This is a genomic window from Streptomyces sp. NPDC007264, assembly GCF_042869095.1.
Lineage (GTDB): Bacteria > Actinomycetota > Actinomycetes > Streptomycetales > Streptomycetaceae > Streptomyces.
The window spans coordinates 1-54,723 of the sequence record NZ_JBIAFD010000013.1; the positions used below are offsets into that span (position 1 = coordinate 1).

Here is a 54,723-nt window from a genome sequence, read left to right on the forward strand (position 1 = left end):
CCGCTTCTTCACCACGATCGGCATCTTGTTGGGGGCGTACTTCGGCATCCGAACGTCTCCTTCCGGGGCGTTCGCAACCACCGATAGAACTCAAGAGGGATCGGTTTCGCGTACCGTCCACCCCGTGGGCCCGTACGCGGACCCCGCGTACGTGGCCACGGCTCAGTCCCGCCCCGACGCGGCCCCCACTCGGACACCGTGAATCCACACGAGCCTCAGCAGTCATGCCGCCGCCCGCAGGTGGAGGGTTTGTGTCACGTTGCGGACCCGGGGCCCTGCCCCGGAGGCTGCTGGCCGGCACGGACCCTCCAGTTGCTGCCCATCACCACCGAGTCGCAGCCCAGAGCCACAGGTCGTGCCCCACCCGCCTGCCGTCGTCGGCGCCGGTGACCACGCCTGGCCGCGTCAAGACACCGACGCCCGAACCCCGGTGAGGCCCGCCCGGCTTCCCGTGCCCGGCGCCGGCTGTGGCAGGCGGTCGTACGGGCTGTAGGGGGCTCGGGCGGATCAGGTCCGGCGATCCCCGCCGTGCGCACCGGCTCCGGGACCCTGTCGTACCGGCCGCAGCCTCGTATCCTGGCAGCGGCGTGCCGAACACGTCATGTCGCTGCGCTGGCACTGCCTTGTGAGGCGCCTTCCTCGGAATGCGGCCTCACGACTCCCCGCCGACGCGTACGGTCCATCTCTCGCCATTCCCGCCGCAGTCCGGCCAGATTCGTGGTGAGGAAGTACGCGGCGCCGCAGGCGAGCAGCACCGGCGCGAGTCCGGCAGCGGTCACCGCGGCCCCGGCGAGCAGCCCGCCGAGAGGGATGCCGGCCCAGGACAGCGAGTCACCGAGTGCATTGACCCGGCCCAGCATCCGGCGCGGCACCCGCTCGACGAGGACGGCTCCCAGCACCGGGTTGACGAAGCCGGCGCCGAACCCACTGACCGCGAAGACGGCCAGTACCGCCCCCAACGGGGCATCGACGGCGAGGATCAGGAACCTCGGTGCCCCGGCCAGCAGGAACCCGGTGAGAACCACCACCCGCCGCCGCAGCCGGTGCGCGACCACCGCGGCGACCAGGCTCCCACCGACCCCCGCGGCCCCCATCAGGCTTCCCATCAGGCCGATCGCGGTCGGCCCATGACCCGACTCCCTGGCCCAGACGGGTACGAGCACCGAGGTGATCGCCGCGTCCAGCAGGTTGGTGATGCCGCACATGACGATGACGGTGAGCAGCAGCGGCTCGCCGCGCAGGAAGGTGAGGCCCTCGCCGAACCGTCGCCAGTAGCCCGGCGCCGTTCCCCGGCCCGGCGAGGGGGATTCCTCGGCCGTGTGCCCCATGCCACGAGGCAGTGCGAGTTTGATGATCAACGATCCGAGGGCGAAACAGCCCGCGTTGACGGCGAGTCCGGTCAGGGGACCGAGCAGCGCCACCAGGGATCCGCCGGCCGCCAGGCCGACGGTGGAGGCGAGCCGCTCGATGACGCCGGACAGACCGGTGGCCCGCTCGAGCGGCACCCGGCCGCGTTCGGCCGCCTCCGGCACCATCACCTCCTTGGCCAGGTCGCCGGGTCCCCGGGCCGCGCCGATCAGCGCGACCAGGGCCAGCAGGAGCGGAAAGGACAGCAGGTGCAGGGTGTGGAGCAGGGGAACCGCGGCGGCGGCGGTCGCGCTGGCCAGGTCGGTGGTCCAGGAAACGGCCCGCGGGCCGATCCGGTCCACCAGCGGTCCGGTGAACGCCTTGACCACCACGTAGGGAGTCATCTCGCAGAAGGCGACCAGTCCGGTCCGGGTGGCGCTACCGGTTGTGACGAGGACGAACCACGGCAGGGCCACGACGGAGATCCGTGTGCCGGTCAGTGACACGGCCATGGCCGTCAGCACCCCGCCCAACGGCCGTAAGGACCTCCTGCCGGGTGTGCCGCCGGCCTTCGAGGCGTCGACGGTCATGACGTCGGGCTTCCTTCCTCTTCCTGAGGGCCGGAAGGGAGTGACGAGGTGGCAGGCGTATCCAGTTCGGGCAGGATCTGCGTGATCACGGCGACCCGTTCGGCTCCCTCGGGGGCACTCGCCGCCGTTTCCGGCGCGTCTCGCCGGTAGCGCGCGATGACTTCCGCCAACTCCCGGTACAGGGCAGCGGCCTCCTCGGGCGTGAGCCGCAGGGCCCAGTCGCTCAGGTCGAAGGTGTTCCGCCATGCACGAGGCATTACCTGAAGCCCGTTCAGTGTCTGCTGCGTGCGCAGGGTGTAGATGGCGGCGACGGACTGCTGGTAGGCCAGTGCGGCCTCGGGCTCCCGCTCGGCCAGCTCCGGATCGTTGAACCAGGTCGTCCGATGCACCGAACGCCACCAGCGCTCACGCGCGTTGCCGCGTTCGGTGTCCTCCTCGACGAAACCGGCCGCGCCGAGCTGCCGTAGGTGGTAGCTGGCCGTACCGGAGTTCACACCCAGCCGCTCCGCGAGCCGGGTGGCCGTCGACGGGCCGTACTTCCGCAGCAGCCCGACCAACTGCACGCGCACCGGATGCGCCAGGGCACGCAGCCCCTTGGCGTCCAGGACGACCGAGTCCTCTTCAGCGTTCGGGCCATCCGGTCTTGTCACTGCATCAGCCATGCGACACAGGGTAGTTCGCGAAAGGTTCTTCGCAAAGAGGCCTTCGCGAAGAACTCTTTGCGGTTCAGGTGGCCGTCGCCGGGACTTGAGGGGCACCGTTTTCCGTACGATCCGGCGGGGTGCAGCCGTCCACCCCGGGACGACGACACCGCCGATCTTCCAGGCGGCGGCCGCCTCGCACGCGCCGAGTCGGCGAGCACGCCGGAACTGCCCCAACCACCGGTCCGAGGACCCATCACCGCGACTTACGGCTGGTGACAGGGTTCTTGCCGGTACGTCGGCCTTCGGCGGAGCTTCTTCGCACCGATGCAAATTCCTTGGGCAGCCCGGCAGTTGACGTCGTAGTCTCCCCCGATGACTACCGTTTCCGTCGAAGATCTCGCACGTGCATGCACGTCTGTGGGCGACCTGCTCGCCGAGGTCCGCCCCGAGCAGTGGAAGGAGCCGACGCCGTGCACGGAATGGAACGTGCGCGAGGTGGTGGCCCACCTGGTCGGCATGGACCTGGTGTTCGCAGCGATGATCGAGGGCGGCCCGATGCCCGAACGGGGAGTAGACCGCCTCGGCGACGACCCGGTCGGTGCCTACCGGGCCTCCAGTGCTTCGCTGCTGGCAGCGTTCTCCGCCCCTGGGGTGCTCGAGCGGAGTTGTCGCGGACCCTTGGGGAGCGCCACGGGCGCCGAGCGCTTGCAGATCCGCCTGTACGATCTGCTCGCTCATGGATGGGACCTCGCCCAGGCCATCCAAGTCCCTGCCCGGCTGCCCGAAGACCTTGCCGAGCAGGCTCTGGCGTTCGCTCAGGCCCAACTCTCCCCGCAGTCCCGAGCGGGACGATTCGCCGAGCCGCGCCCCGTCGAGGAGATGGCTCCGGCCCTTGACCGGCTTGCCGCGTTTCTCGGCCGACCGGTCCCACCACAGCTGTGAGGCGGCTCGGGTGGAACTGCCCCCACTCGGACGCCCTGAACCACGCTACGCCCCGAGTCGGCGCCTCCACCGGCACCTTCACGCAGTTGCCGTCGTCCCACGCGGCACGACGGGGGCGCAGCGGCACCGCACCCGCGAAGTCGGCTGCGGCGAGCCGGTGCGGTGGCTCACGGTGGGTGGGGGAATGCGCGGCAGGGACGCGACGGGCAGCCTCACCGGTCACACGAGCCTCAGCAGTCGTACCGCCGCCCGCATGGCTGCCCGTCACCACCGAGTCGCGGCCCAGGGCCCCAGGTCGCGACCCACCCGCCTGCCCTCGGCGCCGGTGACCACCCCCGGCCGCGTCAAGGCACCGACGCCCGAACCCCGGTGAGGCCCACCCTGCCGGCACTCCGGCTACGGCAGCACCGCGAAGCCGTCGAGTTCCACGAGTGCCTCCTCGTCCCAGAGGCGCACGGCGCCCACGACGGCCATCGCGGGGTAGTCGCGGCCGGCCAACGCGTGCCAGATGCGCCCCAGTTCGGGCGCGTGCGCGCGGTAGTCGGCCACGTCGGCGGCGTAGACGGTGACACGGGCGAGGTCCGCGGGCGTTCCGCCGGCCGCGCCCAGGGCGGTGAGCAGGTTGGTGAGCGCCTGCTCGAACTGCTCGGCCAGCGTGTCGCCGACCACCTTGCCGTCCTTGTCGAGGGCGGTCTGGCCCGCCAGGAAGACCAGCCGGGTGCCGGTGGCGACGACGGCATGGGAGAAGCCGGTGGGCGGGGAGAGGTCGGACGGGTTCAGGCGTTCGGCGGTCATGGGGCGGCCTCCACGGTCTCCACAGGTTCCACGGGTTCCACGGTCGTCGCCGTCTTCCTCGCCTCCGCGGTCTCCGCCGGCTCCGCGGCCTCCGCGGTCGCGTACAGCTCCTTGGCGATGATGCCGCGCTGGACCTCGCTCGCGCCCTCGTAGATCCGGGGGGCGCGCACCTCGCGGTAGAGGTGTTCGAGGAGGTGGCCGCGGCGCAGGGCGCGCGCGCCGTGCAGTTGGACGGCCGTGTCGACGACGTACTGGGCGGTCTCGGTGGCGAGCAGCTTGGCCATGGCGGACCGGCGCGGCACGTCCGGGGCGCCGTCGTCGTACGCCGTGGCCGCCGCGTACACCATGAGGCGGGCCGCCTCGGTGCGCAGGGCCATCTCGGCGACCTGGTGGGAGACGGCCTGAAGGTCCTTCAGCTTCCCGCCGAAGGCGTCCCGTGCGGCGGTGTGCGCGAGTGTCGCGTCGAGGGCCGCCTGCGCCATGCCGACCGCGAAGGCGCCGACGCTGGGACGGAACAGATTGAGGGTGGTCATGGCGACGCGGAAGCCGCGGTCGGGCTCGCCGAGGACGTCGTCCGCGGTCACCGGCACGGCGTCGAAGGAGAGGGCGCCGATGGGGTGCGGCGAGAGCATGTCGAGCGGGGCGCCGCTCAGGCCGGGGCGGTCGGCGGGCACGAGGAACGCGGTCACGCCCCGGGAGCCGGCCCCGGGGGTGGTGCGGGCGAAGACGGTGTAGAAGTCGGCCTCGGGCGCGTTGGAGATCCAGCACTTCTCGCCGGTGAGCCGCCAGCCGGACGAAAGATCGGGGCGCGCCGTGAGGTTCAGCGCCGCCGCGTCCGAGCCCGCGTCCGGTTCGGTCAGGGCGAAGGCGGCCACGGCGGTGCCCGCGCGGACGCCGGGCAGCCAGCGGGCGCGCTGGGCCGGGGTGCCGTGCGCATGCACCGGATGGGCGCCCAGGCCCTGCAGGGCGAGCGCGGTCTCGGCCTCCGTGCAGGCGTACGCCAGGGACTCCCGCATCAGGCACAGGTCCAGCGCACCGGAGGTGAACAGGCGTTCCAGCAGGCCGAGTCGGCCGAGTCCGGCGACGAGTGCGCGGTTGACGCGGCCCGGCTCGCCCTGCTCAGCGAGCGGCCGCAGCCGCCGGGCGGCCAGCGTGCGCAGCTCCGCACACCGGGCGGTCTGTGCCGGATCGAGCGAGAATGCGGTCACTGCCGGTCCCCTCTCCTGGCGGCGAACAGGGTGCGTGCGTCGACGACCCGACCGTATCGCGGAGCATTGACTGTCGTCACCAACACGATACGCTCCCTGTGCGAGCCCACCACGACGAGGGGGCGAACCGCCATGGACCAGAGGGACGCCGCGAGCGCCACCACGGACACCACGGACACGGACACCACGGCCCCGCACGCCACAGACACGGACACCACGGACACGGACGCCACGGACGCGGAAAGCGGCGCGGGCGCCGTGAGGGGCGCGGCAGCGGCGGGGGCCCCCACCGCCCACCGCGACACCTTCACCCGCGACCATCTCCCGCCCCGCGAGCAGTGGCCGCACCTCCCCTTCGATCTGCCGGGGCTGCATTACCCCGAACGGCTGAACGCGGCCGCCGAACTGCTCGACGGCACCGATCCCGTCCGCCCCGCGTTCCGCACGGCGGACGGCGGCGTGTGGACGTACGGCGATCTGCGCACCCGCGTCGACCGGATCGCCCACGCGCTCATCTCCCGCCTCGGCGTCGTGCCCGGCAACCGCGTCCTGCTGCGCGGTCCCACCACCCCCTGGCTCGCCGCCTGTTGGCTGGCCGTGCTCAAGGCCGGCGCGGTCGCCGTCACCGTGCTCGCCCAGCAGCGCCCGCACGAGCTGCGCACCATGTGCGAGATCGCCCGGGTCGGCCACGCCCTGTGCGACGTCCGCGCGGCCGACGACCTGGTGAAGGCCGACGTCCCCGGCCTGCGCATCACCACCTACGGCGGCGACGGCCCCGACGACCTGTTGCGCCTGCCGGTACCCGAGGAGCCCTTCCCGCCGGTGGCGACGGCCGCGGACGACGTGGCGCTCATCGCCTTCACCTCCGGCACCACCGGCCGCCCGAAGGGCTGTATGCACTTCCACCGGGACGTGCTCGCCGTCGCGGACACCTTCTCCCGGCACGTGCTGCGGCCGCGCCCCGAGGACGTGTTCGCGGGCAGCCCCCCGCTGGGCTTCACCTTCGGGCTCGGCGGCCTCGTCGTCTTCCCGCTGCGGGCCGGTGCCAGCGCCCTGCTGCTCGAACAGGCGGGCCCCCGGCAGCTGTTGCCCGCGATCGCCGAGCACCACGTCTCCGTGCTGTTCACCGCGCCGACCGCGTACCGAACGATGCTCGGCGAACTGAACGGCCACGACATCGCGTCACTGCGGCGGTGCGTGTCGGCCGGCGAGAACCTGCCCGCCGCCACCTGGCGGGCCTGGCACGAGCGCACCGGGCTGCGCATCATCAACGGCATCGGCGCCACCGAGCTGCTGCACATCTTCATCTCCGCCGCGGACGACCGGATCCGCCCCGGAACCACGGGAGTTCCCGTGCCGGGGTGGCAGGCGCGCGTGCAGGACGCGCACGGCAGGCCCGTGCCCGACGGCGAACCCGGGCTGCTCGCGGTGCGCGGCCCGGTCGGCTGCCGCTATCTGGCCGACCCGCGGCAGCGGGAGTACGTCCGAGGCGGCTGGAACATCACCGGCGACACCTATGTCCGCGATCCCGACGGCTACTTCCGCTATGTCGCGCGCGCCGACGACATGATCGTCTCGGCCGGGTACAACATCGCGGGTCCCGAGGTCGAGGAGGCCCTGCTGCGTCATCCCGACGTGCTCGAGACGGCGGTCGTCGGACGGCCCGACGAGGCCCGCGGCCAGGTGGTGGTGGCCTACGCGGTCCTGCGCCCGGGGGCGCGGCGCGACCCCGAGGCGCTGCGCGCCTTCCTCACGTCCGAGCTGGCCCCGTACAAGTGCCCGCGCGAGTTCGTCTTCCTGGACGCGCTGCCGCGCACGGCGACGGGCAAGCTCCAGCGCTTCCGGCTGCGGACGGACCCGGCCGTGCCCACGCCGCCGAACCCGGCCGTGCCCCCGCCGTCCGACCCCTCCGCGCCGGCGCCGCCGGACCCGGCCGCATCCGCGCGGGCCGCCACCCGCGCGGACGACGGCACGGGCGACGGCCCGGGCGACGGCCCGGGCGACGGCCCAGGCGTCAACTCCGTACGGGTACAAGGTGATCATGAGTGACGCGGACGATCTAGAGTGATCACGTGTCCGATCAGCACGCTCCCCGCTCCCTCATCGTCACGTTCTACGGCGCCTACGGCCGCTTCGCCCCCGGCCCGGTCCCGGTGGCCGAGCTGATCAGGCTGCTCGGCGCGGTCGGCGTGGACGCGCCGTCCGTGCGCTCGTCGGTGTCCCGGCTGAAACGGCGCGGACTGCTGGTGCCCGGGCGCACGGCGGCGGGCGCCGCCGGGTACGCGCTGTCGCCGGAGGCCCGGCAGGTGCTCGACGACGGCGACCGGCGCGTGTACGCGACGACGCCCCCGCGGGACGAGGGCTGGGTGCTCGCGGTGTTCTCCGTACCGGAGTCGGAGCGTCAGAAGCGGCACCTGCTGCGCTCCCGGCTGGCGGGGCTCGGCTTCGGCACGGCGGCCCCGGGGGTGTGGATCGCCCCGGCCCGCCTGTACGAGGAGACCCGCCACACCCTTCAGCGGCTGGGTCTGGACGCGTACGTGGACTTCTTCCGCGGCGAGCACCTCGGTTTCACGCCGACCGTGCAGGCGGTGACGCGGTGGTGGGACCTGGCCGCGATCGCCGAGCAGCACGAGGCGTTCCTCGACCGCCACGCGCGCGTGCTGCACGTCTGGGAGGACCGTGAGGACACCCCGCCCGAGGAGGCGTACCGCGACTACCTGCTCGCCCTGGACTCCTGGCGCCATCTGCCGTACGCCGACCCGGGGCTGCCGGCCGGACTGCTCCCCCGCGACTGGCCCGGTGCCCGCTCGGCCGTGGTCTTCCGGGCGCTGCACCAGCGGCTGCGGGACGCGGGAGCGGTCTTCGCGGGGTTGGCGGACCCGCCGGGGTGAGCCTCAGCCGCCGAGGGTGAGCCGGGGCTTCGGGGCGTCGGCGCGCCCCGTCTGCGGGCGCCGGCTGCCCGCCCGGTAGGGCGCGGGCCACACCACGCCCGGCCCGCTGTACCCCTGCTCGGCCGCCGCGTGCAGCGTCCAGTGCGGGTCGTACAGATGCGGCCGGGCCAGCGCGCACAGATCGGTGCGGCCGGCCAGGATCAGCGAGTTGACGTCGTCCCAGGAGGAGATGGCACCCACCGCGATCACCGGCGCTCCGGTCTCGTGGCGGATCCGGTCGGCGTACGGCGTCTGGTACGAGCGCCCGTACGCCGGCTGCTCCCCGGCCACCACCTGCCCGGTCGACACGTCGATCGCGTCGGCGCCGTGCGCGGCGAAGGCGCGGGCGATCTCGACGGCGTCCTCGGCCGTGGTGCCGCCCTCGGCCCAGTCGGTCGCGGAGATCCGTACCGTCATGGGCTTGTCCTCGGGCCACACCGCCCGCACGGCGTCGAAGACCTCGAGCGGGAAGCGCAGCCGCTGTGCGAGGGTGCCGCCGTAGCCGTCCGTGCGGTGGTTGGTGAGCGGCGAGAGGAACCCGGAGAGCAGATATCCGTGGGCGCAGTGGAGTTCGAGGAGGTCGAATCCGCAGCGGGCGGCACGCCAGGCGGCGGCCGCGAACTGCTCGCGGATGTCGGTCAGCTGGGCGCGGGAGAGCTCGCGGGGTGTCTGGCTCGCCGGCGTGTACGGGATCGGGGAGGCGGCCACGAGCGGCCAGTTGCCCTCGTCCAGCGGCTCGTCCATGCCCTCCCACATCAGCTTGGTGGAGCCCTTGCGGCCGCTGTGCCCGAGCTGCACGCCGATCGCGGTGCCCGGTGCCTGCGCGTGCACGAAGTCGGTGATCCGCCGCCACGCCTCGGCCTGCCGCCCGGTGTAGAGCCCGGCGCAGCCGGGGGTGATCCGGCCCTCGGCGCTCACGCACACCATCTCGGTCATCACCAGACCGGCCCCGCCGAGCGCCCGTGCGCCCAGATGGACCAGGTGGAAGTCGCCCGGGACGCCGTCGACCGCCGAGTACATGTCCATGGGCGAGACCACGACCCGGTTGCGCAGGGTCAGCCCGCGCAGCCGGAAGGGGGTGAACATCGGGGGTGTGCCGGGCGGGCAGCCGAACTCGCGCTCCACCGCGTCGGTGAAGTGCGGGTCGCGCAGCCGCAGGTTGTCGTGGGTGACCCGGCGGCTGCGGGTGAGCAGGTTGAAGGCGAACTGCCGGGGAGGCTCGCCGAGGTGCAGCGCGAGGTTCTCGAACCACTCCAGGCTGGCCCGGGCCGCGCGCTGGGTGGAGGCGACGACCGGGCGGCGCTCCTCCTCGTAGGCGGCCAGTGCCGCAGGCAGCGAGGAGTGCTCGCGCAGGCAGGCGGCCAGCGCCAGCGCGTCCTCGACCGCCAGCTTGGTACCGGAGCCGATCGAGAAGTGCGCGGTGTGTGCGGCGTCGCCGAGGAGGACCAGGTTGCCGTGCGACCAGCGGTCGTTGACGACGGTGCGGAAGGTGGTCCAGGCGGAGTTGTTGGACCGCAGGGACCGGCCGCCGAGCGCGTCCGCGAAGATCTTGGCGCAGCGCTCGACGGACTCGGCGGTCTCCACCTCGGCGAACCCGGCCGCCCGCCAGACCTCCTCGCGCATCTCGACGATCACCGTGGAGGCGTCGGGCGCGTAGGGGTAGCCGTGCAGTTGCATCACGCCGTGCTCGGTCTCGGCGATCTCGAAGCGGAACGCGTCGAAGGCGACGTCGGCGGCGAGCCAGATGTAGCGGCAGCGGTGCTCCTCGACCGAGGGCCCGAACGCCTCGGCGTGCGCCTCGCGGGTGGTGCTGTGCACCCCGTCGGCGGCGATCACCAGGTCGTACGTCTCCGTCAGCCGGGCCGGATCGGGGGCTTCGGTCCTGAAGCGCAGTTCGACCCCGAGCCCGCGGCAGCGCTCGTGCAGGATCTCCAGGAGCCGGCGCCGGCCGAGCGCGGCGAAGCCGTGGCCGCCGGAGGTGTGCCGCACGCCCCGGTGGACGATGTCGATGTCGTCCCAGCGCACGAACTCGGCCTTCAGCGCCTCGTACACGACCGGATCCGCGTGCTCGATGCCGCCGAGCGTCTCGTCGGACAGCACGACGCCGAAGCCGAAGGTGTCGTCGGGGGCGTTGCGTTCCCAGACCGTGACCTCGCGGGCGGGGTCGAGGCGTTTGAGCAGCGCCGCCGCGTACAGCCCTCCCGGCCCTCCGCCGATCACCGCGACGCGCATCGCCCGGTCACCGCCCCCGCCACTTGGGGGCCCGCTTCTCGGTGAACGCGGCGTGGAACTCGGCGTAGTCCTCGCCGTTCATCAGCAGCGCCTGGGTCGAGGCGTCCAGTTCCACCGCGGCGGCGAGCGGCATGTCGAGTTCGGCGGTCAGCAGCGCCTTGGTCTGCGCGTGGGCGAGCGCCGGGCCGTCGGCGAGCCGGCGGGCCAGCGCCTGGGCGGCCTCGTCGGCGCGGCCCTCCTCGGTCAGCTCGCTGATCAGCCCGATCCGCTCGGCCTCGGGCGCCCGCACCTGCTCGCCGAGCATGAGCAGTCGGGTGGCGTGGCCGAGCCCCACGACCCGCGGCAGCAGATAGGCGGCGCCCATGTCGCCGCCGGACAGCCCGACCTTGGTGAAGAGGAACGCGAAGCGGGCGGAGGGGTCGGCCACCCGGAAGTCCGCGGCCAGCGCGAGGACGGCACCGGCGCCGGCGGCCACCCCGTGCACGGCGGCCACGACCGGGAACGGGCACTCCCGCAGGGCCCGTACGACCTGTCCGGTCATGCGGTTGAAGTCGAGCAGCCGGGCGGTGTCCATGGACAGGGTGGCGCCGATGATCTCGTCGACGTCGCCGCCCGAGCAGAAGCCGCGTCCTTCGCCGGCCAGGACCAGGGCCCGGACGGACTTCTCCCTGGACAGCTCGGCGAGCAGGTCGCGCAGGTCGGCGTACGCGCCGAAGGTGAGCGCGTTGAGTTTGTCGGGGCGGGCCAGTGTCACCGTCGCGACCCCGTCGGCGTGGGTGCACCGCAGGTGCCGCCAGTCGGAGGTGCGGGCGGCGGAACCGGTGAAGGGACTCATGACGTGCGGCCTCCTCGGACGGGACGGCGGCTGTCGGCTGTGCCTCTCCGAAGTTATCACCGTCTCGTGACTGTCGTCAGGATGGCGCTATAAACGGGAAACGTGATCGCGATACGCCCGGATTTTTCCTGACTCCGGTGAACCGTCCCGTGATCGACCCCGTGGACCGGAAGGAGGCGGTCGTGCGCGGTGCGCGCCGGGCGCCGTGCGACAGAGCCGCCCGGCCTGCGTCACACCTTGTCGACAGGCCGGTAACGAGGCGTCCGGCCGTGCGCGGCCGGACGTCGGTAGGGGTACGCACCCCGGTACCGGAGCCCGTCGAGGCCCCGGACCGAGCCCGCCGACCGCCCCTTGCGGGGTGCCCCGTACCATGCCCGAGTCGGAAGCAGGACAGCCTGCGCCATGAACGGACCCGCCTTGCACGAGCCGCCCGCCCCCGCCTCCTGGCGCATCGCGCTGCCGCAGACCGCCGCGGCCGTGCCCGTCGCCCGGGCACTGGTCCGTACGGCACTGGCGGAGATCGAGCACCCGGCGGACAGCGACACCGCGGAGCTGCTCACCGCGGAGCTGGTGGCGAACGCCGTGGAGCACGCCACGGGCGACGGACCGATAGAGCTGGTCGTCGAGCTGATGCCGACGGGCTGCACGGTCGAGGTGCACGACCCCGACCCGGCGCCGCCCGGCAATCTGACCCGCCCGGTCGCGGGGCCGCCCGATCCCTGGCAGGAGCACGGGCGGGGCCTGCTGCTGATCCGTAGCCTCAGCTCGTCCTGCGGCCACCGCCCCACCCGGTCCGGCAAGGCGGTGTGGTTCCGGCTGCCGGCCGTCCCGGGGCCGCGCCGCCCGGTGTGAGGGCCCCGGTCAGGCGAGCGTGGCGACCAGGATCGCCTTGATGGTGTGCATGCGGTTCTCGGCCTCGTCGAAGACGACGGAGTGCGCGGACTCGAACACCTCGTCGGTGACCTCCAGCTCGGTCAGCCCGTGCCGCTCGTGGATCTCGCGGCCCACGGCGGTGCCGAGGTCGTGGAAGGCCGGCAGACAGTGCAGGAACTTCACGTCGTCGTTGCCGGTGGCGCGCAGCACGTCCATGGTCACGGCGTACGGGCCGAGCAGCGCTATGCGCTCGTCCCAGACCTCCTTGGGCTCACCCATCGACACCCACACGTCGGTGGCCACGAAGTCGGCGCCGTGCACGCCCTCCTTCACGTCCTCGGTCAGCGTGATCCGGGCGCCGGAGGTGCGCGCAAGGCGCCGGGCCGCCTCGACGACCTCGTCGCCGGGCCACAGCGGCTCGGGGCCGACGATGCGTACGTCCATGCCGAGCAGGGCCCCGGTGACGAGGTAGGAGTTGCCCATGTTGGAGCGGGCGTCGCCGAGGTAGGCGAAGGCGATGCCGGTCAGCGGCTTGTCGCTGTGCTCGGTCATGGTGAGCACGTCGGCGAGCATCTGGGTGGGGTGCCACTCGTCGGTGAGGCCGTTGTAGACGGGCACGCCGGCGTGGGCGGCCAGCTCCTCGACGACGGACTGCCCGCTCCCCCGGTACTCGATGGCGTCGAACATCCGGCCGAGCACCCGGGCGGTGTCCTTGACGGACTCCTTGTGCCCGATCTGCGAGCCGGCCGGGTCCAGGTACGTGGTGTGCGCGCCCTGGTCGGCGGCCGCGACCTCGAACGCGCAGCGCGTGCGGGTCGAGGTCTTCTCGAAGACCAGCGCGATGTTCCTGCCCTCCAGGTACCGCCTCTCGGCCCTGGCCTTCTTGGCCGCCTTCAGCTCGGCGGCCAGCTCGATCAGGGCACGGAACTCCTCGGCGGTGAAGTCCAGCTCCTTGAGGAAGTGGCGGCCGGCGAGGGCGGTCGGGACTGTCGCCATGGGGCGCTCCAGGGTACGAGAGGGCAGGGTCGGACACGGGAATGGAGTGGAAGTCTATACGACGCCTCACATTTCTATGCGAACGTGCGATCCGTCACACCCGCCGTCACGGCGCGACCGCTCACGGCGCGACCACTTCACGGCGCGACCGCTTCCCGTTCCACCGGGCAACTCATGCACCGCGGCCCGCCCCTCCCCCGGCCCAGCTCGCTCCCGGGGATCTCGATCACCTCGATGCCCTGTTTGCGCAGATGCGTGTTGGTGGTCGAGTTCCGTTCGTAGGCGACGACGACTCCCGGCTCGACCGCCAGGACGTTGCACCCGTCGTCCCACTGCTCCCGCTCCGCCGCGTGCACGTCCTGCGTGGCGGTCAGCACCCGGATCTCGCTCAGCCCCAGCGCCGCGGCGATCGCCCGGTGCATGTGCTCCGGCGGATGGTCGGTGACCTTCAGCTCCGTGTCCACGGCACCGGGCTCGATGGTGTAGGAGCGGAGCATGCCGAGCCCCGCGTACTGCGTGAAGGTGTCCCCGTCGACCATGGTCATCACGGTGTCCAGGTGCATGAAGGCGCGCCGCTTGGGCATGTCGAGCGCGACGATCGTCCGGGCCGACCCGGCGGCGAAGAGCTTGTGCGCGAGCATCTCCACGGCCTGCGGCGTGGTGCGTTCGCTCATGCCGATGAGCACGGCGCCGTTCCCGATGACCAGCACGTCGCCGCCCTCGATCGTGGAGGGGTAGTCGGCCTGCCCCTCGGACCAGACGTGGAAGTCCTCGCTCCGGAACAGCGGGTGGTGCCGGTAGATCGCCTCGAAGTGGACGGTCTCGCGCTGCCGCGCGGGCCAGCGCATCGCATTGATCGAGACGCCGTCGTAGATCCAGGCGGAGGTGTCGCGGGTGAAGAGGTGATTGGGCAGGGGCCGCAGCAGGAAGTCGTCGAGATCCATCACGTGGAACCGCACGGAGGTCGGCTCCGGGTGCGCGTCGAGGAACTCCCGCTTGGTCATGCCGCCGACGAGCGCCTCGGCGAGCGCGGGGGCGGACAGGACCTCGAAGACGCCGCGCAGATGGTCGGCGGCGAGCGGCCCGTACTCCTTCTCGTCGAAGACCCGGTCCAGGACCAGGGACCTCGCCGCCGGGACCGCCAGGACCTCGGTGAGCAGATCACCGAAGAGATGGACGGCGACCCCGCGGTCGCGCAGCACGTCGGCGAACCCGTCGTGCTCGGCGCGCGCCCGGCGCACCCACAGCACGTCGTCGAAGAGCAGCGCGTCCTTGTTACTGGGGGTGAGCCTCTTGAGCTCGAGATCGGGCCGGTGCAGGATGACGCGGCGCAGCCGCCCGGCCTCCGAGTCGACGTGGAATGCCATGCCTCCATCCTGACCATTCGGGCGCGTGTTCACCCCTGTTTCCCCGCAAACCGGACCGCGTATCTCGTCCCCTTGACGATAAGGGGGCCTCCCGATTATCGTCATCCAGACGAGAAAAGGGTGGGCCCACGGGCTCACGCACGAGGGGGCATCGGGCACATGGCCGACATCACGCGGCGCCTCGGCTGGCGTCATCTGCGCGGGGCACCGACCACGCACATCCGGCACCACCGGGCGGGCCGGCTGGTCCACGACGGGCCCGGGCTGAGCTTCTGGTACCGCTCGCTGACCGCCGCGCTCTCCGAGATCCCCGTGGACGACCGCGAACTGGCCATGACGTTCCACGCCCGCACCTCCGACTTCCAGGACGTGGCCGTGCAGGCGACGGTGACGTACCGGATCAGCGACCCCGCCGTCGCCGCGGCACGCCTGGACTTCTCCATCGATCCGGACACCGGCGTGTGGCGGGGCTCGCCGCTGGACCAGCTCTCGACCCTCCTGACGGAGACGGCCCAGCAGCACGCGCTGGACGTGCTGGCCCGTACGTCCCTGTCGGCGGCCCTCGTCGACGGGGTCGCGGCGGTACGGGAGCGGGTCGGCGCCGGGCTCGCGGCGGAGCCACGGCTGCCCGCGACGGGGATCGAGGTGGTCGCGGTCCGGGTCGTGGCGCTGCGCCCCGAGCCCGAGGTGGAGCGGGCGCTGCGCACCCCGGCGCGCGAACAGATCCAGCAGGAGGCGGACCGGGCGACCTACGAACGCCGCGCCGTGGCCGTGGAGCGGGAGCGCGCCATCGCGGAGAACGAGCTGGCCAGCCGGATCGAACTCGCCCGCCGTGAGGAACAGCTGGTCGAGCAGCGCGGCAGGAACGCGCGGCGCGAGGCGGAGGAGCAGGCTGCGGCCGACGGGGTGCGGGCCGAGGCGGAGGCGGCCCGGACGGTGCGGCTCGCCGACGCCGAGGCGGCCCGTTCCGTACGGCTCGCCCGCGCGGAGGCCGAGGGGGCACGCGAGGTGGGCGAGGCCCGGGCGCAGGCCCAGGAGGCATGGCTGCGGGTGCACGCGGACGTCGACGTGGCGACGCTGCACGCCCTCACCGGAACGCGGCTGGCGGAGAACCTGCCGCGCATCGACAGCGTGACCGTCTCGCCGGACGTGCTGACGGGCCTGCTGGCCAGGCTCGGCGGGACGGATGCGCGGGAGCGGGCATGAGTCTCGCCCCGCGGGCCGTGCTCGTCCACCGGACCACCGAGTACGAGGAGGTGGTGGCCCGGCACGGCACCCACGGCCAGGCCGCGTTCTTCCTCTCCTCCCGGGGCCGTGACATCGAGGAGGTCGCCGAACGGCACCGCGCCACCCGGCGGGCCCTGGCGGAGGTCGCGGCGGCGGTACCGCTGGCCTGGCGGCAGTCCCGCGTGGAGCGGGCCGATCTGGACCGGTTCCTGTTCGCGCCCGAGGACGTGGTGGTCGTGGTCGGGCAGGACGGGCTGGTGGCGAACGTCGCCAAGTACCTCACGGGACAGCCGGTGGTGGGGATCGACACGGATCCCGGGCGCAATCCGGGCGTTCTGGTGCGGCACCGGCCCGAGGACGCGGCGGTGCTGCTCCCGGCGGCGCAGGCGCGGGGCACGGGCGTGGACGAACTGACCATGGTCGAGGCCGTCGCCGACGACACGCAGCGTCTGGTCGCGCTGAACGAGATCTACCTCGGTGCGGCGGGCCATCAGACGGCCCGCTACCGCCTGGGCCTCGACGGCGACAGGGGTGTCGTCGAGGCCCAGGCCTCGTCCGGGGTCCTGGTGGGCACGGGGACCGGCGCGACGGGATGGATCCGGTCCGTGTGGCAGGAGCGGAACGCGGACCTGCCGCTGCCCGGGCCGGCCGAGCGCCGCCTGCTGTGGTTCGTCCGGGAGGCATGGCCGTCCCCGGCCACCGGCACCTCCCTGGTGGCCGGAGAACTCACCGGCTCGGCCCGGCTCGGACTCACCGTCGAGTCCGAACGGCTGGTCGCCTTCGGCGACGGAATGGAAGCGGACGCGATCCAGCTGACCTGGGGGCAGTCCGTACGGGTGGGAGTGTGCGGGGAGCGGTTGCGGCTGGTGGGCTGACCTCGGTGTGCCGTTGCGGCTGGTGGGCTGACCTCGGTGTGCCGTTGCGCCGCGGGGGCCGGACACTGCGCCCAGCCCCCGCGCCGCGGACGGCGGCCCGTCACAGCCGCGGGTCCACCGGCTCCGACTCCAGCGCCAGCACCCCGAACACCGCCTCGTGCACCCGCCACAGCGGCTCGCCCTCCGCGAGCCGGTCCAGGGCCTCCAGACCCAGCGCGTACTCCCGGATCGCCAGCGACCGCTTGTGGTTGAGGAAGCGGGAGCGCAGCCGGGCCAGGTTGTCCGGGCGTGTGTACTCCGGGCCGTAGATGATCCGGAGGTACTCGCGGCCACGGCACTTGACGCCCGGCTGCGCCAGACGGCCGGCGGCGGTGCGGACCACCGCCTCCACCGGCTTGACGACCATTCCCTCGCCTCCGCGGCCGGTCATCTCCAGCCACCAGTCGACGCCCGCCCGCACGGACTCGGGGTCGGCGGTGTCGACGAACAGCCGCCGGGTCGTCTGCAGCAGTCCGCTGCCGTCGTGCTCCACCAGCCGGTCGATGAGCGCGAGCTGTTCGTCGTGGGGTGTCCCGGCGAGGCTGCGGCCCTGGACCGCCAGCAGCTGGAACGGGGCCAGGCGGACGCCCGCCAGGCCCTGCGTCGGCCAGCAGTACCGCCGGTACGCCTCCGTGAACGCCGCCGCGGCCGCCGCCCGCTCGCGCTGCCTCGGCAGCAGTTCCCCCACGTCGACGCCGCGCGCCGCCGCCCCTTCCAGCGCCGCCAGCGCACCGGGGAACGCCGCCCCTGCCGCCGCCCCGACCGCCGCGTACTGCGTCCGCAGCAGCCCGGACGCCTTCAGCGACCACGGCATCAGCTCCGCGTCCAGCAGCAGCCAGTCGGTCTCGAGCTCCTCCCACAGGCCCGCCGCCGACACGGCCTGCCGCAGCCGCTCCAGGACCTCCTCCGTCACCGTCCGGTCGTCGAAGAACGGGCGGCCGGTACGTGTGCAGAGCGAGCCGGTGGGGCCTGGCTCGACCCCGAAGCGCGCCCGGGCGGCGTCCGCGTCCCGGCACACCAGCACCACCGCCCGGGAGCCCATGTGCTTCTCCTCGCACACGACCCGCGCGACCCCGTCCTCCCGGTACTGGGCGAACGCCTCGATGGGGTGTTCCAGGTAGCCCTCCACGTGCGAGGTCGCCGTCGGCGCCATGGTCGGCGGCAGATACGGCAGCAGCCGCGGGTCCACCGCGAAACGGCTCATGACCTCCAGGGCGGCCGCCGCGTTCTCCTCGCGGACCGAGATCCGGCCCGCGTGGCGCGTCTCGACCACCCTGCGGCCGTGCACGTCCGCCAGGTCCAGCGGACGGCCGTCGTGGCCGCCGGGCGCCTCGGTGGCCAGCGGCCGGGTCGGCTCGTACCACACCCGCTCGGCCGGTACGTCGACCAGCTCCCGCTCCGGCCAGCGCAGCGCCGTCAGCCGGCCGCCGAAGACGGCGCCCGTGTCCAGGCAGATGGTGTTGTTGAGCCAGGTGGCCTGCGGGACGGGGGTGTGGCCGTACACCACCGCGGCCCGGCCCCGGTACTCCTCCGCCCAGGGATAGCGCACCGGCAGGCCGAACTCGTCCGTCTCCCCCGTCGTGTCGCCGTACAGCGCGTGCGAGCGGACCCGGCCGGAGGTACGGCCGTGGTACTGCTCCGGCAGCCCGGCATGGCACACCACCAGCCGGCCGCCGTCGAGGACGTAGTGGCTGACCAGGCCGTCGATGAACTCCCTGACCTGCTGCCGGAAGCCGTCGCTCTCCCGCTCCATCTGCTCGATGGTCTCGGCGAGCCCGTGCGTGTGCTGGACCTTGCGGCCCCTGAGGTGACGCCCGTACTTGTTCTCGTGGTTGCCGGGCACGCACAACGCGTCGCCCGACGCCACCATCGACATCACCCGGCGCAGGACGCCGGGGCTGTCCGGGCCCCGGTCCACCAGGTCACCGACGAAGACGGCGGTACGGCCCTGAGGGTGCACGCCGTCGACGTAGCCCAGCTTGCCCAGCAGCGCCTCCAGTTCCGAGGAGCAGCCGTGGACGTCGCCGATGATGTCGAAGGGGCCGGTGAGATGGGTGAGGTCGTTGAAGCGCCTCTCCGTGACGACCGCCGCGTTCTCGATCTCCTCCACGCTCCGCAGCACATGCACCTTGCGGAAGCCCTCCCGCTCCAGGTGCCGCAGCGAGCGGCGCAGTTCGCGGATGTGGCGCTGGATGACGCGGCGCGGCATGTCGGCCCGGTCGGTGCGGTCCGCGTTGCGCGCGGCGCACACCTCCTCAGGCACGTCGAGCACGATCGCGATGGGCAGCACGTCGTGCCGCCTGGCCAGGTCGATCAGCTGGCGGCGGCTGTCCTGCTGCACGCTGGTCGCGTCGACGACGGTGCGGCGGCCCGCCGCGAGGCGCTTGCCCGCGATGTGGTGCAGCACGTCGAAGGCGTCGCGGCTGGCGCTCTGGTCGTTCTCGTCGTCGGCCACCAGTCCGCGGCAGAAGTCCGAGGAGATGACCTCGGTGGGCTTGAAGTGCCTGCGGGCGAAGGTCGACTTGCCCGATCCCGACGCACCGATCAGGACCACGAGGGAGAGGTCCGTCACGGGCAGGGTGCGCCCCTCGGAGCGGGCCGGGGCGGATGCCTGGGTGGGTGCCTCGGTCATGCGGCGTTCTCCTCCTTCGCGGTCGTCGTCGTGGCCGTGCCCAGGGTGAAGACGGCCATCTGGGTGGGCGGCCCCACCTCGGGGTCGTCGGGTCCCACGGGCACGAAGTCCACGCCGTACCCGTGCCGTCCGGCCACCGCGCCCGCCCAGGCGCAAAACTCCCGGCGCGTCCACTCGAAGCGGTGGTCGCCGTGGCGGGCGTGCCCGGCCGGGAGGCTCTCCCAGCGGACGTTGTACTCGACGTTCGGGGTCGTCACGAGCACCGTGCGGGGCCGCGCCGAGCCGAACACCGCGTACTCCAGGGCGGACAGCCGGGGCGGGTCGACGTGCTCCACGACCTCGCTCAGCACGGCGGCGTCGTACCCCTTCAGCCGCCGGTCGGTGTACGCGAGCGAGCCCTGGAACAGCTGCACCCGCGACGCCTGCCGCTCCCCCATCCGGTCCAGCTTCAGCCGCCGGGAGGCGATGGTGAGCGCGCGCATCGACACGTCGACGCCGACGATCTCCGTGAACCGCGGGTCCCTGAGCAGTTCCTGCACCAACTGGCCCTGACCGCAGCCGAGGTCGAGGACGCGGGCCGCGCCGGACTCCCTGAGCACCCCGATGATCGCGTCCCTGCGCTGCACGGCCAGCGGCGCCGGCCTCTCCTCGTCCGTCCCGGTCTCCGCCTCGACCGCGTTGTCGATCTCCTCGACCTCGCTGTCGTCCGCCTCCGCGAGCCGGACCAGTTCCAGGCGCTCCATCGCCTGCCGGGTCAACGACCAGCGGCGCGCCAGATAGCGGGTGGTGATCAGCTTCTGCTCGGGGTGGTCGGGCAGCCAGCCCTCACCGGCACGCAGGAGCTTGTCGACCTCGTCGGAGGAGACCCAGTAGTGCTTGGCGTCGTCGAGGACGGGCAGCAGGACGTAGAGGTGGCGCAGGGCCCCGGCCAGGGTCAGCGCGTCCGACTCCAGGACGAGGCGCACATACCGGGAGTCGCCCCACTCGGGGAACTCGGCGTCCAGCACGATCGGTTCGGCGGTGACCGTCCAGCCGAGCGGTTCGAACAGACGCCGCACCAGGTCGGGACCGCCCCGGGCGGGCAGCGCGGGCACCTCCACGCGCAGCGGCAGCGGCTGCCCGGCACGCTCGGGCCTGGCCTTGCACACGCCCCGCATCGCGCTGGAGAACACGTTGCTCAACGCGACGGCGAGCAGCGAGGAGGCCGCGTACGGGCGGTCGTTGACGTACTGCGCGAGCGCGGCGTCGGGCGCGCCGCCGCGCCCCTTGCCCTTGCCCCGCCGGACCAGCGCGACGGCATCGACCTCCAGCAGCAGCGCCGCCGTGCAGCGCTCGGCGTCCGCCTCGGGGTAGAAGACGTGGGCCGTGCCGTAGGAGGTCGAGAACGCCTGCGACGCGTCGGGATGCTTGTGCAGCAGGAAACCGAGGTCGGTCGCCGGGCGTTCGGCTGTGCCGGCGGTGCTGATCGTCAGGAACATGGCCCGAGTCTCCCGGCCCCGGGGTCCGGCGACCACCGGATTTCGAACAACTGCGCAGGATCCGGTGCTGCCCCGCCCCGGCCGGGCACCGCCGCGGCCCGGGGCGGGACATGGTCCGGATCAGGTCAGCTGGGACTGGACCTGGGAGGAGATCAGCTCCAGGTGGTCCAGGTCGTGGAGGTCGAGGATCTGGAGGTAGATGCGCCGGGAGCCGATCTCCGCGTACCGGCCGATCTTGTCCACGACCTCGGCCGGGGAGCCCGCCAGCCCGTTGGCCTTCAGCTCGTCGACCTCGCGGCCGATCGCGGCGGCGCGACGGGCCACCTCCTGGTCGTCCTTGCCGACGCAGGCCACCAGCGCGTTCGAGTACGTCAGCGCGTCCGCGTCGCGTCCGGCCTGTGCGGCGGCGGCGCGGACCCGGCCGAACTGGCGCTCGCTGTCCTCGATCGACGCGAACGGCATGTTGAACTCGTCGGCGTGGCGCGCGGCCAGCCGCGGGGTGCGGGTCGCGCCGTGGCCGCCGATGAGCACCGGGATCCTGGCCTGGGCGGGCTTGGGCAGGGCCGGTGAGTCGGTCAGGTCGTAGTAGGTCCCGTGGAAGCTGAAGGTCGCGCCGGCCTCGGTCTCCCACAGTCCCGTGACGATCTCCAGCTGTTCCTCGAGGCGGGCGAACTTCTCCTTCGGGAAGGGAATGCCGTACGCCTTGTGCTCGTCCTCGAACCAGCCCGCGCCCAGGCCCAGTTCGACGCGGCCGCCGGACATCTGGTCGACCTGCGCGACCTGGATGGCCAGGACGCCGGGGAGGCGGAAGGTCCCCGCCGTCATCAGCGTGCCGAGGCGGATGCGGCTGGTCTCACGGGCGAGGCCGGCGAGGGTGATCCAGGCGTCGGTGGGTCCGGGCAGGCCGTCCACGCCGCCCATCTTCAGATAGTGGTCGGAGCGGAAGAAGGCGTCGAAGCCCAGGTCCTCGGTGGCCTTGGCGACGGAGAGAAGGGTGTCGTAGGTCGCCCCCTGCTGGGGCTCGGTGAAGATGCGAAGATCCATGCCCCCATCCTGCACGCCGGGCCGCGGTCGACGCCGGTGATCGCGCTCCGGCGCCGCGCCCCCGGCGCCGGGGACGGGGGCGGGGGCGGGGGCGGGGGCGGGCCGTCTCACCCCGCCGTCCGGTACCGCTCCCGTATCTCACCGTCCCTCGCCGCCAGTCTGCGCAGCAGTTCCGTGACCCGGTCCCTGGACTCGTCGGCCGCGTCGATCGCCTCCATGCACTGCCAGTAGGTGCCCTCGTCGTCCGCCGCGCTCGCCACGGCGATGAGGGCCATGCCCAGCTCCGCGAGGAGGGTGCCGAGGTCGAGGAGCGCCTGGCGGGCGTCGCCCAGGTCCGTGAGCTGAGCGGCGCGCAGATCGGCCACGTCGATGGGCGGTGTGTGCAGAACGCCGCAGCCACGGCCCGCCAGCTCCGTCAACCCGAGTGCCTCGCCGCGCAGTTCGGGTGGGCCGGAGACGGCGAGGCGGCTGCCCATCGCCTGCGCCAGGGCGTACGCCTGCCACGCCTCCGCCATGATCCTCGGCCCGTCCTCGCTCCCGGCCAGGGCACGCCTGCTCGCCACGATGAGCCGCACCGCGTCCATGCGCTGCCCCCGCTCCGTCCCGACGCGCTGGTGCGCGTCTGCCCGAACTCCGTCGTCCACTACCCAGAGTGAAGGCACGCGGGACGAAAAGCCAGAGCTGTTCCGAAATCTGTGGACAAGTTGAGAGGTAGGGGCAATTCCGTAACTCCGGAGAGTGACTGGTGGACCGGCAGACCGGCGGACCCCGGGACGCCGTCGCTCAGTCCGCGCCCGGCGCCGGAAACCTCTGCTCATTGCGGTCGATCTTCGCATCCAGCGCCGCCAGCGCGTCGATGCCGAGCACCTCGCACAGCTGCAGCAGATAGGCGAGCACGTCCGCGACCTCGTCGGTCACCCGGTGCGCCGTGCCCGGGTCGTCCATCACCCGGGCCGACTCCTCCGGCGTCAGCCACTGGAAGATCTCGACCAGTTCGGACGCCTCCACGCTGAGCGCGGCCGCCAGGTTCTTCGGGGTGTGGTAGGGCTGCCAGTTGCGCACCGCGGCGAACTCCGCGAGCCGGCGCTGCAGCCGCGCCACGTCCAGGTCTTCCCGTCGCCGGTGTTCCTCTGTCACGGCCCCAGGTCTACCACCGTCACCCCCTCCGTCCCCGCCGCGCAGGACGCCTCGCTCACCGCGCCCACCAGCCGGATGTGGCCCCGCTCGCACATCCGCGCCGCCAGCTCCAGCAGTCCCCGCGCCTGCCGCCGGTCCATGCAGCGGTCGAGATCGTCCGCCAGCACCGTGAGCGTCTGCAGCGCCGCGGGCACCTCCCCCGCCGGGTCAACCGCCAGCACGCCGGGGCCGGTGAGGAGGACGAGGGCCAGGGCCACGTACCGCAGTTCACCGTCGCCGAGCAGTTCCAGCGGCGTACGCAGTCCGTCCCCGCGGTCGAGCAGCGCGCGCACCGTGCCGTCGCCGAGCGGCTCCGCCAGCAGGTCGACGACCCGTCCCGCACAGCCCGCCCCGACCGCCGAGGCCAGCAGCGCGTGCCGCCGGGCGCACTCCGCGCGCGTACGCCACAGCACGGCCGCCAGGTTGTCGCAGCCCGGCAGCAGCCGGCCCGCGCCCAGCGGCGCCGGGGTACGCATCCAGCGGGGGCTCGGGTCGCAGGCGAAGACGGAGCGCAGGGCGACGACCATCTGCTCGGCCGCGGCCAGCACCCGGCGCTGCCCTTCCGTCCGGCCGGCCACGCGCAGCGGCAGCAGGCCGGTGCCGAGGCGGTCGTCCGGCAGCGGGGCGCGGGTCACCGGGGAGGCGTCCGCCGTGTGCCAGGCCGCCTGCACCGTAGCGCGCCCGGGGTCGAGCAGGGCCGTCTCCAGCAGGATCAGCCCGCCGGACGTCAACCGCTCGCCGACGACCCGCAGTTCGGGCTCGGCCTGCACGGCGATGTCGAGCCGGACCGGACCCTGTGGGCCGTCGGCCGTGCACCCGATGCGGAAGCCGCGCCGTCGCTGGGCGTCGGGTCGCGCCCGCTCGGGAACGCAGGCCGCCGGGTGGGGGAACGCCTCCGCCAGCTCCGCCCCGCCCCCGAGCCGCGCCAGCGCCTCGTACGCCTGCAGCACCCGCGACTTGCCCGAGCCGCTCGGGCCCGTGAACAGCGTCAGCGGCCCCAGCGCGAAGGCGGCCCGCCGGTGACCGCCGAACGCGGACAGCCTCAGCTCGGTGACGCACGGCCGGTCCGGCCGTGCGTCCGCGCTGCGAGCCGGGCCGGGCGGGGACGGCGCGGAGGAGACGGTCATGTCCGGACCGTAGGCCGTCGGGCCGGGGCGAACCGTTTTACCGTCACGCGCTTCCCACGATCGAGCGACGTCCCCGCCCGAGCAGCGCGACCGGACGCACGGCCGGACGGCGCGGCCGCGCGCGGACCGCCCCCCGCGGCGACGCCGGCCAACTCCCGGGCTCCGGGGACCTCGCCGCCCCGGTCTCAGACCCCTGGGACGCCGGCCCCCTCCATCAGCCCGCGCACCTCGGTCCCCGGCGGTGTCAGCAGGAACACATTGCGGTCGACCCGGTGCATCCCGCTGGAGAGCCCGAAGACGACGCCGGTGCTGAAGTCCAGCACCCTCTTGGCGACCTCGGTCTCCGCGCCCGTGAGGTCGAGCAGCACGGGCACCCCCGCCATCAGCGTCTCGGCGACGTCGCGGGCGTCCGCGAACACATTGACCCGCAGCACCACGAAGCGGCGCCGCGCCTCGGTCTCGGCCTCGGGTATGGACCGGTGGTCGACCGCGGACGGCCAGGCGTCCCGGCCGCGCAACGGAACGACCTGGGCGAGCCCCTCCCACTGTTCGTCGGTGACATCGCGGCTGTTCACCGGTCCTCCCGGGGGTGGCTCGCACTCATCGTCTGCACCGGTCAATTCTTACGCATGGTCACCCGTTCGGCCCAACAGCGACACGGACCGCTACAGTCACGGCGGTCACTTCGGCCGGAAGACGCCCCTCGCGTGGTGGACGGCGCCCCGCGGCCCGTCGTCGATGACGACCCGTCATGTGACCTGCCTGAGCAGCTCCAGCACGACCGAATCGGTCACCCGGTAGCGGACGATGCGCCCCTGCTTCTCCCCCACGACCACCTCGGCGGTCCGCAGCAGCCGCAGCGCCTGCGAGACGGCGGGGTCGTTCATGCCGGTCGCCACGGCGAGATCGGAGACGGCGAGCGGCCCGGCCCGGTGCAGGGCGAGCAGCAGGGCCAGCCGGCCGGGATCGGCGAGCAGGGAGAAGCGGTCGGCCCAGGCACGCACGGCTTCCGGCTCACCGATGGCTTCGATGGCCTGGCAGACCCGGTTGCCGTCGATGATGCGCCGGCCGGCGCGTTCGGCGGGGACGAGATGCATGCGGACAGTGTCCCAGGAACCCCTGTGTGATCTTCGATACCTCCAGACATCTGCGCAACTGTGCAGCCTTGCAGGCATCGCGGGGTCCGCCCTAAGGTGGGCGGGCCGTGGTGTTCGGGAAGACCGGTGAAAGCCCTCAGGGGCTCAGGCCGGAGCGGCCCTCGCCACTGTGATCGGGGAGTTCCCGTTCCGTGCCGCCCGTTCGCGGGTGGCGCCACTGGCCGTACGACGGCCGGGAAGGCAGGAACGGGCGCGGTGACCCGTCAGCCAGGAGACCGGCCACGGCATCTCACGAAGTGATCCACGAGGTGCTGGAGCGTGACCGAATGACCCTGCCCGACCCTGCGTCCTTCCGGTGGCGGCGCGAGGACACCCTGCGAACCGCCGTGCTGCTGGCGGTGATCGCGGCCCTGCACGTGGTCGCCTTCGGGGTTCTGTTCCTCCTGGTGGAGCCGGAGCACTACGCCGTCGGCTCCAAGGCGTTCGGCATCGGGCTCGGTGTGACCGCGTACACCCTGGGCATGCGGCACGCCTTCGACGCCGACCACATCGCCGCGATCGACAACACCACGCGCAAACTGATGGCCGACGGCAAGCGGCCGGTGTCCGTCGGATTCTGGTTCGCGCTGGGCCACTCCAGCGTGGTGGTCCTGCTGGCCGTGATGATCGCGGGCGGCACCCGGCTCGCCGACCGCGTCACGAACGAGGACTCGCACACCCACCAGGTCCTCGGCTTCATGGGGACGACGGTCGCCGGCACGTTCCTGTACCTCATCGCCGCCCTCAACCTGGTCGCCCTCACCGGCATCCTGAAGGTCTTCAGGTCGATGCGCTCGGGCGCGTACGACGAGACGGAGCTCGAACGGCACCTGGACTCGCGGGGCTTCATGAACCGCGTCCTCGGCCGCCTCACCAGGACGATCTCGCGTCCGGGCCAGATGTACCCGCTGGGCTTCCTGTTCGGTCTCGGCTTCGAGACGGCCACCGAGGTCACGCTGATGGTGATGGCGGGCTCGGGCGCGGCGGCCGGACTGCCCTGGTACGCGATCCTGTGCCTGCCGCTGCTGTTCACCGCCGGCATGTGCCTGTTCGACACGCTCGACGGCACGTTCATGAACTTCGCCTACCAGTGGGCCTTCTCCAACCCGGTGCGCAAGGTGTTCTACAACCTCACGATCACCGGACTGTCGATCGCGGTGGCCTTCCTGATCGGCACCATCGAACTGGTCGGCGTGCTGCACGAGAAGCTGGATCTGCGGGACGCGGTCACCGGCTGGATAGCCGGGCTCGACCTCGGCAACGTGGGCTTCGTCATCGTCGGGCTGTTCGTGGTCGTCTGGGCGGGCGCCCTCGCCTACTGGCGGCTGGCGAAGGTCGAGGAGCGGTGGGCTCCCCGCCCCGCGGACGGACGGTGACGCACCGGGCGGCCGGCAGCCGTTCAGGGGTCGCCGCCGCCCGGAAGCCCATTCCCCGGGGGGAATTGTCACTCTCCGCCGCGCGCCGCAGGATCGGGGTCCCAGACTTCCTGTCCGGCGAGGAGATGTACATGATCGAGATCGACCCGCAGCACCTGGCCGACCGTTACACAGCGATGTGGACGGTGCAGGACGCGGCCGAACGCCGGGCGGCCATCGAGCGGTTGTGGGCGGAGGACGGCACCCACGTCCTCCATCCGCCCGCGGAGATGCGGGAGATCGCCGCGGAACTCGGCTTCGAACACCAGACTCTGGAGGCTCGGGGGCACGACGCCATCGAGACCCGGGTCGCGCGCAGCTACGAGCGGTTCGTCGAGAAGCAGGGATTCGCCTTCCGGGCGCGCGCCGACGCGGTACGCCTTCGCGATCTGGTCGAGTTCGGCTGGGAGGCCGTTTCCACCGAGACCGGTGACGTGGTGGGCGGGGGCCTGGAGGTGCTCATGCTCGACGACAACGGCCGGATCAAGGCCGACTACATGTTCCCGGGTGCCTGATCCCCGGTGGTCGGGTCCGTGGTCCCGGCGGCCGCGGAGAGCGCCTCCGCCGTCGCCCGGTCGGCGGGCAGGAAGGCTTCCAGCTTCAGCTCGGCAAGGGTCACGTCGACAGCGGTGGCGAAGGTGGTGACCGTCGTCATCAGACACAGCTCACCGTACGAGGAGCGCAGGCGGAGCGGAACCGCGAATCCGAGGAGCCCGGCGGACGGCTCCAGCTCGGGAACATACGTGGTGAGCTCGGCGCGCAGCTCCTCCAGGTGGTCGAGGCGTACCAGGATGTGCCGCGCCCATTCGGCGAGGTTGTGGATGCGGGGCGCCAGGCCGTCGGGATGCAGTGCCAGGCGGTAGGCGTTCGTGCCGGGTCCCACCAGCTCGGGGGCCACGCCTTCGGTGATCAGGTCGAAGGCGGCGTTCGCGGCGATCAGGTCACCCGCCCGGTCCACGACCAGCGCCGGATACGGCAGATGCCCGCGGAGGATGTGGTCGATCGCCGCGCGCACCGGTGCCAGCGCCGGGGCGTCGAGCGAGCTCTCCTCGTAGACGGGCGCGTACCCGGCGGCCATCAGCAGATCGTTGCGCTCCCGCAGCGGCAGGTCCAGCGACTCGGCCAGGCGCACGACCATCCGCCGGCCCGGGACGGATCTGCCGGACTCGATGAAACTGACATGCCGCTGTGTGGTGCCCGCCCGCAGCGCCAGGTCGAGCTGGCTGAGACGACGGCGGGTACGACGGTCGCGAAGCGCACGGGGGAAGTCCACCGCCCCGTTGTAACGACGGTGGTGGACGCCACGCCATTCCCTTCGGGGAATTGTCGTCACTCGCGCCGATGGTCAGCATCGCCGGCATGGAGATCGGTGTACTGCTTCCGACCGGAACCGCCCAGTGGGGCGCGGACGACGACCCTCGGGAACTGGTCGGCTTCGGCCGCCGGGCCGAACGCCTGGGCTTCTCCTCGCTCTTCGTCAACGACTCCCTGATCAGCCCGCGCATCGAGGCCCTCACGATGCTGGCCGCGCTCGCCCCGGCAACGGACACGGTGGCCCTGGGAACTGCCGCCCTGCTGCCGTTCCTGCGCCGGCCGGTCCAGGTCGCGCAGTCGCTGGCGTCGGTCGACCTGTTGTCCGGCGGCCGACTCGCCGTGACCGTCGGCGCGGGCTTCCCCGGCCGTTTCGGACGCCCCCTGTACACCTTGTCCGAGGTGCCCTGGGAAAGGCGCTTCGCCCGCCTGGACGAGACGGTCTCGTTGTGGCGCGCCCTGTGGGGCGGCGCACGCAGCTTCCAGGGCGAGATCCTCCGGTTCGCCGACATCCCGCCCACGACCAGGCCGTTCTCGACCGGTGGCCCGCCCGTCTGGCTGGGCGGCGCCACTCCCTCGGCACTGGCGCGAACCGGCCGGATGTACGACGGATGGCTGCCCTACCCGCCCGACCCCGCCGACTACGCGGCGGGGCTGCTCGCCATCCGCACAGCGGCCGCCGACGTCGGCAGAGCGGCCGCGGACATCACTCCCGCGATGTTCGTCTCGGTACGGATCGACTCCGACGTCGAACGTGGCCGCCGGGCGATGGACGCCTACGCCCGGGCGGTGTACGGCATGCCGTTGGAGGAACTGGATCAGATCCAGGCAGTCGTCGCCGGCTCCGCCGCTCAGGTTCTCGAGCGCCTGGGACAGTTCGTCGCGGCCGGCGCCCGGCACCTCGTCATCCGTCTCGGCGCCCTGGGCGTGCGTTCCCAGCACGACCAGCTCGAACGGGTCGCGGACCTGATCCCCGCCCTGCGAGCGGCGGCGGACACGGCCGCCGCCCCGGGAGGCTCCTGAGCCTCGCCCGGCCTGCCGCCCCGCAGCGCGACACCGCGCGAAGAAGCCGGTCTCGTGGCCGCGGCGCTCGTCGAGACCCGCCGGTCTCGACGAGCGCCGCGGCCACAGAGCGCCGTCACCGCACGAGCGCCGCGCTCACACCGGCCGGCACCGGCTCGCGGCCGGCGCCCCGGTCGTCGGTCTCCCCTGCCGGCGCGGTGACCCCTCGGTCACTCGGACGCCGAGGCGCGGCTGCGGCCGCGGAGGACGGCGAAGCCGGCGGCGGCCAGGCCCAGGACGCCGACGACCAGGCCGGCGATGCCGAGGCCGCGGGCCGTGGAGTCGTCGGACGAGGCGGCCTCGGTGGCGGAGGTCTCCGTCTTCTCGGTGGTGGTGGAGGAGGGCGCCGAACCGCCCTCCTCCGCGCCGCCCTTGGCGGTGAGCCGGAGCAGCGGCGCCGGGCTCTCCGGCTCCTCCGCACCCTGTCCGGACTGCTCGATCCAGCGGGCGACCGTGCCGTCGGAGTAGGTCTGCAGCGTCTTGAACATCAACCGGTCCGTGTCGTCGGGCAGTCGGCCGAAGGCGACGTCGAAGTCCTGGTACTGGCCGTGGCGGATGCGCCCCCCGGTCCAGGTGATCTGGGAGACGGCGTCGGTGACGGTGCCGTCGTCCGTGGTGACGGGCTTCTTGAGCTTGATGGTGGTCACCTGCGCGGTCCAGCCGTTCTGGGGGCTGACCAGCACGCCCAGGATCGGATGGTCGGTGGGCAGGAAGACCTCGACCTTGGTCGTGGCGGCGGTGTCCTGCTCGTTGGGGACCCGGAAGGTCAGCACGCCGTCGGTGGCGCCCTTGGGGTAGCTCTCGGGGTGGACGGTGACGTGCGCGAAGGCCGCGCCCGCCGCGGTGAGGACGCAGGCGGCGGCGAGAGCGCCGACGGTGCCGGCGCGGCGCAGGGTGGTACGCATCGGGGACATGGCAGGACACACTCCGTACTGGTGCTCGGTGATGGGGGGTTCAGATCGCGTACGGGGCACCCCGGGGCGGGCCGCGCCGGGTCAGGGCATGGCGCGGCAGTGCCTGTCCGAGCGGGTGGTACCTGCGGGCGTACGGTCGCGGCGGCCCGACCCGGGCGGGCATCGGCGTCGTGCGCCGCCACCAGGCGACCAGGCCCGGAACGAAGGTGACCGCCTTGCGCAGCACCGTCCACAGGGCGGCCTCGCCGCGCCGCAGGCACCAGGAGGCGAGCAGCGCGGCCGCGAGGTGCGCGGCGGCGGCCTGGGAGGCCGTCGCACACGGCTCGCAGGCCATGCCGATGCCATCGGACATGGCCGGCATGCGCATCGGCGCATGAGACGGTCCGGCCGCGGCGAAGGCGAAGTGGAGGGCGCCCTGCACGGTGAGCATGGCGCCGGCGATGGCGAGGAGCGAACGCTCACGCCCGGCGAGCGCCGCGGCGGCGGCGAACACGGGCACGAAGGCGGCCGCGTCCACCCACACCGGCGGAACGGCGCCGGTGGCCAGGGCGTGACCTCCGGCGGCCAGCAGCACGCACACGACGGCGAACACCGCTGCGCGTACGCTCCGCACCGCCCAGGACACACCCATGGCGCCGGATCATCCCATGCGGGCGGGGGCGGCCATGCCGCTTTCCGTGGATCCGGCGCGCTGGAGATCGTCCGCAGGCGATCGTCCGCAGGCGATCGGCCCGGCGCGCAGGGCATCCGGTCCCGGAAGTGTTTCGGGCGGGGCGGCACGTGCGCCTATCTTGGCGGTCATGCAGTCCTACACAATCGGTCAGGCCGCCCGTCTGCTGGGGGTGAGCCCGGACACCGCGCGGCGGTGGGCGGACGCGGGCCGGATGGCGACGCGGCGCGACGAGAGCGGGCGCCGCGTCATCGACGGCAGGGACCTGGCGGCGTTCTCCGTCGAGCTGGCCCGCGCCGGCGACGAGGAGGCCCCCTCGTACACCTCGGCGCGCAACGCGTTCCCCGGCATCGTCACGGCCGTCCGGCTCGGTGACGTGGCCGCCCAGGTGGAGATCCAGGCGGGGCCGCACCGCCTGGTGTCCCTGCTGACCCGGGAGGCCGTGGAGGAACTGGGTCTGGAGGTCGGCATGGAGGCCACGGCCCGCGTGAAGTCGACGAACGTGCACATCGACCGGACCTGAGCGGCGCGCGGGCGCACTCCGGGGCCCGGCGCCGGGGGCGCGCCGGGGTGCGAGCGAGGTGCGAGCGAGGTGCGAGCGGGGCGGTCGAACGCATATGCGCGCTTGCATCGGCCGATCAGTCTGCTCATGCGAGGATACTGGGGGCTTCCAGCTGGCATCTGCACAAGTATCATCGGCGTATCGGAGGGTCCGCCGGGTTCCTTCCGCACGAGCAGAGGGAGTGGGGCCGTGATGACGCGTTCCATGTGCCGGACTCGCCGGACCGGCCGGACACCGCAGCTGGCCGGCGCGGCGGCCGCCGCTCTGCTGGCCCTGAGCGCCTGCTCCGCCTCGTCCGGCTCCGGCTCCTCCAGGACACCGGATTCCTCGGCGTCGTCGCCGAAGCCGTCCGGCACGGTCACCGTCTTCGCCGCCGCCTCCCTCAAGGAGAGCTTCACCGCGCTGGGCAAGAAGTTCGAGAAGGAGCACCCGGGCACCAGGGTGACCTTCAGCTTCAGCGGCAGCGACACCCTCGCCGCGAGCATCACCGGGGGCGCCCCGGCCGACGTCTTCGCCGCCGCCAGCCCCAGGACGATGAAGATCGTCACCGACGCCGGCGACGCCTCCGGGACGCCCGCCACCTTCGTGCGCAACCAACTGGAGATCGCCACCCTGTCGGGCAACCCCGACCGGATCTCCTCCTTGAAGGACCTCACCCGGCCCGGCCTGAAGGTCGTGCTGTGCGACAAGGCGGTGCCGTGCGGCGCCGCCGCGCAGAAGGCCCTGGAAGCGAGCCGCCTCACGCTCACCCCGGTCTCCTACGAGCAGGACGTCAAGAGCGCCCTGAACAAGGTGGAGCTCAAGGAGGCCGACGCCGCCCTGGTCTACAGGACGGACGTGAAGGCGGCCGGTGGCAGGGTGCAGGGCGTGGAGTTCCCCGAGTCGGCCGAGGCGGTCAACGACTACCCGATCGCCCTGCTCAAGGACGCGCCCAACGCCCCGGCGGCCGAGGCGTTCGTCGCGCTGGTCAGGTCCGCCGAGGGCCGCAAGGTCCTGACCGAGGCCGGGTTCCTCCGGCCATGACGCGGCCCGACACGACCGGCACGGCGCCCGACACCCTGATGGGCGGGCCGCCGCGCGGGCGGGTGCGCATGCCGGGCACACCGCTGCCGCTGCTGCTGCCCGCCCTGGTCGGACTGGCGTTCCTGCTGCTGCCGCTGGTGGCCCTGCTCGTGCGGGCCCCCTGGCACGGCCTGCCGCACCAGCTGACCAGTGCGGAGGTGTGGCAGGCACTGCGGCTGTCCCTGGTGAGCGCCACCGCCGCCACCGCCGTGAGCCTGGTGCTGGGCGTGCCGCTGGCCTGGCTGCTGGCCCGCACCGAGTTCCCGGGCCGGAGCGTCGTGCGGGCCCTGGTGACGCTGCCGCTCGTGCTGCCACCGGTGGTCGGCGGTGTGGCGCTGCTGCTGGCCCTCGGGCGCAACGGGGTCGTGGGGCGGTGGCTGGACTCGTGGTTCGGGATCACGCTGCCGTTCACCACGGCCGGGGTGGTGGTGGCGGAGGCGTTCGTGGCGATGCCGTTCCTCGTCGTCAGCGTCGAGGGCACGCTGCGGGCCGCCGACCGGCGCTACGAGGAGGCCGCCGCGACGCTGGGCGCCTCCCGCCTCACGGCGTTCCGCCGGGTCACGCTGCCGCTGATCGCGCCGGGAATCGGGGCGGGTGCCGTACTGGCGTGGGCGCGGGCGCTCGGCGAGTTCGGGGCGACGATCACCTTCGCGGGCAACTTCCCCGGCCGCACCCAGACGATGCCGCTGGCCGTCTATCTGGCGCTGCAGAACGACCCGGCGGCGGCGGTCGCCCTGAGCCTGGTGCTGCTGGCCGTGTCCGTCGCGGTGCTCGCGGGGCTGCGGGACCGCTGGATGAGGGTGTCATGACCGGCCACCGCCCCGACCTGCCGGCCCACGAGGCGCCGATGGAGGCCGCGACGACCGGCCGCGACGGCGCGGCGTCCGACGACCAGGCGGCCGACAGCCCGACGGCAGGCGGCCCGACGGCCGACAGCCCAGCGGCAGGCGACCCGACGGCCAGCGACCCGGCGGCCGACAGCCCGACGGCAGGCGACCCGACGGCCGACAGCCCAGCGGCAGGCGACCCGACGGCCAGCGACCCGGCGGCCAGCGGCCCGGCGGCAGGCGAGGCACGTGGCGGGGTGTGCGGCGAGGGCCTGGACGCACGGATCGTCGTCGAGCGGGGTTCCTTCCGGCTCGACGTGGCGCTGGCCGCCGCGCCCGGGGACGTCGTCGCACTGCTCGGACCCAACGGAGCCGGGAAGACCACGGCCCTGCGTGCGCTGGCCGGGCTGGTCCCGCTCTCCGGCGGTCACCTGCGGCTGGACGGCGTCACGCTGGACCGTACGCCGCCCGAGTCCCGTCCCGTCGGCGTCGTCTTCCAGGACTATCTGCTCTTCCCGCATCTGACCGCCCTGGACAACGTGGCCTTCGGCCCGCGCTGCCGGGGTGCCTCCCGGGCCCGGTCACGGGAGACGGCCGCCGCATGGCTGGAGCGCATGGGGCTCGCCGACCACGCCGGCGTCAAGCCGCGGCGGCTGTCGGGCGGCCAGGCCCAGCGGGTCGCGCTCGCCCGCGCCCTCGCCGTCCGGCCCCGGCTGCTGCTCCTGGACGAGCCGCTCGCCGCGCTGGACGCCCGCACCCGGCTGGAGGTGCGGGCCGCGCTGCGCCGCCATCTGGCCGAGTTCGAGGCGGTGGCCGTGCTCGTCACCCACGACCCGCTGGACGCGATGGTCCTCGCCGACCGGCTGGTGGTGGTCGAGCACGGACGGGTGGTCCAGGAGGGCGCTCCCCGGGACATCGCCCGCCGTCCGCGGACGGACTACATCGCCCAGCTCGTGGGGCTCAACCTCTACCGGGGGACGGCCGACGGGCACACCGTGCGGCTCGACGCGGGGCCCGCGATCACCACCACGGAGGATCTGTCGGGGCCCGTCTTCGTGGCCTTCCCGCCGAGCGCCGTGACCCTGTACCGGGACCGGCCGAGCGGCTCCAGCGCGCGCAACCTGTGGCGGTGCGAGGTGGCGGGGTTCGAGACCCACGGCGACCAGATCCGCGCGGAGCTCACCGGCGAACTGCCGCTCGCCGCCGACCTGACCACGGTCGCCGCGGCGGAACTCGGCCTCACGCCGGGCGCGCCGGTGTGGGCCACCGTCAAGGCGGTGCAGACGCACGCCTATCCGGCCTGACACGTGCGGCCGTGGCCGACGAGGGTGAAGCCGAACGAACCCTGCGCGCGGTCGTCACCCGGATCCGGCCGCGTTCACTCGTCACGGTGATCGGGGAACGTCCGGGGCCCCACGTCGTCTACAGTTCGACACACGGTCTACACGACTGTAGTCATCCGGGTGGCGGCGTGCCGCGCCCGGCCTCCCGTACCGAAGGGCGCGCGACGATGGCCACACCCCTCTCACCGGCAGCGCAGCTCGCGGTGAACGTGCTGGACGCCCAGTCCCTGCTCGCGGCCTTCGGCGTGCTGGGCGTGGGCGTGGTGCTGTTCGCCGAGACGGGCCTGCTCGTCGGCTTCTTCCTGCCCGGCGACTCCCTGCTGTTCACGGCGGGCCTGCTGTGCACCGGCTCCGACCGGCACGCCGTGAAGCTGTCCCTGCCGCCGCTGCTGGTCGCCGCGGCGGTCGGCGCCCTCGCCGGGTCCCAGTGCGGCTATCTGCTCGGGCGCAGAGCGGGCGGCGCGCTGCTCGAGCGCAGTCGTTCCGCCCGGCTGCACGAGGGCGCGAAGCGCGCCGAGGAGCTCCTGGAGCGGTACGGACACGCGAAGGCGATCGTGCTGGCCCGCTTCGTGCCCGTGGTGCGGACGGTGCTCAATCCGATGGCCGGCGCCCTGCGTGTGCCCGCGCGGACCTTCACCGTCTGGCAGGTGGCCGGCGGCCTCCTGTGGAGCGTCGGCCTCGTCCTCGCCGGGTACGCACTGGGCTCCTCGGTGCCGAACGTCGACCGTTACCTGCTGCCGGTGATCGCGGTGATCGTCCTGGTCTCGCTGATCCCGATCGCCCTGGAGGTGCTGCGCTCCCGCCGGGCCGCGAAGGACGGTGCCCGCGGCTGAGGGACGGCCCCGGTCACAGCTCCTTGCGCCGTACGAGCACGCCCAGCACCACCAGTCCGGGGACCAGCGGCAGCCACACCGTCAGCAGCCGGTAGCCGATCACCGCCGAGGCGGCCGCACTGCCCGGGGCTCCGGCGAGCGTCAGCGCGAGGGCGAGCGCGGCATCCAGGGAGCCGATGCCGCCCGGGGTCGGCAGCAGGACGGCCGCGCTGGAGGCCGCGAGATAGGCCAGCGCGACCCGGTCGGCGGGGAGCGGCAGCCCGAGGGCCCGGGTGACGGCGACCACCACCAGCGCGTGCAGCGAGGAGAAGGCCAGCGAGCCGCCCCACAGCGCGGCAGCCCGGCCGGGAAGCCGGTGCACGGAGCGTACGTCCGTGAGCACCGCCCTGGAGGCGCGTCGCAGCGGCCCGGGCAGCAGCGTCACGAGGGCGACCGCCGTCAGGAGGGCGGCCGCCACCGCTACCGCAGGCAGCCCCGGGCGGCGCAGCAGCCCGGGGTCGGCGAGCGCGAGGACGGCGATCAGCACGCCGCGCGTCACGGCCCCGGCGGCCGCCTTGACCGCGAGCGCGGCCGCCGAGCGGGTCACGGACAGCCCGCTGCGGACGAGGAAGCGCAGGTTGACGGCGCCCGCGCCGAGCCCCGCGGGCAGCACATGGTTGGCCGCGGACGCCGCGAACTGCACGGCCAGCAGCCGCCCGGCGGGCAGCGCCTCCGTCACCGCGCCCTGCAGGGCGAGCGCGGAGCACACCCACGTCGCCAGCGTGGCCGTCGCGCCCAGCAGCAGCCAGCCCGGGTCGGCGCCCGCGAGCCGCGCGGCGCCGGCCTCGATCGTGGGCCAGTGGTGCCCGGCGAGGAACACGGCGCAGGCGAACACGGCGAGGGTGACGGCGACGTGCCAGGGCGCCCGTGTGCGCGTGCGCGGGCCCGCGGTGGCGGTCGGCACCGGCACGGCGGGGGCCGCGTCCGTGCCCGTGGGAGGCGTCATCCGGGCCCGCCCCCCGGCCCCGCCGGGGCCACACGGATGCGGATGCCCTCGAAGGAGTGGACGGGCCAGTCACGCGCGTACGACGGCGGACGGCCGGTGGGGGTGCCGAGGTACGCGGTGGGCTTGAGCCGCGCGGTGCGCACGATGCCGGCGGCCGTGGTGTTGGCGTTGCTGCCGCTGGTCGCGGCGGAGGAGCAGCCGGCGTAGAAGGCGATCGGGAGTGCCTCGTCGCCGGTCAGCAGACAGGGCGGCCGGACCCCGAGCCGGTGCAGTTCGGCCGCCGTGCGGGACCAGGCGCGCCGGTCGGCGGCCGAGCGGTCCACGGTGTGGCGCAGCACCGCGTACTGCGCCGCGAGATGCCCGGCGAGCCCGATCGCCAGCAGCGTCGCGGTGATCGGCCGCCACCGGCCGTCCGGGGCCGTCACCACGTCGAGGAGCACGTCGGCGACGGGGACGGCGAGCAGGGCGTAGGCGGGGAGCAGGAAGCGGGGCGCGGCGTATCCGATCATGAAGAGGTACGGGAAGGCCGCCGTCACCGCGCAGGCCAGCGGCAGCAGGGTGCGGGCGGGTTGTCCGGCCCGCAGCGCGACGGCGGCCGCGAGCACGGCGAGCACGGGCAGCACGAACCACCAGGCGGTCAGCGCGGGGTTCGGCAGGGTGCCGGTGCACGGGCGGCACAGGGTGCGTCCGCCGAGGCTGCGCACCTGGTCGACGACGGCGACGTTCCAGCCGAGTCCGCCCTGGATCCGGGAGCCGTCGGACAGGCGCTGCAGAAGCCCCCCGTAGCCGGCGTACGCCTCGATGATCCACTCGGCGGCGCCCGCGGCCAGTCCGCCCACCAGCGCCAGCAGCAGCGGCAGGCGCCGCCACCGGCGTACGAGGAGCAGCAGGACCAGCAGCGGAGCCGAGGCCCAGGCGGCGTCGGTGGGCCGCATCCAGGCCATCAGCGCGGCACTGGCGGCCAGGCCCCACACGGCCGCCCGGTCCGTGCTGTCCGCGTGGGCCCGCAGGAAACAGCCGGTGCCCGCCAGGGCACCGATCGCGACCCAGTAGTTGGGCATGGCCTGCGGACCGTAGAACAGGGTCACCCACAGGCTCGCGAACAGCGCGCCCCCGACGGCGAGGACACGGGCCGGGAACACGCCCCGCCAGGCGCGCAGGGCGAGGAACAGGGCGGCCCCGGACAGCACCGCCAGATACGCACGCAGCAGCCCGGTGGACGAGGACCACGAGGTGACCGGGGCGACCAGCAGGGATATGCCCCGGGCGCGGGGCGCGCTGAAGTACGACGCGGGGGCGTGGGTGCTGATCTGGCTGACGTAGACCGTCTCGTCCCAACCGAGTCCCAGACCCGTTCCCACGAGGGCGAGTTGGGCCAGTGTGAAGGCGCCCGCGACCAGGCCGAGCAGGCCCTGGCCACGGTCGCGCCACGACAGGCCGGCGACCGACGGCGCCGCGAGCCGGCGGACGTCCGCGAGCGTGGTGTGCGAGCTGTGCGCCATGACCACCCTTCACCCCCTGCGAAGCGTAGGGGCATCACGCCCTACAGACCGTAGGGTTTCGATGGATACCGGGAAAGAAGTCGGTAAAACACGGACAAGCTAGCGCGGTTGCTCCGGGGGTGCAGCGCGGAGCCCGACTCGAACCGGCCACCTTGCGGACGGCGCTGCGCCACCGGGGTGAACGGCGCTCTCCCCCGGGGGCCTTCGCCGCCGTTCCGGCCGGCGTCACCGCCCCCCTACGCACTGTAAGGTTGCGGGCATGGCTGGCAGAGGCCCGCAGGGCAGGGCGGAACGACGCAGCGCCGGGGAACTGGAGAGCGAGGTGCTGGCCGCGCTGTGGGCCACCGAGCAGGCACTCACGCCGGCCGAGGTCCAGGCGGAGATCGACGGCGACCTCGCCTACAACACCGTGCACACCATCCTCAAGCGCCTGTACGACAAGGGACTTGTCCTGCGGGACGTGGACGGACGGCGGGGGGCGTACCGGCCCGCGAAGAACGCGGCCGAGTTGACCGCCGAGGCCATGCACAAGGCCCTCGACCGCGGCCCGGACCCCATCGCCACGCTCCAGCAGTTCGTGTCCGGCCTGCGCCCCGAGGAGGAGCAGGCCCTGCGCGACCTCCTCGGTGGAGCCGCGGACAGGCCGCGGGTCGCCGGCGGAGCCGGCGCATGAGGGTCGACGTCTACCTCCCGATCCTGCTCTCGCTCCTGCTGGCCGCGATCAGCCCGCTCGTCGGCCGGCGGGTGGCGCCCGCACTCGCGGCCCGGGTGCTGACCGTGTCCGCCGTCTTCACCGCGGCGGCCACCGTCTGGTCCCTCGTCCTGCTCGCGGCCACCCTGGTCGGCCAGGTACCGCAACTCGTGGCGGCCGCCCAGGACGACGGCCGTCGACCGCCCGACCCGGTCCCGGGGGCGATCGCCCTCGCCGCCGTGCCGGCCCTGCTCCTCGTCGCCGTGCGCGTGTACCGCGCCGCCCGCGCCGAACGCGGCACCCGCCGCGCCCTGCGGGCCCTGTGCGCGGGACATCCGGCGGACACGGAACTGGTCGTCGCCGCCTCGCCCCTGCCCCAGGCGTTCGCCATCCCCGGCGACGGCGGCGTGCCGGGCCGGATCCTGGTCACCTCCGGGATGCTGTGCGCCCTCGAACCGGCGGAGCGCCGGGTGCTGCTGGCCCACGAGCGCGCCCATCTCACCCACCGGCACGCCCGGATGTCGACGGCCGTCGCGCTCGCCGCCGCGGCCGACCCGCTGCTCGCGCCCGTCCGCGTCACGGTGGCCTTCCTCGTGGAGCGCTGGGCGGACGAACAGGCGGCCGACGCGGTCGGCGACCGCACCACCACGGCCCGCGCCCTCGCCCGCGCGGCCCTGACCGCCGGGCGCCGTCCTCCGTCGTGCGCACTGGGCTTCGCCCGGCACGCGGTCACCCGCCGCGTCGCCGCCCTCCAGGCCGGCCCGCTCCCGCCCCTGTGGCCGCTCGCAGCCGCGACGCTCGCGCTCGGCGCGCTGCCGGCGCTGGGGGCCCTGGACGCGACGAGGGATCTGCTGCGCCTGCTGGAGCACGTGCTGGGGTGAGCCGGCGGACCTGAACACCCGTCGGCTGACGCCGCATCAACTGTGCGCGTCAAACCCCCCGGTCGGGTCACCGGTCACCGCACGGGGGAATCGAACGGTGGGTCTCGCGCCGTTTCACCGGAAACGATCGGCCCGGCACGGGCATGCCGAATCTTTGTCCGAGAATTAGCTCCCGCTCACCCGTTACGAGTCCATGATCAGGGCGGTTGTTCGGTCGCTTGTCCGCATCGGCATGAGCCCTGGAGGAATCATGAACCCCGTCCCCGCCCCCGCCGTCCTTCGCCCCGCGTTCGAGAACCGACCCGTACGGCTCACCACCGCCCGGCCCGCGGTTGACGCCACGCGCCGCACCGAGGCGGGACGCGGCGGTGCCCGCGCCGCCGTCCGGCCGGCCGCGTCACGCCCGGCACCGAGGTGGGGCGCATGACCACGCGCGCACCGATCCCACCCGCCCTGGCGGAGTGGGCCGAGGGAGTCGTCGGTCCCGTCCGGTCCGTGCGGGACGTGTCCCATCCCCGCCCCGAGTCCCGCGTCTGGGAGCTGACGTCCGCCACCGGCCGCACCTTCCTCAAGGTGGCGCCGACACCGAAGTTCTACACCCGGGAGACCCGTGCCTACCGCGAGGCGGCCCCCGCGCTGGAGCGGGGCACGGTGCCGCGGCTGGTGGAGACCGACGCGCGGCACCGGGCGCTGCTGCTGACCGCGGTCCCCGGTCGCGCCGTGCCGGACCTCACGCTTGCTCCGGCCCGGCGGCGCGCCCTGCACCGCAGGGCGGGGTCATGGCTGCGCCGGTTCCACGGCGACGCCCGCGACCTGACCGCCCGGGACCACGCGGAGGCCGCCGGCGAGGTCGAGCGCGCCGCCCGCGATGCCGAGGTCCACCTGGAGCGCGCCGGGGACCTGATCGGGCCGCGGGAGCGGGACCTGGTGCGCCGGCATGCCACGGCGCTGACGCTGCTCGGCCCGCTGCCGACCGGATACGTCCACGGCGACTTCCAGGAGCGCAACTGGCTGTACGACGCCGGGCCCGGCGCACTCGCGGTGGTCGACCTGGAACGGGCCCGCCCGCACGCCGCGGTCTTCGACGTCGTCCGGCTCGTCTGCGGGCCCTGGGCCGAGGACCCCGCGCTGGGGACCGCCTTCTTCGAGGGGTTCGGGCGCCGGCTGACGACCACCGAGGAGGCGGCGCTGCGCTGCCTGTGCGCGCTGGACGCGGCGAGCGCCATCTCCTGGGGCGTGCCTCACGGCGACGAGGAGATGGTGGCCCGGGGCCGCGCCACCCTGGCCCGGCTGCCGGCGGGCGGCACCGCCTGAGGAGGCGGCACGCGGATCGCCGGGCCGCCCGGGGCCGGGGGACACGGGCGTCCCCCGGCCCCGGGCGGCAGCAGGTCAGCGGCTGCGCAGTCGCGCGAGGGCGGCGTCCAGGTCGGCCGCGCGCGGGCGGTTGTGCGGCAGCTTGGCCAGCATGACCGCCATGCCGCAGGTGTCGGTGAGGGCGGAGAACACCAGACCGCCGGCGATGCCGGCCGAAAGGAACAGGAAGGCGGGGTGGATCAGCAGACCGAGGGCCAGGCCGAGGAGGACCACGGTGCCGGCGGTGAAGCGCACCTGGCGCTCCATGCTCCAGGTGGCGCGGGGTGCGCGGCCGGCCGGCTGCTGGAGGTCGTGGCCCTCGGCGGACCAGGCGCCGGTGCCGCCGGCGAGCGTGGCGGTGGGAATGCCGTGCTCGGCCAGGAGCCTGCAGGCGTTCCCGGAGCGGGCGCCCGAGGCGCAGACCACCAGGACGTCGCCGCGCTCGGCGGCATGCCGGATCTCGGGCAGCGCGCGTTCGACGGCGTCCAGCGGGATGTTGAGGGCGCCGGGCAGGTGGCCGGACGCGAACTCACCGGGCGTGCGCACGTCGATGACGGTCAGCTCGTGCAGCCGGGTGCGGGCCTGGCCGGCGGCGAGGGTCACAGGGACAGGAGCGGTCATGGCAGAAGTAATCCCCTTGTGTCCTTATCGTCGATGCTGTCCCGATGCGGGACGTCGTACAGTACCCCGATGGGTATTTTCCCGATGGGGCGTTTCAAGGAGTGGTCATGCAGCTGGATCTGGTGGACACGGACCTGAAGGCCGTGCTGAACCGGCTGCGCCGTGCGCAGGGTCAGATCTCCGGCGTGATCCGCATGATCGAGGAGGGCCGCGACTGCGAGGACGTCGTCATGCAGCTGGCCGCCGCGTCCCGCGCCCTGGACCGGGCCGGCTTCGCGATCATCGCCACCGGCCTCCAGCAGTGCGTCACCGGCATGGAATCCGGCCGGGCCGACGGCGAGAGCGTCGACGAGCTGCGCGCCCGCCTGGAGAAGCTGTTCCTGTCCCTGGCCTGAGCCGCGCCGCCGCCGACGGCCGTCGCCGGGCGGACCGGCGGAATGTCACAGCACCGAGTCGATCAGCATGAACGCGGCCACCGCCAGCAGCACCACGGCGAAGATGCGCTGCAGCGTGGGCCCGGACACCTTCGCGGCCAGCCGTTTGCCGTCCCACGCACCGAGGATCGCGGCCGCGATGAACGGGCCGATGACCGCCCAGTCCAGCCGCTCGACCGTGCCGACCCGGGTGGCGAGTGCTGCCGTCGAGTTCACGCTGATCACCAGCAGGCTGGTTCCCACCGCCACCCGCATCCGCATGCCGAGGACGCCCACCAGCGCCGGGACGGCGAGGAAGCCCCCGCCCACGCCGAGGATGCCGGTGACCGCGCCGAGCCCCGCGCCCGCCGCCGCCGCGCGGCCCGGCCGGACCGGACCGGCGGTCTCCGGCGCCGGCCGCACGCGCAGCATCCGGAGCGCGGCGCCCGCCGCGACCACCGCGAAGGCCGCCGTCAGCGCCGCCGCCGGCAGCCGCGTGGCGACCACGCTGCCGAGCATGGCCGGCCCGATGCCCGCCGCCGCGAACAGCAGCCCCGTACGCCAGCGCACATGGCCGTCGCGGGCGTGCGCCGACAGGGCGGTGACCGAGGTGATGGTCACGATGACGAGACTCCCGGTGGTCGCCGCGACCGGGGTGAAACCGAGCAGGTAGATCAGGGCGGGGACGGCCAGCACGCTGCCGCCGCCCCCGAGCGCCCCCAGGGCCAGGCCGATGACGGCCCCGGCTGCCAGGGCGAGGACCACAGCACTCACGCGACCGTGCCGTCCTTGCCCCGCTCGTCCACGACCGGCAGCCCGGCCTGCGCCCAGTCCCGCATGCCCCCGATCACGTCCACGGCCTGGGCGCCCCGGGCCGCCAGCAGCGCGGCGGCCTTCTGGGAGCGGGCGCCGGACCGGCAGATCACCACCAGCGGCCGCCCCTGCGCCTGCGGCGGCAGCGGCGAGCCCTCGGTCAGCTGCGACAGGGCCGCGTGGACCGCCCACGGGGCGTGGCCCGCCTGCCACTCGTGCGGTTCCCGCACGTCCAGCAGCACGGCCTCTGCGGCGGTGCCGGGACCGGTGCGTTCGACGGCCTCCGCTATGGCGACCCGACCGGGACCAGGGTGGAACACGTTCATGGGTGGGTGCTTCTCCTTTCGGGTGACTCGGCGTCGTACGGTGCCGGGTCAGTCGTTCCGGACGATGAGTCCGGCCTTCTCGGCGTTGTCATAGGCGTCGTCGACGGCGACGACGTCGCGGCCGGCCGCGTCCAGCAGCGACGCGGCGATGGCGGCTCGCATGCCGCCCGCGCAGTGCACCCACACCTCGCCCTCCGGGACCTCGTCGAGCCGGCGGTGCAGGGTGTGGATCGGAATGTGGACGGAGCCCTCGACGAAGCCGGCGGCCCGCTCGGAGGCGCGCCGCACGTCCAGCACGACGACGTCCTCGCCGCGGCGCCGGCCCGCGAGCTCGGCGAACGTGGCCCGGGGGAAGGAGGCCGGCGTCTCCCCGTCACGCACCCAGGCGGACGGTTCACCGGTGGCTGCGGCCGCCGGACGCTCGATGCCGACCCGTACCAGCTCCCGCTGGGCGGCGGCGAGCTGCTCGGCCGACTCCGCCAGCAGGGTCACCGGCTTGCCCCACGGGATCAGCCACGCCAGGTACGTGGCGAGCTGTCCCTCGGCCTCGAAGTTGAACGAACCCGCCACGTGCCCGGCCGCGAACGCGACCCGGTTGCGCAGGTCCACCACCCACTCCCCCGCCGCGAGCCGGGCGGCGATCTCCTCGGCGTCGGCCACCGCGGGCGGGGTCAGATCGACCGCCGTGGGGCCGCCCGCGTTCACCGGGCCCATGTGCGCGTAGTAGGCGGGGATGTCGTCCAGGCCGGCCAGGAGACCGGCGACGAAGGTGTCCACGTCCTGGGTGAGCGCCTCGTTGGCCGTCTTCTCCCTGCCGATGGTCGTGTCCGTTCCCTCGGCCTGGCTGGAGGAGCAGAAGCTGCCGAAGCCGTGTGTGGGCAGCACCGTCGTCGCGTCGGGCAGTTCGGCGGCCAGCCGGTGGGCGGAGGCGTGCTGGGCGCGGGCGAGCTCCTCGGTCAGCCGGGGTTCGACCAGATCCGGGCGGCCGACCGTGCCGATCAGGAGCGAGCCGCCGGTGAACACGGCGACCGCCGCTCCGTCGTCCTGGAGCACGTAGGAGGTGTGGTGCGGCGTGTGGCCCGGGGTCGCGATCGCCCGCAGGGTCACTCCCGCCCCGGCGTCGACGACCGTGGTGTCCCCGTCGCGCACCGGTATGCGCTCGAAGCCCACCCGCGCCCCGGCCGGGACGAGGTAGGCGGCGCCGGTGAGGCGGGCCAGCTCCAGACCTCCGGTGACGTAGTCGTTGTGGATGTGGGTCTCGACGACGTGCGAGATGCGCACCCCGCGCCGGGCCGCCGCCGCGATCACCCGGTCGATGTCGCGCGGCGGGTCGACCGCCACCGCGGTCCTCTCGCCACCGGCCAGGTAGCTGCGGTTGCCGAGCCCCGCGACCTCCACGGTGTCCACGAAGAACACGCTGCGACACTTCCTTTCATACGGAAATTACCCCGGGGGGTATGTAATTGACAGTAACATGAGTACCCCCTGGGGTATTCCAGTCACAGGAAAATCCAGGTCAAATCCCGAGTACCTCGGGCGGCCGGGATCACCCGCTCCCACCTGAGGCGTTCTGCTCGCGAAAGGGGCACCGTCGCGCGCCGCGACCGCACCGTGCACCCGGACACCGATTTCTCCGGCGCGATGAACGCCCGCACCCCTTCACCCACCCGCCGCGCCCTGGAGGCCGACCGCACCATCGGCCTGTTCCCGCCCCGCGACGTCGTCGTCCGCGCCGACGGCGACGGCACCACCGCCCAGACGCCGGCCCCGGGCGCGCCGGTCGCCCGCACGGACCTCGACGCCCGCCGCCCCGTCGCCGACGGGGCCACCCGGCACCTCGACGCGACCCCGGCCTCCCTCGGTGCGCCCGGCACGAACGCCCGACCCCGCCCGCCGGGGGCGGTCGCGCCACCGAGACGGGCCCGGCGGGTCCCAGTCCTCCACGGATACCCCCGAGGGTATTTGACAAGCCCGAAACCACCCTTTACCGTCGACGGTGTAATACCCCAGGGGGTATCTGGAGGAAACAGCATGGCCCGCGACGTGGACCCGTACGGCGTACAGCTCCCGCAGCTGTCCGCGCCGTCCGCCGCGGCCCCCGGCCCGCCCGAGGGGCGGCCGGTGTAGACGGTCCGCCGGAGTGGACGAGTGCGTCTCCCCGGCGGCACCCGCGCCCGTGTCCGCACGGGCCGTGCCGTCACCGCGGCGCTCACTCCCGGGTCGCCCGACCCTCCCCCTGCACGCCCGCCCCTATACCCCCCGAGGTATAGAAACCATTCCCAGACGGAGGTATCCGTGTTCTTCGCCCAGTACTACCTGGACTGCCTCTCCCAGGCCTCGTACATGATCGCCGACGAGTCCACCGGGCAGGCCGTGGTCATCGACCCCCGCCGGGACATCTCCGAGTACCTGGCCGACGCCGAGGCACGCGGCTACACCGTCGTCGGCGTCGTCAACACCCACTTCCACGCGGACTTCATCGCCGGGCACCTGGAGATGGCGGCCCGCACCGGAGCCTGGATCGGCTACGGGCAGCGCGCCGAGACGGAGTACCCCGTCCGGAAGTTCGCCGACGGCGACCGCGTCACCCTCGGCGACGTCACCCTGGAGATCATGGAGACCCCCGGGCACACCCCGGAGTCCATCAGCGTCCTGGTCTACGAGCACGCCGACGACACCGTCCCGTACGGGGTGCTGACCGGTGATGCGCTGTTCATCGGCGACGTGGGCCGTCCCGACCTGCTGGCGTCGATCGGCGTGACCGCCGAGGAACTCGGCGTCATGCTCTACGACAGCGTCCAGAACAAGCTCATGGGCCTGCCCGACGAGGTGCGGGTCTTCCCCGCCCACGGCGCCGGGTCCGCCTGCGGCAAGAACCTGTCGACCGAGAAGCAGTCCACCATCGGCGCCCAGCGCGCCACCAACTACGCCTGCGCGCCCATGACCGAGGCCGAGTTCATCGCCATCGTCACCGCCGGGCAGCCCTCCGCACCTGCGTACTTCGTCTACGACGCCATCCTCAACCGCAAGGAGCGGGAGCTGTACGACCCGGCCGCGGCGCCCCGGCCGCTGTCCACGGAGGAGTTCATGGAGCGGCGCGCGGCCGGCGCCGTGGTGGTCGACGCGCGCGACCCGCAGGAGTTCGGCGCCGGGCATCTGCGCGGCTCCGTCAACGTGCCCGCCGACGGCCGGTTCGCCGAGCAGGCCGGCACCGTCCTCGCGCCCGACGAGGAACTGCTGGTCATCGCGCCGCAGAACCGCGAGGAGGAGGCCGTGACCCGGCTCGCCCGGATCGGCTTCGACCGCGTGGTGGGCTATCTGCGCAGCCCCGAGGACGCTCTGGCCGCCGTGGCCGACGAGGTCGTTCCCGCCAGCCGGCTGACCGCCGCGCAGCTGCGCGACGCCCTTGCGGGCGAGCAGCCCCCGACCGTCGTCGACGTGCGCAACTGCGGAGAGCGCGACGCGAACGGATACATCGAGGGCGCCCTGCACATCTCGCTGGGTGAGCTGCCGCGCCGCCTCGACGAGATCCCCACCGACCGGCCGCTGGTCCTGCACTGCGCGGGCGGCCACCGCTCCTCGATCGCCGCCAGCCTGCTGCGCCACCGCGGCTTCGAGGACGTCTCCGACGTCCTGGGCGGCTACGGGGCCTGGGCGCTGCTGAACGTCCCCGCCGCCGTCTGACCGTCCCGACCCGGAACCGGCGGCCCGCCGGGCCCCGCGCCCGGCGGGCCGCCGGTTCCCGGACCACCGACCCTGCCCGCCCCGTATTCCTGCCGAATACACAGACTCCCGACGGAGCCATCATGACCACCGACGCCACCCGCGCCGCCGGCCTGACCCCCGCCGCTCTCCAAGAACTCATCAATCGGGGGGACGGCCCCCGCATGCTGGACGTGCGCACTCCCGGCGAGTTCCGCACCGTCCACATCCCCGGCGCCTACAACGTCCCGCTGGACACGCTGCGCGAACACCGCGACGAACTGCTCAACCACCTCGACCAGGACGTGGTCCTCATCTGCCGTTCCGGCGCCCGCGCGGCCCAGGCGGAGCAGGCGCTCGCCGAGGCCGGCCTGCCCAACCTGCGCGTCCTCGACGGCGGCATGATGGCCTGGGAGGTGTCCGGGGCCCCCGTGAACCGGGGTCCGGCGCGCTGGGACCTGGAGCGCCAGGTCCGCCTGGTCGCCGGGTCCGTCGTCCTGGTCTCCGGGGTCGTCGGCCTGTTCGTCCCCGGGGTGCACCTCATCGGCACGTTCATGGGCGCCGGGCTGACCTTCGCCGCCCTCAGCAACACCTGCGCCATGGGCATGATGCTGTCCAAGCTGCCCTACAACCGCGGCCCGCGCACCGACATCCGGACCGTCATCGCCTCACTGCGAGGCCAGTCATGATGACCGTCGTCCTCCTGGCCTCCCTGCTCATCGGCGTCAGCCTCGGCATCCTCGGGGGCGGCGGCTCCATCCTGACCGTGCCGATCCTGGTCTACCTGGCCGGTCAGGAGAGCAAGGAAGCCATCGCGACCTCTCTCTTCGTGGTCGGCGTCACCAGCATGGTGGGGCTTGTCCCGCACGCCCGCGCGGGCCGGGTGCGCTGGCGCACCGGGCTGCTGTTCGGCGCGGTCAGCATGGTCGGCGCCTACGGCGGCGGGCGGGTGGCCGAGTACATCCCGGGCACCGTGCTGCTCATCGCCTTCGCGGTGATGATGCTCGCGACGGCGGCCGCCATGCTGCGCAAGCCCCGCAAGGCCGCCGCGCCCAAGCCGGCCAACACCGAGCTGCCCATGACGCACATCGTCGTCGAGGGTCTGGTCGTGGGCGCGGTGACCGGTCTGGTGGGCTCGGGCGGCGGATTCCTCGTCGTCCCGGCGCTCGCCCTGCTCGGCGGACTGCCCATGAGTGTGGCCGTCGGCACCTCGCTCCTGGTCATCACCATGAAGTCGTTCTCCGGTCTCGCCGGGCACCTCGCCGGGGTGCACATCGACTGGAACATGGCGCTCATGGTCACCGCGGCAGCCGTGGTCGGCAGTCTCGTCGGCAGCCGCTTCGCCGGGCGCATCCCGCAGGACACGCTGCGCAAGGCGTTCGGCTGGTTCGTCGTCGTCATGGGTGTCTTCGTGCTCAGTCAGCAGCTCGACACCGCCGTGTGGACCAACCCGCTGACCTGGGTCGGTATCGGCCTCGCGGGGGTGGCGGCGCTGGTGTGGCGGACCGTGGCGGCACGCCGCCGCGAGCCCGTCGCGGTGGCGGCGGAGGTGCGCACCCGCGAACCGAGCGCACGCCCGTGACCCGCGCACGAGGGCCCGCCGGACAAGACGTCCGGCGGGCCCTCGTGCCGTGTCCGGTCCGGGAGAGCGCCCCTCAGACGGACAACTCGACGTCCAGGCGCGCCCGGAGTTCGTCCACGGTGGTGCCGTACGTCTCCAGCACCCGCACCCCCTCGGGGCCCGTGGCGAAGATGCCGTGGTCCGTGTAGACGCGGGAGACGCAGGCCCTGCCGGTCAGCGGACAGCTGCACGCGGGAACGAGCTTCGGCGCCCCGTCCCTGGTGAACAGCGTCATCATGACGTAGACCTGCCGGGCGCCGATGGCCAGGTCCATCGCGCCGCCGACCGCGGGGACGGCGTCCGGGTCGCCGGTGTGCCAGTTGGCGAGGTCGCCGTGCTCGGAGACCTGGAAGGCGCCCAGGACGCAGACGTCGAGGTGACCGCCGCGCATCATGGCGAAGGAGTCCGCGTGGTGGAAGTACGAGGCTCCGGGCAGTTCGGTGACGGGGACCTTCCCGGCGTTGGTGAGGTCGGTGTCGATCTGTTCGCCGGCCGCGGCCGGCCCCATGCCGAGCATGCCGTTCTCGGTGTGCAGGACGATGCCCGCCGAGGGCGGCAGATGGTCGGCGATCCGGGTCGGCTGCCCGATGCCGAGATTGACGTACGAACCGGCCGGGATGTCGCGGGCGATGCGCGCAGCGAGCTCGCCGGGGGTGAGCGGGCCCCGGTCGGCCCGCTCCACGGGTCCCGCCCGGTCCGCGGTATCGGTGTTCGTCATCAGCGGGCTCCTTGCACGGTGAGCCGACGGGCCGCCGCCCGTACGACCCGGTCGACGTAGATTCCGGGGGTGACCACGGTCTCCGGGTCGATGCCGCCGGTGGGCACGAGCTCGGTGACCTGGGCGATGACGGTGGTCGCGGCGGTGGCCATGACCGGGCCGAAGTTGCGGGCGGTCTTGCGGTAGACGAGGTTGCCCGCCCCGTCCGCCCGGTGCGCCGCGATCAGCGCCACATCGCCCTTGATCGGGTACTCCAGGACGTAGGTGCGCCCGTCGATCTCCCGGGTCTCCTTCCCCTCGGCCAGCAAAGTGCCCACTCCGGTGGGGCAGTAGAAGGCGCCGATGCCGGCGCCGGCGGCACGCATCCGCTCGGCGAGGTTGCCCTGCGGCACCACCTCCAGTTCCACCCGGCCGGCGCGGTAGAGCTCGTCGAAGACATAGGAGTCGCTCTGCCGGGGGAAGGAGCAGACCACCTTGCGCACCCGCCCCGCCTTGAGCAGCGCGGCGAGGCCCACCTCGCCGTTCCCGGCGTTGTTGGACACGATGGTCAGGTCGGTGGCGCCCTGCCGGATCAGCGCTTCGACGAGGTCGAAGGGCATGCCCGCCAGGCCGAATCCGCCGACGAGGACCGTCGATCCGTCCGCGATCCCCGCCACCGCCTCGTCGGCGGTGGCGGCGATGGTCGGTGCCATCTCAGCCCACCTCGTCCGTCACGTTCTCCAGCACCACCGCGAGGGCCTGGCCCACGCCGATGCAGATGGCCGCCACGCCCCAGCGTTCCCGCCGCTCGCGCAGCACCTTGGCCAGCGTCCCGAGCAGCCGGCCGCCCGAGGCGCCCAGCGGGTGGCCGAGCGCGATCGCGCCGCCGCGGGTGTTCACGATCTCCGGATCGATGCCCCAGGCGTCCACGCACGCCAGCGACTGCACGGCGAACGCCTCGTTCAGCTCGACCGCGCCGACGTCGCCCCAGCCGATCCCGGCCTGACGCAGTGCCCGCTCGGCGGCCTCCACCGGAGCGTAGCCGAACATCTGCGGCTCGACCGCGTGCGCCCCGCGCCCGGCGACGCGGGCCAGGGGCGGCAGTCCGATGCGGTCCGCCGCCGTCTCCGTGCCGAGCAGCAGCGCCGACGCGCCGTCGCTCAGCGGCGAGGCGTTGCCCGCGGTGATCGTGCCGTCCGGGCGGAACGACGGCTTGAGCGCCGCCAGTTTCGCCGCGTCGGTGCCGGGGCGGATGCCCTCGTCGCGGGCGAGGTCCGCGGCGGGGACGACCAGGTCGTCGTAGAACCCGGCGTCCCAGGCGTCCGCCGCCAGCCGGTGCGAGCGCACCGCGAACTCGTCCTGCCGCTCACGGGGGACGGAGAACTTCTCCCGGAGCAGTTCGTTGCACTCGCCCAGTGACACGGTCCACTCGGCCGGCATCTCCGGGTTGACCAGCCGCCAGCCCAGCGTCGTCGACACGGCGGTGACGTCGCCCGCCGGGAACGCGCGGTCCGGCTTGGGCAGGACCCAGGGCGCCCGGGACATCGACTCGACGCCGCCCGCCACGACGATGTCGGCGTCACCGGACTCCAGGGTGCGCGAGGCGATGATCGCCGCGTCGAGGCTGGAGCCGCACAGCCGGTTGACGGTCGTGGCGGGCACGCTCACCGGGAGCCCGGCCAGCAGGACCGCCATCCGGCCGACGTTGCGGTTGTCCTCGCCGGCGCCGTTGGCGTTGCCCCAGAACACGTCGCCGATCGCGGCCGGGTCCAGGCCGGGGGCCTTGGCCAGCACCCCCCTCAGGGCGGTGGCGGCCAGGTCGTCGGGGCGGGTGGCGGCCAGCGAGCCGTTGAAGCGGCCGAACGGCGTCCGGGCCGCCGCGTACAGGAAGGCGTCGGTCATGCCGTGCGGCCTTTGGCGAGCGTCGTGGCGTCCGGCTGTCCGTTGGTGCCGTCCTCCAGCTCGGCCGAGGCCAGCGGGATGGGGGTGTACATGGGGGGTTCCTCGTCCGGGGTGAGCGCGGTGGGACCGTAGACCCACTCGGTGAAGTGGTAGTCGTAGGTGTCCCGTGCGCGCAGGAGCGCGTTGCGCTGCAGCCGCTCGACTCCGTCGAGGTGCCACAGCTCGCCCCACACGCGTCCCGTCGACAGGATCCGCCGGCAGTGCTCGGGGCGGACCGCCTCGTAAGCGGCCAGGGCCGCGTCCCAGTCGGGCGCGCCGTCACCGGCGGCGATCTGCCGGGCGACGTGCCGGGCGAGCACCCAGCCGTCCTCGATCGCCATGATCGCGCCCTGCGCCATGTACTGCAGCGGCGGGTGCGCGGCGTCACCGAGCAGGGCGATGCGCCCGTACACCCACGTCATGATCGGGTCGCGGTCGAACATGCGCCACCGGCGGTCCCGCCACATCAGCGGGATGCCCTCGCGGACGGGGTCGCAGGTGGCCTCGAAGGCCGCGTCGAGCTCGTCGGGTGTGCCCCAGTCCTCCTGCCCCTCCAGTGCCTTCGGCGACTCGAACACGGCCACCTGGTTGAACATCTCGCCGCCGCGGAGGGCGTACTGGACGAAGTGGCAGCGCGGGCCGACGTAGACGGTGACGTCCTTCTCCTCGATGCCGTTGTCCCGCACCTGTTCGATCGGCACGGCCGCCCGGTAGGCGACGTAGTTGGAGTTGACGGGCTCGTCATCCACCAGCTTGCGCCGGGCCACCGAGTGCAGCCCGTCGGCGGCGATGACGACGGCGGCCTCCTCGACCCTGCCGTCCTCCAGGGTGATCCGCGCGCCGGTGCCGGTGTTCTCGTAGTCGACGACGGTCTGGTCGGTCAGCAGGTCCACGCCGGCCCGCCGGCAGGCGCGCAGGAAGATCCCGTGCAGGTCGCTGCGGTGGATGACCATGTAGGGGAAGCCGTAGCGCCGTTCCAGGTCCCGCAGGTCGAGCCGGGTCAGCTCGCGGGCGTCGAGCGCATCGCGCATCACGATGTTCTCCGGGAGCACGCCCAGGCTCTTCGCCTCGTCGAGCAGGCCGTACTCGTGGAGGATGCGGGTGCAGTTGGGGGCGATCTGAAGGCCCGCGCCGACCTCGCCGAACTCCTCGGCCCGTTCGAGGACGCGCACGCGCAGCCCCTCCCGGGAGAGGGCGTACGCGGAGCTGAGCCCACCGATGCCGCCTCCGACGACGATCACGTCGGGGTTGCCGCCGGTGGAGGGTGTTGCAGTGTTCATCGTCTCTTCCTGGAGTCGCATGAATCGTCGCGGGCCGGGGGGTCAGAGCCAGGCGGCCAGGGCGGGGGCGGGGCCGCCGCCGGGGGCGGTGAGGGCGCTCTCCCGTCCGGTGAGGTAGGCCGTGATCTCGTGGAGCGGGCCGGTGAGGTGGGCCGTGTCGCCCTCGCCGGGCAGTTCCCAGCGGCCGCCGGTGTCCGCCGCCTGAAGGACCAGGGCCGGGCCGGGGCCGTTGCGGCGCTTGCCGACGACGTCGTCGCAGAGCGCGGCGAGGAAGTCGGCGGGCAGGTCGGCGAAGGACGGGCCGGTGCCCAGGTCGACGGCGTGGACGCACACCTCGCGGGAGCGCATCCACGGCAGTTCGGTGGCGGGCACGGTCCGGCCCTGGGCGGTCACGACCGGCGACCGCCACTGCTGGTCGCCGAGCGCCGCCATCGCCGTCTCCAGCGCGTCCGCCGAGCGGCGGAGCCAGGCGACGAGTTCGGCGGCCGGGAGCCGGCCGCCCCTCTCGATCCCGGCCGCGCGCTCCTCGGCGGAGGAGTACATGGGGGTGGGCTCGCCGGTGGCGGCCCAGTGGACGAGGTTGCCCAGGGCGTCGGCGTTGGCCGCGACGTGGGCCACCACGTGCCCCCTGGTCCAGCCGGGCAGGGCGCTCGGTGCGCCCAGCCCGTCGTCGTCCAGGTCCGCCCGGTCCGCCGCCTCGACGAGGAGGGAGGTGCCGAACCGCGCCCAGCGGCGGGCGTCGTCGAAGGTGCGGGGCATCAGGCGGGCCTCTCCTGGACGACCTTGTTCTCCAGGCGGCCGAGTCCCTCGATCTCCGCGACGACCGTCTCGCCGCCCAGGAGGTAGCGCTGCGGCCTGCGGGCGTGGCCGACACCGCCGGGGGTCCCGGTCGCGATGATGTCGCCCGGGTTGAGGCGCACGATCGTGGAGACGTACTCGACCAGGGTGACCGGGTCGAAGAGCAGGTCGGCGGTGGTGTCGGACTGCATGACCTCGCCGTCGACGGTCAGCCGGACGTCGAGGGCGGGACGGACGCCGCCGGGCAGCTCGTCCGGGGTCACCAGGTACGGGCCGACCGGGGTCGTGGAGTCCCAGATCTTGCCCTGCAGCCACTCGCGGGTGCGGAACTGCCAGTCCCGGCAGGTGATGTCGTTCAGAACGGTGAAGCCGGCGATCGCCTGCTCGGCCTGGACGCCGCGGGCGCGGCGCACCGGCTTGCCCACGACGACCGCGAGCTCGACCTCCCAGTCGAACTCGCCGGTCTCGTCCGGCCGGACGATGTCGTCGCCCGCGCCGATCAGCGCGTCGGCGAACTTGGCGAACAGCGTCGGGTACTCCGGCAGGTCGCGGCCCATCTCCTGGATGTGGTTGCGGTAGTTGAGCCCGACGCAGACCACCTTCGAGGGCCCCGGGACCACCGGGGCGAACTCGGCGCCGGCGGTCGCGTAGGCGGTCGCGTTCCCCGCGGTCGCCGCCGCGGCCCGCTCGGCCCAGCCGTCCTGGCCCAGCAGGGCGCCGAGGTCGGCGGCGCCGAGGTCGACCAGGACATCGCCGTCGAGCTTGACGGCCCGGGTCGTGCCGTCGATCCGGATGGTGGCGAGCCTCATCGGGTGGTTCCTTCCATGTGCGCGCGGTGGAGCTGAAGGGATTCGAAGATCGGGGAGTCGCTGAAGCGGAACAGGTCGAGCGAGCCGGCGTCGGAGTCGGTGGAACCGGCCTCGGAACGGACCGAGAACGGCTGCCAGGACGGGACGACGAACAGGTCGCCGCGCGTCACGGACCACGAGGTGTCGCCGACGGTGACGGTGCCGGAGCCGTCGAAGACCTGGTAGACCGAGGAGCCGGTCTCGCGCACCGGCGCGGTCCGGGCGCCGCGGACGACGCGGTGCATCTCGGCACGGATGGTGGGCAGGACGTCGGCGCCGGTCGCGGGGTTGGTGAACCGGACGGCGGCGTGCCCGGGCTCGACGGTGCCGCCGAACCCTTCCGCCTCCAGGGCGAGCTGGTCGGACAGGGCCCGGTCGGTGTGCTCCCAGCGGTACGCCAGCAGCGGCGTCCCGGGGGCCGGGGCACCGGCGGACAGCGGCCGCAGCCCCGGGTGGCCCCACAGGCGCTCGGAGCGCGACCGGTCCGGGGTGATCCGCTCGGCGGCGGTGATCTCGTCGCGGCCGAACTCGAAGAACTGGGACTCGGTGACGTACTGGAACGGGATGTCCAGGCCGTCGATCCACGCCATCGGCTCCGAGGTCGCGTTGTGGTGGGCGTGCCAGTTCCACCCGGCCTGCGGCAGGAAGTCGCCGCGCCGCATCGGCACCGGGTCCCGGCCGACGACCGTCCACACGCCCTCGCCCTCGACGACGAACCGGAACGCGTGCTGCGTGTGCCGGTGCTCGGGGGCGTCCTCG

General features: G+C 73.5%; 53 protein-coding genes, 1 pseudogene and 1 riboswitch (1 of these 55 only partly in view). Of the genes and pseudogenes, 21 read left to right on the forward strand and 33 right to left on the reverse strand.

The window, feature by feature from the left end; genetic code table 11:
• Positions 1–599 precede the first annotated feature (599 nt).
• A complete protein-coding gene (locus tag ACFYMU_RS22300) occupies positions 600–1,937 on the reverse strand; it encodes an MFS transporter (protein WP_388375768.1) in 1,338 nt (445 codons plus the stop codon).
• Positions 1,934–2,599 (reverse strand): ArsR/SmtB family transcription factor, encoded by a 666-nt coding sequence (locus ACFYMU_RS22305; RefSeq protein ID WP_388375771.1) that lies wholly within the window; start codon positions 2,597–2,599, stop codon positions 1,934–1,936. The genes ACFYMU_RS22300 and ACFYMU_RS22305 overlap by 4 nt, the downstream gene beginning before the upstream one ends.
• 354 nt (positions 2,600–2,953) lie before the next feature.
• Here ACFYMU_RS22305 and ACFYMU_RS22310 point away from each other — a divergent pair, with 354 nt between their 5' ends.
• Positions 2,954–3,523, forward strand: a complete 570-nt coding sequence (locus ACFYMU_RS22310) for a TIGR03086 family metal-binding protein (protein WP_388375774.1) — start codon at positions 2,954–2,956, stop codon at positions 3,521–3,523.
• A gap of 396 nt (positions 3,524–3,919) precedes the next feature.
• Here ACFYMU_RS22310 and ACFYMU_RS22315 read toward each other — a convergent pair whose 3' ends face one another.
• Together ACFYMU_RS22315 and ACFYMU_RS22320 are read right to left on the reverse strand one after the other, a co-directional pair.
• The gene (locus tag ACFYMU_RS22315) at positions 3,920–4,318 is read right to left on the reverse strand and encodes a RidA family protein (RefSeq protein WP_388375776.1); all 399 of its coding nucleotides are present in this window, start codon (positions 4,316–4,318) and stop codon (positions 3,920–3,922) included.
• On the reverse strand, positions 4,315–5,526 hold the full coding sequence (locus tag ACFYMU_RS22320; RefSeq protein WP_388375779.1) for an acyl-CoA dehydrogenase family protein: 1,212 nt from the start codon (positions 5,524–5,526) through the stop codon (positions 4,315–4,317). Before ACFYMU_RS22320 ends, ACFYMU_RS22315 begins: the two co-directional genes overlap by 4 nt.
• 132 nt (positions 5,527–5,658) lie before the next feature.
• Here ACFYMU_RS22320 and ACFYMU_RS22325 point away from each other — a divergent pair.
• Both ACFYMU_RS22325 and ACFYMU_RS22330 read left to right on the forward strand, forming a co-directional pair.
• A pseudogene (locus ACFYMU_RS22325) lies at positions 5,659–7,380 on the forward strand (AMP-binding protein); the annotation flags it as partial.
• Positions 7,381–7,598: 218 nt separating this feature from the next.
• Positions 7,599–8,417: a PaaX family transcriptional regulator C-terminal domain-containing protein gene (locus ACFYMU_RS22330; protein ID WP_388375782.1), complete on the forward strand. Its 819-nt coding sequence runs from the start codon at positions 7,599–7,601 to the stop codon at positions 8,415–8,417.
• Positions 8,418–8,420: 3 nt separating this feature from the next.
• On the opposite strand, the gene ACFYMU_RS22335 is transcribed toward ACFYMU_RS22330, so the two are convergent.
• On the reverse strand, positions 8,421–10,688 hold the full coding sequence (locus tag ACFYMU_RS22335; protein ID WP_388375785.1) for a bifunctional salicylyl-CoA 5-hydroxylase/oxidoreductase: 2,268 nt from the start codon (positions 10,686–10,688) through the stop codon (positions 8,421–8,423).
• 7 nt (positions 10,689–10,695) lie between these two features.
• On the reverse strand, positions 10,696–11,523 hold the full coding sequence (locus ACFYMU_RS22340; protein ID WP_388375788.1) for an enoyl-CoA hydratase family protein: 828 nt from the start codon (positions 11,521–11,523) through the stop codon (positions 10,696–10,698).
• 402 nt (positions 11,524–11,925) lie between these two features.
• Between ACFYMU_RS22340 and ACFYMU_RS22345 the strand changes: the two genes are divergently transcribed.
• Positions 11,926–12,375 carry an ATP-binding protein gene (locus ACFYMU_RS22345; RefSeq protein ID WP_388375791.1) on the forward strand — a complete coding sequence of 150 codons (450 nt, stop codon included), beginning with the start codon at positions 11,926–11,928 and terminating at the stop codon, positions 12,373–12,375.
• Positions 12,376–12,384: 9 nt separating this feature from the next.
• Here ACFYMU_RS22345 and argF read toward each other — a convergent pair whose 3' ends face one another.
• Together argF and ACFYMU_RS22355 are read right to left on the reverse strand one after the other, a co-directional pair.
• Positions 12,385–13,392, reverse strand: a complete 1,008-nt coding sequence (gene argF / locus ACFYMU_RS22350; RefSeq protein WP_388375794.1) for an ornithine carbamoyltransferase — start codon at positions 13,390–13,392, stop codon at positions 12,385–12,387.
• 137 nt (positions 13,393–13,529) lie between these two features.
• Positions 13,530–14,759, reverse strand: coding sequence for an arginine deiminase (locus tag ACFYMU_RS22355; RefSeq protein WP_388375797.1), 1,230 nt, complete (start codon positions 14,757–14,759; stop codon positions 13,530–13,532).
• A 159-nt stretch (positions 14,760–14,918) separates the two neighbouring features.
• Here ACFYMU_RS22355 and ACFYMU_RS22360 point away from each other — a divergent pair, with 159 nt between their 5' ends.
• Together ACFYMU_RS22360 and ACFYMU_RS22365 are read left to right on the forward strand one after the other, a co-directional pair.
• Entirely contained in the window at positions 14,919–15,965 is a 1,047-nt protein-coding gene (locus ACFYMU_RS22360; RefSeq protein WP_388375800.1) for an SPFH domain-containing protein, read from the forward strand.
• Positions 15,962–16,861 (forward strand): hypothetical protein, encoded by a 900-nt coding sequence (locus ACFYMU_RS22365; RefSeq protein WP_388375803.1) that lies wholly within the window; start codon positions 15,962–15,964, stop codon positions 16,859–16,861. The genes ACFYMU_RS22360 and ACFYMU_RS22365 overlap by 4 nt, the downstream gene beginning before the upstream one ends.
• Before the next feature lie 100 nt (positions 16,862–16,961).
• On the opposite strand, the gene ACFYMU_RS22370 is transcribed toward ACFYMU_RS22365, so the two are convergent.
• The 8 genes from ACFYMU_RS22370 to ACFYMU_RS22405 all read right to left on the reverse strand — a co-directional run bounded on the left by ACFYMU_RS22370 (position 16,962) and on the right by ACFYMU_RS22405 (position 25,454).
• Positions 16,962–19,532, reverse strand: a complete 2,571-nt coding sequence (locus ACFYMU_RS22370; RefSeq protein WP_388375806.1) for a polynucleotide kinase-phosphatase — start codon at positions 19,530–19,532, stop codon at positions 16,962–16,964.
• Complete coding sequence (locus ACFYMU_RS22375) at positions 19,529–21,010, reverse strand: 3' terminal RNA ribose 2'-O-methyltransferase Hen1 (protein ID WP_388375809.1); 1,482 nt, start codon at positions 21,008–21,010, stop codon at positions 19,529–19,531. The genes ACFYMU_RS22370 and ACFYMU_RS22375 overlap by 4 nt, the downstream gene beginning before the upstream one ends.
• A 120-nt stretch (positions 21,011–21,130) precedes the next feature.
• The gene (locus tag ACFYMU_RS22380) at positions 21,131–22,054 is read right to left on the reverse strand and encodes an LLM class F420-dependent oxidoreductase (protein WP_388375812.1); all 924 of its coding nucleotides are present in this window, start codon (positions 22,052–22,054) and stop codon (positions 21,131–21,133) included.
• Between the two features lie 107 nt (positions 22,055–22,161).
• The gene (locus ACFYMU_RS22385; protein ID WP_388376236.1) at positions 22,162–22,638 is read right to left on the reverse strand and encodes a DUF6099 family protein; all 477 of its coding nucleotides are present in this window, start codon (positions 22,636–22,638) and stop codon (positions 22,162–22,164) included.
• A 199-nt stretch (positions 22,639–22,837) separates the two neighbouring features.
• The gene (locus tag ACFYMU_RS22390) at positions 22,838–23,191 is read right to left on the reverse strand and encodes a nucleotide pyrophosphohydrolase (protein WP_388375815.1); all 354 of its coding nucleotides are present in this window, start codon (positions 23,189–23,191) and stop codon (positions 22,838–22,840) included.
• Positions 23,188–24,357, reverse strand: a complete 1,170-nt coding sequence (locus tag ACFYMU_RS22395; RefSeq protein WP_388375818.1) for an AAA family ATPase — start codon at positions 24,355–24,357, stop codon at positions 23,188–23,190. The genes ACFYMU_RS22390 and ACFYMU_RS22395 overlap by 4 nt, the downstream gene beginning before the upstream one ends.
• 185 nt (positions 24,358–24,542) lie before the next feature.
• On the reverse strand, positions 24,543–24,932 hold the full coding sequence (locus ACFYMU_RS22400) for a cell division protein SepF (RefSeq protein WP_388375821.1): 390 nt from the start codon (positions 24,930–24,932) through the stop codon (positions 24,543–24,545).
• 174 nt (positions 24,933–25,106) lie between these two features.
• Complete coding sequence (locus ACFYMU_RS22405; protein WP_388375823.1) at positions 25,107–25,454, reverse strand: ArsR/SmtB family transcription factor; 348 nt, start codon at positions 25,452–25,454, stop codon at positions 25,107–25,109.
• 91 nt (positions 25,455–25,545) lie between these two features.
• Positions 25,546–25,753: riboswitch (cobalamin riboswitch) on the forward strand.
• Positions 25,754–25,780: 27 nt separating this feature from the next.
• On the opposite strand from ACFYMU_RS22405, the gene ACFYMU_RS22410 reads away from it, so the two are divergent.
• Both ACFYMU_RS22410 and ACFYMU_RS22415 read left to right on the forward strand, forming a co-directional pair.
• A complete protein-coding gene (locus ACFYMU_RS22410) occupies positions 25,781–26,869 on the forward strand; it encodes a HoxN/HupN/NixA family nickel/cobalt transporter (RefSeq protein WP_388375826.1) in 1,089 nt (362 codons plus the stop codon).
• A gap of 131 nt (positions 26,870–27,000) precedes the next feature.
• The gene (locus ACFYMU_RS22415) at positions 27,001–27,423 is read left to right on the forward strand and encodes a hypothetical protein (RefSeq protein WP_388375829.1); all 423 of its coding nucleotides are present in this window, start codon (positions 27,001–27,003) and stop codon (positions 27,421–27,423) included.
• Here ACFYMU_RS22415 and ACFYMU_RS22420 read toward each other — a convergent pair.
• Complete coding sequence (locus tag ACFYMU_RS22420) at positions 27,402–28,181, reverse strand: helix-turn-helix domain-containing protein (protein WP_388375832.1); 780 nt, start codon at positions 28,179–28,181, stop codon at positions 27,402–27,404. The genes ACFYMU_RS22415 and ACFYMU_RS22420 overlap by 22 nt on opposite strands.
• Before the next feature lie 86 nt (positions 28,182–28,267).
• Between ACFYMU_RS22420 and ACFYMU_RS22425 the strand changes: the two genes are divergently transcribed.
• Positions 28,268–29,242 (forward strand): LLM class flavin-dependent oxidoreductase, encoded by a 975-nt coding sequence (locus ACFYMU_RS22425; RefSeq protein WP_388375835.1) that lies wholly within the window; start codon positions 28,268–28,270, stop codon positions 29,240–29,242.
• Between the two features lie 209 nt (positions 29,243–29,451).
• On the opposite strand, the gene ACFYMU_RS22430 is transcribed toward ACFYMU_RS22425, so the two are convergent.
• A complete protein-coding gene (locus tag ACFYMU_RS22430; RefSeq protein ID WP_388375838.1) occupies positions 29,452–30,195 on the reverse strand; it encodes a YcnI family protein in 744 nt (247 codons plus the stop codon).
• Positions 30,196–30,235: 40 nt separating this feature from the next.
• Entirely contained in the window at positions 30,236–30,826 is a 591-nt protein-coding gene (locus ACFYMU_RS22435; RefSeq protein ID WP_388375840.1) for a hypothetical protein, read from the reverse strand.
• Positions 30,827–30,995: 169 nt separating this feature from the next.
• Between ACFYMU_RS22435 and ACFYMU_RS22440 the strand changes: the two genes are divergently transcribed.
• The 5 genes from ACFYMU_RS22440 (at position 30,996) to ACFYMU_RS22460 (ending at position 35,492) form a co-directional block, all read left to right on the forward strand.
• Complete coding sequence (locus ACFYMU_RS22440; protein WP_388375843.1) at positions 30,996–31,388, forward strand: molybdopterin-binding protein; 393 nt, start codon at positions 30,996–30,998, stop codon at positions 31,386–31,388.
• 231 nt (positions 31,389–31,619) lie between these two features.
• The gene (modA, locus tag ACFYMU_RS22445; protein ID WP_388375845.1) at positions 31,620–32,450 is read left to right on the forward strand and encodes a molybdate ABC transporter substrate-binding protein; all 831 of its coding nucleotides are present in this window, start codon (positions 31,620–31,622) and stop codon (positions 32,448–32,450) included.
• The gene (gene modB, locus ACFYMU_RS22450) at positions 32,447–33,298 is read left to right on the forward strand and encodes a molybdate ABC transporter permease subunit (protein ID WP_388375848.1); all 852 of its coding nucleotides are present in this window, start codon (positions 32,447–32,449) and stop codon (positions 33,296–33,298) included. The genes modA and modB overlap by 4 nt, the downstream gene beginning before the upstream one ends.
• Positions 33,295–34,620, forward strand: coding sequence for an ATP-binding cassette domain-containing protein (locus ACFYMU_RS22455; protein WP_388375851.1), 1,326 nt, complete (start codon positions 33,295–33,297; stop codon positions 34,618–34,620). The genes modB and ACFYMU_RS22455 overlap by 4 nt, the downstream gene beginning before the upstream one ends.
• Positions 34,621–34,826: 206 nt before the next feature.
• Entirely contained in the window at positions 34,827–35,492 is a 666-nt protein-coding gene (locus ACFYMU_RS22460; protein ID WP_388375853.1) for a DedA family protein, read from the forward strand.
• 13 nt (positions 35,493–35,505) lie between these two features.
• Here ACFYMU_RS22460 and ACFYMU_RS22465 read toward each other — a convergent pair whose 3' ends face one another.
• The gene (locus tag ACFYMU_RS22465; RefSeq protein ID WP_388375856.1) at positions 35,506–36,477 is read right to left on the reverse strand and encodes a YbhN family protein; all 972 of its coding nucleotides are present in this window, start codon (positions 36,475–36,477) and stop codon (positions 35,506–35,508) included.
• Entirely contained in the window at positions 36,474–37,979 is a 1,506-nt protein-coding gene (locus ACFYMU_RS22470; RefSeq protein ID WP_388375858.1) for a hypothetical protein, read from the reverse strand. The genes ACFYMU_RS22465 and ACFYMU_RS22470 overlap by 4 nt, the downstream gene beginning before the upstream one ends.
• A 259-nt stretch (positions 37,980–38,238) precedes the next feature.
• On the opposite strand from ACFYMU_RS22470, the gene ACFYMU_RS22475 reads away from it, so the two are divergent.
• From ACFYMU_RS22475 to ACFYMU_RS22485, 3 genes are all read left to right on the forward strand, one after another.
• Entirely contained in the window at positions 38,239–38,652 is a 414-nt protein-coding gene (locus ACFYMU_RS22475) for a BlaI/MecI/CopY family transcriptional regulator (RefSeq protein ID WP_388375861.1), read from the forward strand.
• Positions 38,649–39,551, forward strand: a complete 903-nt coding sequence (locus ACFYMU_RS22480; protein ID WP_388375864.1) for a M48 family metalloprotease — start codon at positions 38,649–38,651, stop codon at positions 39,549–39,551. Before ACFYMU_RS22475 ends, ACFYMU_RS22480 begins: the two co-directional genes overlap by 4 nt.
• Before the next feature lie 423 nt (positions 39,552–39,974).
• The gene (locus ACFYMU_RS22485) at positions 39,975–40,865 is read left to right on the forward strand and encodes a phosphotransferase (protein ID WP_388375867.1); all 891 of its coding nucleotides are present in this window, start codon (positions 39,975–39,977) and stop codon (positions 40,863–40,865) included.
• A 75-nt stretch (positions 40,866–40,940) separates the two neighbouring features.
• Here the strand turns inward: ACFYMU_RS22485 and ACFYMU_RS22490 are convergent, their stop codons facing one another.
• The gene (locus tag ACFYMU_RS22490; RefSeq protein ID WP_388375870.1) at positions 40,941–41,525 is read right to left on the reverse strand and encodes a rhodanese-like domain-containing protein; all 585 of its coding nucleotides are present in this window, start codon (positions 41,523–41,525) and stop codon (positions 40,941–40,943) included.
• Positions 41,526–41,632: 107 nt separating this feature from the next.
• Here ACFYMU_RS22490 and ACFYMU_RS22495 point away from each other — a divergent pair, with 107 nt between their 5' ends.
• Positions 41,633–41,920, forward strand: coding sequence for a metal-sensitive transcriptional regulator (locus ACFYMU_RS22495; RefSeq protein WP_388375873.1), 288 nt, complete (start codon positions 41,633–41,635; stop codon positions 41,918–41,920).
• A 45-nt stretch (positions 41,921–41,965) separates the two neighbouring features.
• Here ACFYMU_RS22495 and ACFYMU_RS22500 read toward each other — a convergent pair whose 3' ends face one another.
• From ACFYMU_RS22500 to ACFYMU_RS22515, 4 genes are all read right to left on the reverse strand, one after another.
• Complete coding sequence (locus ACFYMU_RS22500) at positions 41,966–42,712, reverse strand: sulfite exporter TauE/SafE family protein (RefSeq protein ID WP_388375876.1); 747 nt, start codon at positions 42,710–42,712, stop codon at positions 41,966–41,968.
• A complete protein-coding gene (locus tag ACFYMU_RS22505; protein ID WP_388375879.1) occupies positions 42,709–43,077 on the reverse strand; it encodes a rhodanese-like domain-containing protein in 369 nt (122 codons plus the stop codon). Before ACFYMU_RS22505 ends, ACFYMU_RS22500 begins: the two co-directional genes overlap by 4 nt.
• A gap of 48 nt (positions 43,078–43,125) precedes the next feature.
• Positions 43,126–44,493 (reverse strand): rhodanese-like domain-containing protein, encoded by a 1,368-nt coding sequence (locus ACFYMU_RS22510; protein ID WP_388375882.1) that lies wholly within the window; start codon positions 44,491–44,493, stop codon positions 43,126–43,128.
• A gap of 243 nt (positions 44,494–44,736) precedes the next feature.
• Positions 44,737–44,913: a hypothetical protein gene (locus ACFYMU_RS22515; protein ID WP_388375885.1), complete on the reverse strand. Its 177-nt coding sequence runs from the start codon at positions 44,911–44,913 to the stop codon at positions 44,737–44,739.
• Between the two features lie 459 nt (positions 44,914–45,372).
• Here ACFYMU_RS22515 and ACFYMU_RS22520 point away from each other — a divergent pair, with 459 nt between their 5' ends.
• From ACFYMU_RS22520 to ACFYMU_RS22530, 3 genes are all read left to right on the forward strand, one after another.
• Positions 45,373–46,761, forward strand: a complete 1,389-nt coding sequence (locus ACFYMU_RS22520) for a rhodanese-like domain-containing protein (protein ID WP_388375888.1) — start codon at positions 45,373–45,375, stop codon at positions 46,759–46,761.
• 122 nt (positions 46,762–46,883) lie between these two features.
• Complete coding sequence (locus ACFYMU_RS22525; RefSeq protein WP_388375891.1) at positions 46,884–47,468, forward strand: rhodanese-like domain-containing protein; 585 nt, start codon at positions 46,884–46,886, stop codon at positions 47,466–47,468.
• The gene (locus ACFYMU_RS22530) at positions 47,465–48,361 is read left to right on the forward strand and encodes a sulfite exporter TauE/SafE family protein (protein ID WP_388375894.1); all 897 of its coding nucleotides are present in this window, start codon (positions 47,465–47,467) and stop codon (positions 48,359–48,361) included. The genes ACFYMU_RS22525 and ACFYMU_RS22530 overlap by 4 nt, the downstream gene beginning before the upstream one ends.
• Before the next feature lie 73 nt (positions 48,362–48,434).
• Here ACFYMU_RS22530 and ACFYMU_RS22535 read toward each other — a convergent pair whose 3' ends face one another.
• The 7 genes in view from ACFYMU_RS22535 to ACFYMU_RS22565 are tightly spaced (at most 42 nt apart) and all read right to left on the reverse strand, a layout consistent with a single transcriptional unit that may run on beyond the window.
• Positions 48,435–49,118: a 3-oxoacid CoA-transferase subunit B gene (locus ACFYMU_RS22535; protein ID WP_388375897.1), complete on the reverse strand. Its 684-nt coding sequence runs from the start codon at positions 49,116–49,118 to the stop codon at positions 48,435–48,437.
• Positions 49,118–49,810, reverse strand: a complete 693-nt coding sequence (locus tag ACFYMU_RS22540; protein ID WP_388375900.1) for a 3-oxoacid CoA-transferase subunit A — start codon at positions 49,808–49,810, stop codon at positions 49,118–49,120. The genes ACFYMU_RS22535 and ACFYMU_RS22540 overlap by 1 nt, the downstream gene beginning before the upstream one ends.
• 1 nt (position 49,811) lies before the next feature.
• Positions 49,812–50,999 carry a thiolase family protein gene (locus ACFYMU_RS22545; protein WP_388375903.1) on the reverse strand — a complete coding sequence of 396 codons (1,188 nt, stop codon included), beginning with the start codon at positions 50,997–50,999 and terminating at the stop codon, positions 49,812–49,814.
• A complete protein-coding gene (locus ACFYMU_RS22550; protein WP_388375905.1) occupies positions 50,996–52,318 on the reverse strand; it encodes an FAD-dependent oxidoreductase in 1,323 nt (440 codons plus the stop codon). Before ACFYMU_RS22550 ends, ACFYMU_RS22545 begins: the two co-directional genes overlap by 4 nt.
• Positions 52,319–52,360: 42 nt before the next feature.
• Positions 52,361–53,077: a maleylpyruvate isomerase family mycothiol-dependent enzyme gene (locus tag ACFYMU_RS22555; RefSeq protein WP_388375908.1), complete on the reverse strand. Its 717-nt coding sequence runs from the start codon at positions 53,075–53,077 to the stop codon at positions 52,361–52,363.
• On the reverse strand, positions 53,077–53,925 hold the full coding sequence (locus ACFYMU_RS22560) for a fumarylacetoacetate hydrolase family protein (RefSeq protein WP_388375911.1): 849 nt from the start codon (positions 53,923–53,925) through the stop codon (positions 53,077–53,079). Before ACFYMU_RS22560 ends, ACFYMU_RS22555 begins: the two co-directional genes overlap by 1 nt.
• Positions 53,922–54,723: the 3' portion of a cupin domain-containing protein gene (locus tag ACFYMU_RS22565; protein WP_388375913.1), read on the reverse strand. 368 nt of this gene lie beyond the right edge of the window; only the last 802 of its 1,170 coding nucleotides appear in the window; its start codon lies beyond the right edge, outside the window; its stop codon occupies positions 53,922–53,924. Before ACFYMU_RS22565 ends, ACFYMU_RS22560 begins: the two co-directional genes overlap by 4 nt.

Excerpts from the sequence above, each read along its gene's own strand:
- ACFYMU_RS22480 (WP_388375864.1), top strand. The coding sequence starts at position 38,649 with ATGAGGGTCGACGTCTACCTCCCGATCCTGCTCTCGCTCCTGCTGGCC.
- ACFYMU_RS22550 (WP_388375905.1), bottom strand. The coding sequence starts at position 52,318 with ATGAACACTGCAACACCCTCCACCGGCGGCAACCCCGACGTGATCGTC.
- ACFYMU_RS22530 (WP_388375894.1), top strand. The coding sequence starts at position 47,465 with ATGATGACCGTCGTCCTCCTGGCCTCCCTGCTCATCGGCGTCAGCCTC.
- ACFYMU_RS22560 (WP_388375911.1), bottom strand. The coding sequence starts at position 53,925 with ATGAGGCTCGCCACCATCCGGATCGACGGCACGACCCGGGCCGTCAAG.
- ACFYMU_RS22525 (WP_388375891.1), top strand. The coding sequence starts at position 46,884 with ATGACCACCGACGCCACCCGCGCCGCCGGCCTGACCCCCGCCGCTCTC.
- ACFYMU_RS22505 (WP_388375879.1), bottom strand. The coding sequence starts at position 43,077 with ATGAACGTGTTCCACCCTGGTCCCGGTCGGGTCGCCATAGCGGAGGCC.
- ACFYMU_RS22535 (WP_388375897.1), bottom strand. The coding sequence starts at position 49,118 with ATGACGAACACCGATACCGCGGACCGGGCGGGACCCGTGGAGCGGGCC.
- ACFYMU_RS22365 (WP_388375803.1), top strand. The coding sequence starts at position 15,962 with ATGAGTCTCGCCCCGCGGGCCGTGCTCGTCCACCGGACCACCGAGTAC.
- ACFYMU_RS22370 (WP_388375806.1), bottom strand. The coding sequence starts at position 19,532 with ATGACCGAGGCACCCACCCAGGCATCCGCCCCGGCCCGCTCCGAGGGG.
- ACFYMU_RS22345 (WP_388375791.1), top strand. The coding sequence starts at position 11,926 with ATGAACGGACCCGCCTTGCACGAGCCGCCCGCCCCCGCCTCCTGGCGC.
- ACFYMU_RS22315 (WP_388375776.1), bottom strand. The coding sequence starts at position 4,318 with ATGACCGCCGAACGCCTGAACCCGTCCGACCTCTCCCCGCCCACCGGC.
- ACFYMU_RS22555 (WP_388375908.1), bottom strand. The coding sequence starts at position 53,077 with ATGCCCCGCACCTTCGACGACGCCCGCCGCTGGGCGCGGTTCGGCACC.
- ACFYMU_RS22475 (WP_388375861.1), top strand. The coding sequence starts at position 38,239 with ATGGCTGGCAGAGGCCCGCAGGGCAGGGCGGAACGACGCAGCGCCGGG.
- ACFYMU_RS22405 (WP_388375823.1), bottom strand. The coding sequence starts at position 25,454 with ATGCATCTCGTCCCCGCCGAACGCGCCGGCCGGCGCATCATCGACGGC.
- ACFYMU_RS22455 (WP_388375851.1), top strand. The coding sequence starts at position 33,295 with ATGACCGGCCACCGCCCCGACCTGCCGGCCCACGAGGCGCCGATGGAG.
- ACFYMU_RS22355 (WP_388375797.1), bottom strand. The coding sequence starts at position 14,759 with ATGGCATTCCACGTCGACTCGGAGGCCGGGCGGCTGCGCCGCGTCATC.
- ACFYMU_RS22435 (WP_388375840.1), bottom strand. The coding sequence starts at position 30,826 with ATGGGTGTGTCCTGGGCGGTGCGGAGCGTACGCGCAGCGGTGTTCGCC.
- ACFYMU_RS22425 (WP_388375835.1), top strand. The coding sequence starts at position 28,268 with ATGGAGATCGGTGTACTGCTTCCGACCGGAACCGCCCAGTGGGGCGCG.
- ACFYMU_RS22490 (WP_388375870.1), bottom strand. The coding sequence starts at position 41,525 with ATGACCGCTCCTGTCCCTGTGACCCTCGCCGCCGGCCAGGCCCGCACC.
- ACFYMU_RS22380 (WP_388375812.1), bottom strand. The coding sequence starts at position 22,054 with ATGGATCTTCGCATCTTCACCGAGCCCCAGCAGGGGGCGACCTACGAC.
- ACFYMU_RS22540 (WP_388375900.1), bottom strand. The coding sequence starts at position 49,810 with ATGGCACCGACCATCGCCGCCACCGCCGACGAGGCGGTGGCGGGGATC.
- ACFYMU_RS22460 (WP_388375853.1), top strand. The coding sequence starts at position 34,827 with ATGGCCACACCCCTCTCACCGGCAGCGCAGCTCGCGGTGAACGTGCTG.
- ACFYMU_RS22485 (WP_388375867.1), top strand. The coding sequence starts at position 39,975 with ATGACCACGCGCGCACCGATCCCACCCGCCCTGGCGGAGTGGGCCGAG.
- modB (WP_388375848.1), top strand. The coding sequence starts at position 32,447 with ATGACGCGGCCCGACACGACCGGCACGGCGCCCGACACCCTGATGGGC.
- ACFYMU_RS22465 (WP_388375856.1), bottom strand. The coding sequence starts at position 36,477 with ATGACGCCTCCCACGGGCACGGACGCGGCCCCCGCCGTGCCGGTGCCG.
- ACFYMU_RS22310 (WP_388375774.1), top strand. The coding sequence starts at position 2,954 with ATGACTACCGTTTCCGTCGAAGATCTCGCACGTGCATGCACGTCTGTG.
- ACFYMU_RS22360 (WP_388375800.1), top strand. The coding sequence starts at position 14,919 with ATGGCCGACATCACGCGGCGCCTCGGCTGGCGTCATCTGCGCGGGGCA.
- ACFYMU_RS22545 (WP_388375903.1), bottom strand. The coding sequence starts at position 50,999 with ATGACCGACGCCTTCCTGTACGCGGCGGCCCGGACGCCGTTCGGCCGC.
- ACFYMU_RS22335 (WP_388375785.1), bottom strand. The coding sequence starts at position 10,688 with ATGCGCGTCGCGGTGATCGGCGGAGGGCCGGGAGGGCTGTACGCGGCG.
- ACFYMU_RS22385 (WP_388376236.1), bottom strand. The coding sequence starts at position 22,638 with ATGGACGCGGTGCGGCTCATCGTGGCGAGCAGGCGTGCCCTGGCCGGG.
- ACFYMU_RS22440 (WP_388375843.1), top strand. The coding sequence starts at position 30,996 with ATGCAGTCCTACACAATCGGTCAGGCCGCCCGTCTGCTGGGGGTGAGC.
- modA (WP_388375845.1), top strand. The coding sequence starts at position 31,620 with ATGACGCGTTCCATGTGCCGGACTCGCCGGACCGGCCGGACACCGCAG.
- ACFYMU_RS22305 (WP_388375771.1), bottom strand. The coding sequence starts at position 2,599 with ATGGCTGATGCAGTGACAAGACCGGATGGCCCGAACGCTGAAGAGGAC.
- ACFYMU_RS22495 (WP_388375873.1), top strand. The coding sequence starts at position 41,633 with ATGCAGCTGGATCTGGTGGACACGGACCTGAAGGCCGTGCTGAACCGG.
- ACFYMU_RS22430 (WP_388375838.1), bottom strand. The coding sequence starts at position 30,195 with ATGTCCCCGATGCGTACCACCCTGCGCCGCGCCGGCACCGTCGGCGCT.
- argF (WP_388375794.1), bottom strand. The coding sequence starts at position 13,392 with ATGGCGACAGTCCCGACCGCCCTCGCCGGCCGCCACTTCCTCAAGGAG.
- ACFYMU_RS22395 (WP_388375818.1), bottom strand. The coding sequence starts at position 24,357 with ATGACCGTCTCCTCCGCGCCGTCCCCGCCCGGCCCGGCTCGCAGCGCG.
- ACFYMU_RS22300 (WP_388375768.1), bottom strand. The coding sequence starts at position 1,937 with ATGACCGTCGACGCCTCGAAGGCCGGCGGCACACCCGGCAGGAGGTCC.
- ACFYMU_RS22470 (WP_388375858.1), bottom strand. The coding sequence starts at position 37,979 with ATGGCGCACAGCTCGCACACCACGCTCGCGGACGTCCGCCGGCTCGCG.
- ACFYMU_RS22410 (WP_388375826.1), top strand. The coding sequence starts at position 25,781 with ATGACCCTGCCCGACCCTGCGTCCTTCCGGTGGCGGCGCGAGGACACC.
- ACFYMU_RS22375 (WP_388375809.1), bottom strand. The coding sequence starts at position 21,010 with ATGTTCCTGACGATCAGCACCGCCGGCACAGCCGAACGCCCGGCGACC.
- ACFYMU_RS22340 (WP_388375788.1), bottom strand. The coding sequence starts at position 11,523 with ATGAGTCCCTTCACCGGTTCCGCCGCCCGCACCTCCGACTGGCGGCAC.
- ACFYMU_RS22415 (WP_388375829.1), top strand. The coding sequence starts at position 27,001 with ATGATCGAGATCGACCCGCAGCACCTGGCCGACCGTTACACAGCGATG.